This is a genomic window from Marinomonas sp. ATLA20 (assembly GCF_057180105.1).
Map to the genome: position 1 here is coordinate 1 of NZ_JBXUKU010000015.1, position 57076 is coordinate 57076.

Sequence of the window (57076 nt, forward strand, 5' to 3'; positions counted from 1 at the left end):
TAGTTGAACTTGGTCTTCGTTGCTCTGAAGCCTTGTCCGTGTCAGCGAGGGCGTATATTAAGGATCTACAGATTTTGTGCAACCCTTTTTTTAATTAATTTTGAAATTAATTAAAAAGGCATTACACCTCAACAATACGAAGTTCTTTTGGCATAGAGAAAGACACGTTCTCTTCTCTACCTTTTATCTCTTGAGGAGCACTACCGCCTTCTGTAACAAGACGATCAATTACCTCATTAACCAACACTTCAGGTGCTGAAGCACCAGCAGTCACGCCAATACTACGAATACCCTTCAACCAGTCACACTGAATCTCACTAGCATTATCGATTAAATAGGCCTTTGCCCCCATTCTCTCTGCTAGCTCACGAAGACGGTTTGAGTTAGAGCTATTCACAGAACCAACAACAAGGACCAATTCAGATTCTTGCGCTAACGTCTTCACCGCATCTTGACGATTTTGCGTGGCATAGCAAATATCATCTTTCTTAGGACCACGAATCATCGGAAAATGCTTACGAAGCGCATCGATAACAACAGAAGTATCATCCATAGACAATGTTGTTTGAGTAACAAAGGCAAGGCGCTCAGGATTCTTTACTTCCAGCCTTTCCACATCGGCAGGACTCTCTACTAAATAGATAGCACCACCCTGACGATCATCGTACTGCCCCATGGTGCCTTCCACTTCGGGATGACCATCATGACCAATTAAAATGCATTCCATGCCATCGCGAGAATAACGCAATACTTCTAAGTGCACTTTAGTCACAAGCGGACAAGTCGCATCAAAGACCTTTAAGCCTCTATTCGTTGCTTCATCACGCACCGCTTTAGAAACACCATGAGCACTAAAAATAACAATGTTGTCATCAGGCACTTGGTCCAGTTCATCAACAAAAACAGCACCGCGAGACTTTAAAGACTCAACGACAAATTTATTATGTACTACTTCATGACGAACATAGATCGGTGCTTCAAAAAGATCCAAGCAGCGATTCACTATATCTATCGCTCTATCAACCCCAGCACAAAAACCACGAGGGTTCGCTAGTTGAATAGCAAAACTCATGCTACCTCCTCTACTGCAACAATCTGAGCTCTAAATGTCAGAGAGCGTCCAGCCAAAGGGTGATTAAAGTCTACCACTACTTCTTTATCGCCAATTTCAGCAATAACGCCTGGCAATTCGTTTTTACTCATATCAGCAAAAGACACTACCATCCCCTCTTCTAGATCCATAGAAAACTGAGAACGAGGCATACGCTGGATGTTACTTTCATTGTGTGCACCAAACGCTTTTTCAGGTGACATAACAAAAGAAGCTTCTTGCCCTGCAGACATCCCCAACAAAGCCGTTTCAAAATCTGGCAATAAACTACCATCACCAAATACAAAGCTTGCTGGAGCCTGAGAAAAATTAGAATCAACAATTTGACCGTCTTCAAGTGACAACTCAAAATGTAGAGTGACTCGGCTTGTTGCCGTAATTACATTCATTCTTTTGTACCTTCCTGCTTTTTGGTCACGAAGCCTTCAAGCAACATTAAAATAACACCGATGGTAATAGCAGAATCCGCGAGATTGAATGCAGGAAAATACCAAGACTGCTGCCAATGAAACTGCAAAAAATCTACAACATGACCATAAACCAATCGGTCATAGAGGTTACCGATAGCACCACCCAACACAAAGGTCAGAGCTAATGATTCCAATCGATTTGTCTCTGATATTTTAACCAAACGCCAACTTATACCAACAACCACAGCCAATGCGATCAAAGAGAAAAACCAGCGCTGCCAGCCACCCGCTTGTGCGAGAAAGCTAAAAGCCGCACCCGTGTTATATCTCAAAGTCAGATCAAAGAATGGGAAGACAACAATCTCTTGCCCATAAAACAAGTTGGACTCAATCGCTTGCTTCGTTACCCAATCCAAAACAAAAAGAATGAGAGCCAGCGCCCACCAGCGCTGTACTCGTTGCCACACAATTAAAGCTGTCATTAGGCGTAAAGGCGCTCTTCGCCTTCCCCGTCAGGCAAGTTGGAGATACAACGATCACACAACTCAGGGTGCGATTCTCGTTTACCTACTTCTTCACGGTGATGCCAACAACGTACACATTTAGTGTACTTACTCAGTTCAACATGAACTTTCAAGCCATCAAGGTCAGTTGCAACAGCCTCATCACTCGCTTGAGACAAAGACAAAACCTTAACGTCAGAAGCAATCAAAACGAAACGAAGTTCTTCGCCTAGTCGGGTCAAGGTCGCTTGCAAGGCTTCATCACAATAAAGCGTGATATCTGCACTTAAGCTCGCTTTCATCTTACCTTCGCTACGAGCCGCTTCTAATACCTTATTCGTTGCCACTTTAGCTTCAAGAACTTGCTTCCAAAATTCACGACCCATTGGCTCATCACCAGATAGTTCTTCTAGGCCTTCGTACCATGTTTCTAAGAAAACAGACTCACCGCGCTCACCTGGCAGCGTTTGCCAGATTTCATCGGCCGTAAAACTCAATATAGGTGCAATCCAACGGGAGAAGGCTTCCATCACATGATAAAGCGCGGTTTGAGCAGAACGGCGCGCCAAGCTATCTTCTTGCGTTGTGTATTGACGATCTTTAATGACATCCAGATAGAAGCCCCCTAAATCAACAGAGCAGAAGTTTTGAATTTTCTGGTTAACAGTATGGAATTGATATTCGTTGTACGCCGCATTTAATTCTTTTTGCAACAAAGCAGCGCGATCTACAATCCAACGATCCAATGCGATCATTTCGTTCGCAGGTACCATATGTTCTGTTGGCTCAAAGCCATTTAGGTTAGCCATCATAAAGCGCGCCGTATTACGAATACGACGATAAGAGTCCGCTACGCGTTTGAGGATCTCATCAGAGACTGTCATTTCAGTGGTGTAATCCGTTGCAGCAACCCACAAACGAATGATATCGGCACCTAGCGTGTCCATCACCTTCTGAGGCGACAATACATTGCCCAGAGACTTCGACATCTTGCGACCATCACCATCAACAGTAAATCCGTGAGTCAGAACTTGCTTGTATGGCGGCACACCACGCACTGCAATGGACGTTTTCAAAGACGATTGAAACCAGCCGCGATGCTGGTCTGAACCCTCAAGATACAAATCAGCAGGGAAGCTCAACTCGTCACGCTGATCGATAACAGAATAATGAGTAACACCAGAGTCGAACCATACATCCAGCGTGTCAGTAACCTTGCTGTACTTTTCAGCATCCGCACCCAACAACTCTTCTGCTTCCATCTCAAACCAAGCGTCGATACCTTCCACTTCGATTCGTTTAGCGACTTCTTCGATCAAACGAGGCGTTTCAGGGTGAAGCTCTTGAGTCTCTTTATTGATAAACAACGCAATCGGGACACCCCAAGTACGCTGACGAGACACACACCAGTCAGGGCTGTTATTCAACATCCCTTCCATACGGTTTTGTCCCCAGCTTGGTACCCACTTCACGCCTTCAACAGCATGTTTAGCGGCATCTAGTAAACCTTCTTTGGTCATACTGATAAACCACTGAGGCGTTGCACGGAAGATCAATGGTGTTTTAGTACGCCAGCAATGTGGGTAACTATGAAAGATTTTAGACTCAAACACTAAAGCACTATTGCGATTTAACGCGTCAAGTACGGCACCATCTACTTTATAGACATGCAAACCAGCAAATTCACCAGCTGCTTCGGAGTAAACACCGTTATCTTGAACAAGATTGATTGTACCAATGCCATTTTCACGACCAACATTAAAGTCGTCTACGCCATGATCTGGTGCCGTATGTACGCAACCAGTACCCGCTTCAGTCGTTACGTGCTCACCTAAGATGACAGGAATATCACGCTCTAAGAAAGGGTGATTTAACACAGTGCTCGCTAGTTCAGCACCAACAGCACGACCAACAATGCGGAACGCTGTTACGCCATAGCGAGACATCACACCTTCAACCATGTCTTCAGCAACAATCAAGCGCTCTTTGCCCAAGCCCATATCGACTTCAACTAACGCATAGTTAAATTCAGGGTGTACAGAGACTGCTTGGCTTGCTGGAAGAGTCCAAGGCGTCGTGGTCCAGATCACAACAGACACTTTGCCTTCACCTTCAACATCAGAGAACTTAGCAAGCAAAGCCGCTTCGTCTTGTGGCGCATAACGCACATCCAAAGACAAAGACGTCTTGTCTTGATACTCCACTTCCGCCTCTGCCAAGGCAGAACCACCAACAACACTCCAGTAAACAGGCTTGAAGCCCTTTACCAAATGACCGTTTTCAGCAATTTTACCCAGAGCACGAACAATGTTCGCTTCCGTTTGGAAGTTCATAGTCAGATAAGGATTTTCCCAATCTCCCATCACACCCAAACGGATAAAGTCTTTTTTCTGTTCTTCAATTTGCGTGTAAGCGTATTCGCGACATTTCGCGCGAAACTCTTTATAAGAAACTTTCGTTCCGGCCTTACCTATAAGCTGCTCAACTTTGTGCTCGATTGGCAAGCCGTGGCAATCCCAACCTGGAATATAAGGCGCATCAAAGCCACTAACGGTTTTAGACTTAACAATAATATCTTTGAGGATTTTATTAACCGCGTGACCAATGTGAATACTGCCATTTGCGTACGGAGGGCCATCATGAAGAATAAAAGATTTACGGCCTTTGCTTACTTCACGTACTTTCTGGTATAGGTCCATATCCTGCCAACGCTTAAGCATTGCAGGTTCACGTTTTGCCAAATCTCCACGCATTGGGAAGTCAGTATCTGGCAAATTCAGTGTCGGTTTATAATCACTCATGGTTTATCGATTCATCCTCAAAGATCATCTTTTCACTGATTAGCAAAAAAGCGTAACGCTTCTTCTTTATCACATTGAATTTGTTTTTCCAGCGCATCTAAGCTGGCCATTTTTCGCTCTGCCCTAATAAAATGACAGAAAGTCACCTGCACATACTTGTCGTACAGGTCACCAGTAAAATCTAATAAATGTACTTCTAATATGGGCGTTTTACCTTGAACAGTAGGACGCACACCAATATTCGCTACACCATTGTGAGAAACACCATCAACCATAAAGGTCACAGCATACACCCCAGACAACGCAGCCTTAATTCCTTTAAGATGAACATTGGCCGTTGGAAAACCTAATTTTCGCCCCAACTGCTGCCCATGTATCACACGACCACTTAACGAGACCGTATGCCCCATGTTCATTTGGGCTGCTGAAATATCACCCCGTTCCAGCGCTTTCCTAACTAAAGTACTACTCACTCGCTCATTCAGAGCATTTAACACCGACGGTGTATTTTCGACATCGAAGCCATGCTGACTACCGAATTCTTGCAAATAATAAAAATCACCTTGTCGATCACAACCAAAGCGAAAGTCATCACCTACTACTAAATGATTTACTGACAAACCGTCTAATAAAATTTGCTGGCAAAATGCCTGCGCGTCTAGTTGCTGGAGCTTAGGGTTGAACGGCATACAAAGTACATAATCAATACCTTGCCCTTCCAACAGTCTAACCTTATCTCGCAGACGACCAATACGGCCAGGCGCAGTCTCCGGAGCAAAAAACTCTCTCGGCTGCGGCTCAAAAATCATAATAGCGGCAGGCGAGTTATATTGTTTTGCCAAGGCTTTGACGCGCGCTAGAATAGCACCGTGCCCTAAATGAACACCGTCAAAGTTCCCTACCGTCAGCACGCACTCTTTATGCTTTGATCGGATATTATGAATACCGCGAATTAACTCCATAGAACCCCGTACAAAACAATTAGACCCAGCGTCGAAAAAATATCATGGATTATATAGCAGTTAACCTGATGAAGGTAGGCCAGAACTTGAACAAGCTGTGCAAACACATAATCAAGGCAAAAATGCGTCAAACAGACCTAATGCTTAAAAATAGAAGGACGCAAACCAGCCGCCACCGCGACCAGAACGTACACCAGCACCCCACAAACAACAACAACCAAGGTACAGCCTACCCGATATAAATCCTCCATTTGCGTCCACTGCCAGCCTTGAAGAAGAAACATGTACAAACATCCACCAAGCGCCACGGTAGCACTCAACAATATACGTAACAAACGCCCCCACTGAGCTGAAAATACGTGATATTGCTTTTTATACAAGCCTCGCCATAACAAGAAGGCATTCAAGGCCGCAGAAAGACTTGTCGCCAACGCTAGCCCCACATGCCCAAGCGGCCAGACCAGTATTAAATTCAGCACCATATTCGACACCATCGCAATAATACCGATACGCACAGGCGTTTTGGTATCTTGTCTCGCGTAATACCCTGGCGCCAAGACTTTGATCAACATCATAAACACCAAGCCTAGCGAGTAAGCCTGTAAACTTTGCGCCGCCATATGAACATCATTCACCGTTAATTCACCACGATAAAAGATCGTTGCAATCAAGGGCTCGGCCAACATAAATAGAGCCAGAGAAGACGGAATCGCAATCAATAGTAAAATTCGCAGCGCCCAATCCAGCGTTTCAGAGAACTTCGAAGCTTCACCACCAGAAAAACTACGTGACAGCGAAGGCAGAATAACCGTACTAATAGCAATAGCAAAAATGCCCAGCGGCAGCTCATACAGCCGATCAGACAAATACAACCAAGTAATACTACCCGTCTGTAAAAAAGACGCCAACACAGTGTCTAGTAGCAAATTGATCTGACCGACAGACACACCAAACAAAGCCGGCCCCATTAAAAGCAGAATCCGCTTCACACCAGGATGGCGAAAGCCTAAAGTCGGCATTGGCAACAACCGCAACCTCGCCAAAAACGGAATCTGAAACATGAGCTGAATCAAGCCCGCAAAAAACACCCCCCAAGCAACCGCCGTTTCAGCCTGAGCCGCCGTGCGAGCAAAAAACAGCGTCGCAATAATGAGTGAGATATTCAGAAAAATCGGCGTAATAGCAGGAACTGCGTATTCACCATGAGCATTTAGAATTCCTCCCGCCAAAGCCGTTAAGGAAATGAACAGCAAATACGGAAAAGTAATGACCAGTAACTCTGATGCCAATGCCGCCTGACCATCATCGCCAGCAAAACCTGGCGCAAATACGTAAACAACCCAGGGAGCACACACCATAAAAATCACAGTAATACACAGCAACACCAAAGCAAGCGATCCAGATACCGCAGAAATAAGCGCTCGTACTTCATCCTTACCATCCTTCACCCGGTAATCACTCAACACTGGGACAAACGCTTGAGCAAACGCCCCCTCGGCAAATAATCGACGAAAAAAGTTAGGAATTTTAAAAGCAACGTAAAAAGCATCCGCACTGCCACTCGCCCCCAATACATAAGCTAAAGCAGCGTCTCTCACCAAACCAAGAATACGAGAAAGAAAAGTACAAATAGAAACCAAGACACCAGAACGTAACAAAGACAAAGACTTAGACTCTTTATCAAGGGCGGATTTTTTTTCAGACATAAGAAATTACGACTTAGACAATAGACAGATCCACCAAGAATAACACCAGCAACGGCTAGAGCGCAGCCAAATATATAAGCTCATTTGATTAAAATTTGTATAATAGGGTTGTGACTGCGCTAAAAACTGGTAAAATCCGCCGCGAGATTTCAAAGTTAAAACTTGACATTAATTTCATGACACAGCACAGTGCTGGGTCATAACTTATTCCAAATTAAAGGAGCCAGACCGTGGCAAATTCCGCCGGTTCAAAAAAACGCGCGCGCCAAGCAGTAAAAAGCCGCGCTCACAATGGTAGCCTTCGTTCAATGGTTCGCACGTACTTGAAAAAAGTAGATGCGGCTATCGAAGCAGGCAATCAAGCTGACGCACAAGCAGCTTACGTTCTAGCAACTTCTAAGCTAGACAAAGCCGCAGACAAAGGCCTATATCACAAAAACAAAGCAGCTCGTCATAAGAGCCGCTTGAGTGCTAAAATCAAAGCACTGGCCTAATACCTATAAAAAAACCGGCAACTGCCGGTTTTTTTATGTCTTTAATTTATGCCTTCAAAATCCCAGACCTTTCAACCTAGATAACACCATCCAAAAGCACTATTTAATTAAGCCGCATCAGCCAAATAAAACCACCAGCCAAACCACTGCAGCCAAAAGCAACGCCAACATAACGGCCGCCGAACCTAAATCTTTCGCACGACCCGATAATTCATGATGTTCACTACTAATTCGATCGACCACAGCTTCAACACTTGAGTTTAGCGTCTCTACGATCAACACCAAACCAACTGAGAAAATAAGCACCGCACGCTCAAGCCCCGTATCACCGAACCAGATAGCAAAAGGTAAAGAAATCATAAAAAGCACAGCTTCCTGACGAAATGCCGCCTCATGCTTCCATTGCGCTCGCAAACCTTGATAGGAATATTTCGAAGCACTCAACACTCGATCCAAACCCACTTTACCCGGCTTTGCCATGACAACCTCTTTTAAATAATAACCAAATCATCGCGATGAATTAATTCTGGCTCACCTTTGTAACCCAAAATATCACCAATATTAGACGAAGGCTGACCAAGCAACTTCAACGTTTCAGCCACGCTGTAGTTCACTAAGCCTCGAGCAACTAGACCGCCCTGCAAATCCACACAAATAACCATATCCCCACGCGAAAAAGTCCCTTGCGCGTCCTTCACCCCAACAGGCAAAAGACTGGTACCCGCCTTTCGCAATGCCTTTACAGCACCATCATCTAGAATCAAAGCACCGCGACTCTTCAGATGCCCAGCTAACCATTGCTTACGTGCAGCCACTCTTCCGTGCTCCGGCTGCAACCAAGTACCCAGCATTTCGCCTGAAGCAACGCGGACAATCACATTATCTTCACGACCCGAAGCAATCAAAGTATCCGCACCAGAGCGAGCCGCCAAAAGTGCCGCTCGCACTTTTGTTAGCATACCGCCACTACCAAGCACACCTGCACCACCACTCGCCATAGACTCAAGACGTGTATCCGATGCTGAAATATGCGTGATTAATGTTGCATCTTTATGATCACGTGGATTTTTATCATACAGCCCATGCTGGTCAGTAAGAATAATCAACAAATCAGCTTCAACCAGATTGGCCACCAAGGCGCCCAGCGTATCATTATCGCCAAAACGAATTTCGTCGGTTACAACTGTGTCATTTTCGTTAACTATGGGTACAACACCAAAGCCAAGCAAAGTACGCAACGAAGATCGAGCATTTAAGTAACGTCGGCGGTTAGATAAATCATCATGAGTCAGTAGAATTTGCGCAGTGCATAAGCCATGCTTTTCAAAATGAGACTCATAAACCCCCACCAACTCCATCTGCCCAACGGCTGCCGCAGCTTGCAGCTCATTCACTTGAGTGGGACGAGAAGAAAAACCAAGACGCTTCATACCAGCCGCAATAGAACCAGAAGAGACCAACACCACTTCTTTTCCTTGCGCCCTTAACTCAGCAATTTGAGCAACCCAAAGACCAATTCGGGCAACATCCAACCCCTGACCATCGTTTGTCAATAACGCACTGCCAATCTTCACAACGACACGCTGCGCCTTAGCTATTTTTTCTCGCATTTCCATGATACTACTTATTCTCACCAATCAGATTAGCTAACGTATTCCACTTCAACATCGTAGTCATCTTCATCGAAATCATCGTCATCAACCAAGAGACCAGCTTTACGACGCTTTTCACGCAATGACATAATACGATTACGACCTTCTTCATCAATCAAGGTACGCATGGCTTTTTCTTTCTCACGAGCTTCCGGACTTTCTAGCAACAGCTCACGCTTTTCATCAAGCGCCGTCATCAGGTCCAAACACAATACTTCCGTACCTTCACCTGATATTGCAGAAATGCGGTAAGCCTTACCTTCCCAGCCCAGCGCATCAATAACACTTTGGCAGCGCTCTTCCAGCTCATCTTCTGGCACCATGTCAGTCTTATTCAAAACTAACCAACGATCACGCTCTGCCAACGCAGGGCTAAACTGATGCAATTCGTTAACAGCAATAACGGCCGCCTCTGCTGGAGTAATCTCATCCCAAGGCGCCAAGTCTACGATGTGCAACAAAATACGGTTACGTACTAAGTGCTTCAAGAAACGAATACCAAGACCTGCACCTTCCGATGCCCCTTCGATAATCCCAGGAATATCGGCAACAACGAAACTCTGGTGCTTTTTCACTTTTACCACCCCAAGGTTCGGCACCAAGGTTGTAAAAGGATAATCCGCAACTTTCGGCTTAGCAGAAGAAACCGCACGAATGAACGTCGATTTACCTGCATTAGGAAGACCAAGCAAACCAACATCCGCCAAGACCTTCATCTCTAGCTTCAAGGTGCGCTCTTCACCTACCGTACCTTTAGTCGTTTGGCGCGGTGCACGGTTGGTACTGGACTTAAATCGAGTATTACCAAGGCCATGGTGACCACCTTGAGCAACTTTTAACGTTTGACCATCACGAACAAGATCGCCCAGCGTCTCACCAGTGTCATCATCAATAACCGTCGTACCAACAGGCACTTTAATTTCAAGATCAGGCCCTTTCGAGCCAGTCATGTCTCGACCTTGACCACCCTCGCCACTCTCGGCGATGTATTTCTTCGTAAAACGAAAATCGATCAGAGTGTTTAAGGCTTCATCAGCAACCAGTATGACACTACCGCCATTACCGCCGTCACCACCATCAGGACCGCCTTTCGCCACAAACTTCTCGCGCCAAAAACTCAACGCTCCATTTCCGCCTTTACCCGCTCTCACGTAGATACTGGCTTCATCAACAAATTTCACAATAACACCTCTTCGGTGGATTATCAGAATCAACAAACTCTGATTATAGAATTCTTCCAAAAAAAAAGCCCCGCGTCGCGGAGCTTTTTTTAAGTTTTTAGCAAGCGATTAAGCAGCTACGACAGAAACTGTACGACGCTTAAACTTACCTTTCACTTCAAACTTCACTTGGCCTTCGACAACAGCGAACAAAGTGTGATCTTTACCAATTTGAACACCTGCACCAGGGTGGAATTGTGTACCACGCTGACGAACAAGGATGTTACCTGGGATCACAACTTGACCACCAAAACGTTTGACACCTAATCGTTTCGACTCGGAATCGCGACCGTTACGAGTACTACCACCCGCCTTTTTATGAGCCATGACTTACTCCTTAAATTTGAATAGTTAGCGCTTAGTTAATGCCAGTTATTTTCACTTCCGTGAACCACTGACGATGACCCATACGCTTCATAGAGTGCTTACGACGACGGAATTTCAAAATTTTCACTTTGTCACCGCGACCGTGTGCAACAACTTCCGCTGTCACTTTAGCGCCTTCTACAACAGGTGCGCCAACTTTAACGTCGTCGCCATTGCATACAAGAAGAACGTCGTCGAATTGAATCGCGCCACCTTCTTCAACAGCTAATTTCTCAACCTTAAGGGTTTGGCCTTCTTCTACACGGTATTGCTTACCGCCAGTTTTGATCACTGCAAACATGTTCTTCTCCAATGAGATTTACCCGGCTACTGAAATTGAATTTGACCTACTTCTAGTGGCAATAAGTTTCTGACCGAAGCGGACAAAAATCACTAACCATATGATAGGGAGCAAAATGTGGGTAAATCGGACGCGAGATTGTACAAAATCACACCACCCAATACAAGCGAAATGCAATGTCTTTATACATTTTTCGCATTTTGGGTTGACCCTGACACAAGCCTTACCTAGCATGAGGCACACTTGCTGATCAGCTTGGGACTATTTAGCTTCGGAAATTGCATGCAACCAATACAGATACACGATGTTGTGGCCAATGAATTTGGCCAAGTGAATGACTATATTGTGTCACAACTTAGTAGTGACATCCCTCTAATCGAGCAAATCGGCTACTACATTATTAGTAATGGCGGGAAACGATTGCGACCGCTGTTGGTTTTATTGGCGGCAAGAGCCAGCGCAGAACTAGACCAAACAAAACTTGATCAAGCCATTCAAATGGCCACTATCATTGAATTCATACACACATCGACACTATTACATGACGACGTGGTTGACGAATCGGATATGCGCCGCGGCAAAAAAACAGCGAACGAAGAATGGGGAAATGCGCCAAGCGTTTTAGTGGGCGACTTTCTTTACTCTCGCGCCTTCCAAATCATGGTAGATGTTGGCAGCATGCAATGCATGAGCATTTTAGCTAAAACGACCAATATTATTGCCGAAGGTGAGGTCCAGCAACTCATTAATTGCGGCGACCCAGATACGACAGAAGAAAGTTATTTAAAAGTTATCCAATACAAAACAGCAAAATTGTTCGAAGGTGCTGCACTTTGTGGCGCAGTTATATCCGGTGCCAGCACCGAGTATCAAATCGCTTTAAGAGATTTTGGCATGTATGTCGGAACCGCTTTTCAGCTAATTGATGACGTAATGGATTACACCAGTACCGCTGAAGAGATGGGCAAAAGTGTTGGCGACGACCTTGCTGAAGGAAAACCAACCCTACCGCTCATTTTCACCATGAAACATGGCTCTTCAGAGGCAGTGGAAAGAGTAAGGCAAGCAATATTAACCGGTGGCCTTGAGCAATTAGAGACGATTATAAATGATGTGCAAGGCTGCGGAGCTATTGAATACACGCAACAAAAAGCACAAGAACAAGCTGACCTCGCAATAAAAGCCATTGCGCCCTTGCCAGAGTCTGACTATAAGGCCGCACTTATTGCGCTTGCCAATGCTTCTGTGAAGCGCCGCAACTAGCTTTCAGAAAAAAAACGCCAAACATTGGGTTCACTTTAGACTGCAGACCCTGTTTGGCGCTTTTATATTAACTTTCCACTCTTGCTCTTCTTTAATATATCCAACACTACGCGCGCAGACTCAGCCGAATGCTGCTGCATAAAGCAATGACCTCCGTCGACCTCGACCACCTGAATATTCGGGTTCAGCTTTGCCGCCAATCGATATGCCTCTTTGAAATAATCAAACGTGTCTTTACCTTGAATAATGTAAGTAGGCACAGATATGTTAGCAATCGCAGCCCAAAGTCTCTTAGGGTAACTGGAAAAGATCTCCGCCTCCATCCATGATGGGCACCCTAATTGGTAATGCCCTTTTTCATCATGTTTAATAGAAAATTCAATATAATCCTCTAGACATTCAGGTTTCCAGCCTTTGAACGTCCCCCTCTCAAAAAAATTACTTTTCACTTGGGCAAAACTTTCCCATTGGGTACGACGGCGACGAGCCTGTTTTACTAGGGGGATTTGGCTTTTTAAGCCTGCCAGCTTTACGCCACGCATCATCCAAATTAAGCGCGGCGGAAAAAGGGCAGGATCCAACAAAACCAATCGATCAAAAAGGGTTGGATCTTGCTCACTCATTAATGCGGTCATGCAACCACCAAAGCTGTGCCCAACACCAATCAACTCATTCTCAGGCAACACTTTTCGCTGCGCCCCCAACGACGCTCTAAAACGAGAAGCAGTGTCATTCCACCCGATAAAGCGCTTGCCTGCGGTCGACTCTCCATGACCGGCCGCATCTTGCAAAATCAAATTATAGCCTTCGAGCTTTTCTAAAAAATGCAAATACGTCTTTACCGCAAAGCCGTTACCATGAAGAAAATGTATCGTCGGCTGACTATTTTTCAATGGACCTAGGTAACCTTGTATATAACCGTCACCCACTTGATACTGCCAAGCCGCTAGGTTTATATTTCTTTGTGAAGACATAAAAGACTCTCAAAACAGCAAAAAAAATTACGAACCGAATACTTTAACAGAAAAATATAATGGCGCATGCTAATAAAAAACCACCTTAAAACACGCCACATCCCCTTCAGAACCCACAAAAGACCAACTACAATGTAAAAATGATCATTTTTCATGCAGCTAATTTGGTTTTTTTCCGTCCAAACATTCATATTAAGGTTTCAAACCGATATAATCAGTTGGATTTTCTACTGCAAACTGGACCACGACAATCCACCAGACTATTTTGAGTCATCGGCTGGATGTGGATATAGGACTATAATGACTACAGCTTCATCTTTTGAAAAAGACGAACTATTAAAATGCGGCCACGGTGAAATGTTTGGTGCAGGCAATGCCCAACTTCCTGTCGGCAATATGCTAATGATGGATCGCATTACTCACATCTCGACCGAAGGCGGGGAACACGGCAAAGGCGAAATTATTGCTGAGCTAGATATCAATCCTGACCTATGGTTTTTTGCGTGTCACTTCCCAGGAGATCCGGTTATGCCAGGTTGCCTTGGCTTAGACGCGATGTGGCAGCTAGTAGGATTTTTTCTAGGCTGGAAAGGAAATAAAGGGCGCGGGCGCGCACTGGGTTCTGGCGAAGTGAAATTCACTGGGCAAATCCTTCCAACAGCGAAAAAAGTTACCTTCCACATTAATCTTAAGCGTGTTATTGAGCGTAAGTTAGTGATGGGGATTGCAGACGGAAGTGTTAAAGTTGATGGTCGTGAAATTTACACAGCAAAAGACTTGCGTGTAGGCTTATTCACTTCAACTGATAACTTCTAAAGATTAAGAATGAAAGAGGCACATTTATGCGTCGTGTAGTAGTAACAGGTCTTGGCATTGTCAGCTGCCTAGGCAATGACAAAGAGAGCGTTCTAAACTCCTTACGCGAAGGCCAGTCTGGTATTCGTTTCGCTGAAGATTACAAAGAACATGGCTTTCGTAGCCACGTTTGTGGTCGTATTGATTTAGATTCAGAAAGTATTGATCGCAAAGTTCGCCGCTTCATGGGCGATGCTGCAACTTACGCTTACGTTTCTATGCAACAAGCCATTACAGATGCAGGTTTAACAGAAGACCAAGTATCCAATATTCGTACAGGCTTGGTTGCAGGATCTGGTGGCGCATCCGCTAAAAACCTTGTTGATTCCGCAGACACACTTCGAGAAAAAGGTGTGAAACGCGTTGGTCCATACCGTGTTACTCAAACTATGGGCAGTACTGTATCTGCTTGTTTGGCTACACCGTTCAAAATCAAAGGCGTTAACTACTCAATCACCTCAGCTTGCTCTACTAGTGCTCACTGTATTGGTAACGCAATGGAATTGATCCAGCTAGGCAAACAAGACATCGTTTTTGCCGGCGGCGGCGAAGAAGAAAGCTGGACTCAAACTTGTATGTTTGATGCCATGGGCGCCCTATCTTCAAAGTACAACGACACACCTGAAAAGGCATCACGCGCTTACGATGCAAACCGTGACGGTTTCGTTATTGCTGGCGGTGGCGGTATGCTAGTTATTGAAGAACTAGAACACGCTAAAGCTCGCGGTGCTAAAATCTACGCTGAATTAGTGGGTTACGGTGCAACGTCTGATGGCTATGACATGGTTGCTCCTTCTGGTGAAGGCGCAGTACGTTGTATGCAAATGGCAATGAGCACAATTGATGGCGACATTGATTACATTAACACTCATGGCACAAGTACTCCTGCTGGCGACATGAAAGAGCTACAAGCAGTCAACGAAACTTTCGGCGATAAAATCCCTCTGATTAGTTCGACTAAATCTTTGTCTGGTCACTCTCTAGGTGCAGCAGGCGTTCATGAAGCAATCTACTGCTTGCTGATGATGGAAAATAATTTCATCACCGCATCTGCAAACGTTGACGAGCTTGATGAAGCAGCAGGCAATATCCCTGTTGTCACAACTCGCAAAGATAATGCAGACTTGAACTTGATTATGTCTAACAGTTTTGGGTTTGGCGGCACTAACGCCAGCCTAGTATTCAAAAAATACTCTGCGTAAATAAAACACAAGTAACAAAAAAGCCGCATCAATGATGCGGCTTTTTTTATGGCTTTAATTTAGATTTCGACTTGGCTAATACAGGAAATCATTTCCTTTGGGAAGTTTCGCCATTTCAGCACGCATCCAAACATCCATCTCTTCATGTAATGCTGAGGTTTTCTTGCCTTCAGACTCGATAATAGGCCCAATAACAACACGGATAGCGCCAGGAAACTTACGCCAACGCTTACCAGGCCAAGTGTAACCAGCATTGTGTACCACAGGCAAAATAGGCACACCAGCAGATGTCGCTAACATGGCAGCGCCTTTGTTGAAGGCTTGCTCTGCATTAGGCGCGATTCGTGTGCCTTCAGGAAAAATTAGCACTGAACGGCCATCATCTAAACGCTCTTTACCCTGACTGATAATTTGCTTCAACGCATTGGTGCGCTGGGAACGGTCAATAGCAATAGGTTGAACCATGCGTAAGCCCCAACCAAAGAAAGGCACGGACAACAACTCTTTCTTCAATACCGTTGATACAGGTGCCATCAACACTTGAAGCACATAGGTTTCCCACTCGCTTTGGTGGTTTGCCACCAGCACAAATGGGCGATTCTTATTGATATGCTCTAAACCAATAATTTCAACTTTCACACCACAAAAAACTCGAAAGACAAACAGCAAACCTTTGTTATGCAGATTTAAAACTGGCTGACGAAAATTCTTCGGTAACAAGACAGTCGCGAAAGGCGCAAGGACACCAAATATTATGGTGGATACCATATAGTAAATGGAAAATATTGTTGAGCCGATCCAAGATCTTGCTGACGCCCATATGCTCATTGACGGCTTACTCCCTATAACTATTTATTTAGATATTTTTGTTGCTGCTTCAATGGATTTGCATACATTGCCAACACGGTTTCTTTTAAACTGTCAGGGCATCGCTCAAGATAACTTGAGAATGCACTATCCGTTGAAGGTAAACCTTGCTGTAAGGCAAGTGCTGCCTCATTGGTAGACTGAATCGCATAGTTAGAAATAATTTGTCGATCTACTTCTGCAACAAACTCTTCAGGCGTTTCAAAGCCGTCTTTTATAACATCGCCAAAAGTTACGACAACCTTACCTTTTTGACCGACAATGCCGTTTTTGATGCTGTCTATGTCTTCAAACTCAGCTTTTTCATAATTGCCTGTTGTCGATTTTTGATGCAATTCACGCGCCTTATCAAAAGCGCACGGGTCATACTCATAAGCAATTGAAACAGGAACAATTTTCAAATTTGCCATCGCATCAGAAAAAGGCACTTTTTCTTTCTTCTGGCCCATGAAAAACATTTTTATGATCGCTGGGTCTGTTTGGTCCAAGCCATCTTTGGCACGGCCTTCCTTTTGCGCAATCCAGATATTGGCCTGATCTTTCGTTAACGACTCAGTAATATAAGCAGACAATTGACCAAACGCCGCCATCATCTCTCGAATACCATTCGCAGAACGCTTCACAATAAAGCTTTTATTAAGACGCATAAGGTCGGATACAAAAGGACGGCGCAACAGGTTATCACCGATAGCGATGCGCACCGTGTTCAGTCCAGCTAAGTACAAGCCATAGTTGACAAAAGCCGGATCCATAGCGATGTCTCTGTGATTTGACAAGAATAAATAGCCCACGCCTTTCTCTAGCTTTTCAATCCCCCGATATTCGACATTCGTCGTCGTGGTTTTTATCATGCGTTCCATGTAACTCGCGACGCGCATTTGAAACTCATGAACATTCGAAATATTACCAATCTGGCGTTTTAGCGCCAACTTGACACATAATGCCAATGGCGCTTTCAAAAACTTAGGCCATTGGGCAAAGCGAAAACCAATAATTGTATTAATAAAATCTGGCATTTCGACCAGGTTATTCAACACCTCGGCGACCTCATCGTCGTTGTAAGGGCGTATATCGTGAAACTGATCCATTTAATTTTCCGTCAGTAAGACTGTTTTGTTATTTGTTTTAAATGAGACCTTTGCACGATAATGCACTCGTCATTTCGTACAAAGGTCTCAGTATTTTTATAGGGTCTGAATATCAAACCCAAGCGTTTCTAGCTCCGCGCGCTTGGACGTGGATGTAACCACAGCGACATTTTCATTTTCTTTGGTTAAATAGGTTTTCGTTACCTGCTTCAACTGCTCAAGCGTCACTGCTAATATCTTCGCTCGGAAGGCTTCTCTATAGGCTAGGCTACGACCATGTAAGTGTACATAGAAATCACTTTGCGCTTCACCTGCTGGCGAGCTTGGTTTATCCATCGAACCAATCACTCCTAAAATAGCTTCTTCAAGCGCATCTTCAGAGTGTGCTTCATTTAGCATCCATTCAATCGAAGCATCAAAGTCCGACAGGGTTTCTGTCAAACGAGGATCACGATAAGAATAGAAGCGGAATGATCCAGTACTGCCATCAAAGGTTGCGCCGCCACCGTAAGCCCCACCTTGCTCGCGAATCACGCGATGCAGGAAACCGTTACGTAAGAAACCACCTAACACGGTCAACGCTGCCACATCTGGGTGTTCGCCAAACGCCGTACGAAAGGCTTTACTGCAAAAGCTCACCTGAGTTGATGTCAACCAAGCGACATTCACTTTCGCGTCAACCGGCGCCATAGAGAATTTAGTCTGCGCGCTACCAGTCGGCAAGTCAGCAAACACAGACTGAACCTCGCTCAATAGATTTGCTTCATGCTGAGGTTCTGCGACCAGTAAAAGCTGCTTGTTCGCTTGCAATAGTTTTTCATGTAAACGTTTGAAGACTGCCAAGACATTTTCAATAGTCTTACTGTCAGCTTTCATTGCATCATCTAATGCAATCGCAGAACGAATACCTGACATACCGCTCCAGTTTTCTTGCTGCGCAGCCAAACCAGAAATTGCACTAGACGCTGCCGTCATCGCCAGAGAGTGACCCTGACCAGTAATGGACTGTTCACGACGGGCACGACGATGGGCCACTAGCTCTTTCACGCGGCTTGCTTCGTCAAAACGCACATTAAGCATAGTATCTTTCAACAATTCGCTCATGGCTTTAACATTTGGCACCAAGGCTTTCGATGACAAAATAAAGTAACCATTTAGCTCTTGGCGATCTTCAATCGTTGCACGAATAGAATTTGAAGCTCCTAATCCGCCACAAACTTGAGCTTGACGCTCCTGAACAGTAAGGTAATCCTCTGCACCAATACCAAACTCAGTCATCATTGAAGAAAATAACGGCAAATATTCTGTCTCTTCTTCATCCAACTCAGGCAAATCAATGACTAACTGCTGGTAAACCAAACCATTCGTACCTTGCGGGTAGAAAGTAATTGGTAAATCACCAGCTACCTTTTCATTGTCATATTCTGGCAAACGCGCAGGCACATCTTCTAAGCCAACTTTCGGCAAAATACTCATGTCGTCCACTTGGGATTGACGAGCTTTCAATGCCGCGCTGCGAGCTATAATTTGCTGCTTATCAGCATCAGACAACGCGGCTTTGATCTGACTTAGACGATCTTTTTCTGCCTGATTTCGACGCGTTTCAAGAGCATCATCAGGGCTTAATGTGATCGTGACTCGGTGTGCATTGCTCAACAACAAGCTTTTAATCAAGTTCGGAATATATTGTTGATCCTGAACTTTCTCGCGCATTGCATTAATAACAGGATCAAGATCAAGCTGAGCAATCACATCTCCGGCATGAACCGCTGTCGACAAACCAGCCAAAATGAGCTGTAAACCATAAGGATAACTACCGCCACCAACTTCACGCTGGCTCAATTCTAATTGATGCAACATGGCATCAACCATATCTTGAGGTACCCCTTTTTCAGCAATACTTTCCAAGGTCGACAATACCAAGGCTTCAACCTTAGGGGCATCCTCTCGTTTCACGCCTTCCAATCCGCACATAAAGCTCATTTCTTTGTTACTGTCTTCAAGACCACATAGTGGGGATGGTGCACGGCCAAGGTCGCTATTCTCTAAGACTCGCATCAAAGGTGACGCACTGTTGTCCAGCAAGACACTAGACAATAACTGCGCCTCGAACTGTTGGTTTAGATCTGTACTTTCACCCAACAACCAACCAACCACAACATGGCTGCCATCTTCCTTTACTTCATCTGCTGCGTAACCTTCTTCTACTCGCACTGGTGAGAAGTAACGCTTCGCGTTCGGCACACTCACTTGCTCTTCCAAGCGCTCAAATCGATTTAGAACCTTATCTTCAAATTCGGCTTGTAGTGTTTCTGCAGGAATATCGCCAAACGTCATGAATACCGCATTGGAAGGATGATAATGCGTGCGGTAAAACGCCAAAAGATCTTGATAAGACAAATCAGGAATATCCGCTGGCTCGCCACCGGAGTTGAAATGATAAGTATTATTCGGAAACAAATATTTAGTTAGCGTTTGCCATAATACCGACGTCGTTGAGCTCATCGCACCTTTCATTTCATTGAACACAACACCTTTGAATGTCAATTCTGACTCGGCGTTATCTGGCTCAGCGAATTCTAAGCGATGACCTTCTTGGGAGAAATCCAATTCATCTAAACGAGAAAAGAACACCGCATCCAGATACACACCCAATAGGTTATGGAAGTCTTTCTTGTTTTTACTGGCAAATGGGTAAGCCGTCCAATCAGAGGAGGTAAACGCGTTCATAAAAGTATTCAACGAACGGCGAATCATCATGAAAAAAGGATCGCGTACAGGAAAACGCTCAGAACCACACAATACGGTGTGTTCAAGAATGTGAGCGACGCCACAAGAATCCGTTGGAACGGTTTTTAAACCAACTAAGAAGACATTTTCGTCATTCTCAGACGCGATATGAAAATGTTTAGCGCCCGTGACAGTGTGCTCAAACTCTTGAACGGTAACATTCAGAGCATCGATAAATTCACTGCGAAGAAACGTAAACGCAGGATGGTGCGCGGTGCTATTTGCCATTCTCTACCTCGATAAAATTAGAATACGATAATTACAATGTTTTGGGGCAGCTTGGAGACATTCAAGACAGCATAAGTCCAAGACAGCAAAGAGGCGGGATTATAGCAAAAACATGGCTTTTACTGCACGAACTAACGTGATTCCACATGTAAGGCGACACCGCACTCTAACGCTTCTGATGTTTTTCCCAGTCATCCAAGCGTGCTTTTTCCGTCTTTTTGAACAACACATACACAGCCCCCAAACCACCATGATGTCTTTGCGCACTATGAAACGCCATAACAGCGTCCAACTCTCTCAACCATTTATTAATATGACTTTTAATCATCGCTTGGCTGTCCGGATCAGGCGTACGATCACCTTTACCATGCACAATAATAGCAACGCGAATGTCATTACGCATGCAATCATCAGCAAATTGATATACCTGCTCCCGCGCCTGAGCCACGGTATGGCGATGCAAATCTAAGCGCGCCTCTATGCCATACTTGCCCTGCCTGAGACGTTTAAATACGCCATCTTGCACACCTGAACGCTTATATTCCAACACATCATTGGGCTCGACCTTTTCCACATAGTCTTGTGACAAATGATTCCTGTCCGCCTCTTTAGCGATCAGCGCCGCCTTTTGGCGAGCGGAAAAGTCAACCTGAGGGCCTTTCTTGCCCAGATACACTTCGCTTTTTTTAAGTGGCTTAATACCCGCCACCTCTTGCGCGAACAAAGACGTTTCATCTTCGTCGTTCACAACTTTATCCTCTTTGATTAACTTAGCTTGTTTAACACACCACTATAGAACAATAAAGGCCCCTAAAAGGAGCCTTTATTACTTTAATGGTCGTAAAACATGTCAGTTTTAAAACGGAATATCATCATCAAAGTCATCAAAGTTTGGCGCTTGCTGAGGTTTTGGCTCAGGCGCTGGTGCGCGTTGAGGCGCAGGCTGTGGAGCACGTTGTTGCGGCGCGGCTTGAGCAGGAGCTTGCTGTGGAGCATTCCCCCAGCTACCAAAAGACTGTGGCGCTGCTTGTTGTGGAGCCGCCTGCTGCGGTGCAGCTTGCTGTGGCGCTTGGCCATAACCGCCACCTTGAGGCTGATTAAAACCGCCTTGAGGTGCATGCTGCTGTGGAGCCTGTTGCGCTGGTGCTTGGCCATATCCACCTTGTTGAGGAGCAGACTGTTGAGGTGCATTGCCGTAACCGCCACCACCTTGCATAGAGTCATAACCACCACTTTGCTGTCCAGAGTTATCGCCACGCCCGTCAAGCAATTGCATTTCGTTGGCTACGATTTCAGTTGTGTAGCGCTTAATGCCGTCTTTTTCCCACTCACGAGTACGCAATGAACCTTCTACGTAGACTTTAGAGCCTTTCTTAATAAAATCGCCTGCAATTTGGCCAAGACGGAAATTACCACGGTCCATGAAGGCAACACGATGCCATTCTGTACGCTCTTGCATTTGACCAGTTTGCTTATCACGCCAGCTCTCTGTTGTTGCCAAGTTAACGTTTGCCACCGCTGCACCAGATGGCATGAAACGCACTTCGGCATCGTTGCCTGCGTTTCCGATCAAAATTACTTTGTTTATTCCACGTGCCATGACGTTCTTCTCCAACTAAAAGATAGAATAGTGTTTTACTTAAAGACGCACTTGCGGTGCCAGACGCACCAGAGCCTCTTTGTCTAATATTTTTTTATCGATCTTCAGATAAGCAGTTTGCTCATCTTTAAAAATTTGCATACCTTCCACTCCTTGGATTTGCTCAAGTTGATCCGCCAACTTGGTTACTTCTTCATTAGTCATATTGGGTAGGCTAAACGCCAGGCTACTTAACGAACGAGGCGCTGGCTGGATAGCACAAACAAGTGACCACGCCAAAAACACCACGCCGACAACCCAAAAGACACCGCTGTTTGCGTGATGTTGCAGCAACCAACCGCCGCCAACACCACCCAAAAAAGATCCCATAAATTGATGGGTAGAGAACACACCCATTGCTGTACCACGATAACCCACAGGCGCCAACTTACTTATAAGAGACGGCAGTACAGCTTCTAGTGAGTTGAAGCCAACAAAATAGACCCACAACAATACCCCAAATACCCAAAGGTACGGAGCCCATTGCAGCAATATTGAGCTTAAACCTAACAAAACCATCACGGCGATTAACACGCCTTTTGTCTTGCCTTTTGACTCAGCAATAATCACTAATGGTAGCATACCTGCGAAAGCAAAACCCATGATCGCTAAGTAAAGCCAGCTATGCTCTGACAAGGGTAAATCAAATTGCTGAATCAACAAATTTGGCACAGTGACAAACAACGCCGTTAGGCTTGCATGCAACAATAAAACACTGACATTAAGGAACCGCAGTTTCGAGTCTTTCAGCACCAAACCAAGAGCCTTAAGGCTCGGGGTCGTATCACGTTTAAAGGTGTGCTGGACAATATTCGGCACAGCAAAAATGATCAAGAGTATGCCCAGTAAAGATAATGCAAAAGACAAATAAAACAGTCCCGAAAGACCAATTAAAGCAAAAATCCAAGGCCCTAGTACCAAAGACAACATAAACGAGGCGCCAATACTAATACCAACAATCGCCATGGCTTTAGTGCGGTTTTGCTCTCTTGTGACGTCACTCAATAACGCCATCAAGGTACTGGCAATAGCACCAGCACCCTGAATTGCTCGACCGACAATCAAGGTATTGATATCAGTGGCATTAGCACAGATCAAACTCCCTACAGCAAACAGCAACAGTCCGATCACAATGACACGTTTACGGCCAATTTTATCCGACCACATGCCCATCGGAATCTGCAAGCTCGCTTGAGTCAGGCCATAGATACCGATCGCTGTACCAATTAACGCGGCATCAGCCCCAGTCAGCCCATCAGCTGCCACACTAATGACGGGCATAATAAGAAACAAGCCCAACATTCTGAATAAATAGATCAGTGCTAAAGCAAGAACTGAACGACGTTCAAGTAGATCCATAAGGAGGTTTCAACCGTTTAACTAGGTGGTTAAGAAAAAAGATTGTCAATTTTACAAAAAATACCGTTGAAGCTCCATTTCAACTACTGTAAAAATAGACAGTTATTTAATTTACTGACAGATTTCTATCTGTTGATCGACTTCACATTGGAGACTCATGGATACCATTACCATACGCGGGGCCCGCACACACAATTTAAAAAATGTGGACCTAGACATCCCAAGAGACAAACTTGTGGTGATTACTGGCCTATCCGGCTCAGGTAAATCCTCTCTCGCCTTTGACACTTTATACGCCGAAGGACAACGTCGCTATGTAGAATCCCTTTCGACATACGCTAGACAGTTTTTGTCCATGATGGAAAAACCAGACATAGACCACATTGAAGGCCTTTCTCCTGCTATTTCAATCGAGCAAAAATCAACTTCTCATAACCCACGATCAACAGTCGGTACAATAACAGAAATATACGATTATCTACGATTGTTATTTGCCCGCGCAGGACAACCACGCTGCCCAGATCATGGTGAGCCATTAGAGGCGCAAACCATATCACAAATGGTCGATAAAGTTATATCGCTCCCAGAAGAAACTAAGATGATGCTGCTAGCCCCTATCGTCAAAGATCGAAAAGGTGAGCACTTACATACCATTAGTGATCTGCTTTCTAAGGGGTTTATTCGCGCTAGAATTGATGGCATTGTCGTTGATCTAGACGATGCGCCAATATTAGAAAAAAATAAGAAACATACTATTGAAGTGGTCATTGACCGCTTTAAGGTACGTTCTGACCTCCAACTGCGCTTGGCAGAGTCTTTCGAAACTTGCCTTGGTCTCTCTGATGGTATCGCCAAAGTCATCAATATGGATGACGAAAAAGAAGAATATATTTTCTCTAGTAAATTTGCCTGTCCAGTTTGTGGCTACAGCTTAACCGAACTAGAGCCTCGACTTTTTTCGTTCAACAACCCAAATGGCGCTTGTCAGACTTGTGACGGTTTAGGCACTCATCAGATGTTCGATCCAGATCGGATCATTCAAGACGAGACACTCACACTTGCTGAAGGTGCCATCCGAGGCTGGGGCCGACGTAGCATCTTTTATTATCAACAACTGAGTGCGCTAGCGAAACATTACGGATTCGACATTGAGTCAAAATATAAAGACATTCCTAGTGACTTTAAAAAGCGAATTCTGCATGGCTCAGGAAAAGACAAGATAGATTTCATTTACATCAATGAACGTGGCGATAAAATGACGCGCTCACACTCATTTGAAGGCGTTATTCCAAACCTACAGCGCCGCTACCATGAAACAGAATCGGACAGCGTACGTGACGACCTCTCACAATACATCAGCATTCAGCCTTGTCCAGATTGTCATGGCTCTCGATTGAATCGATCCGCTCGTAACGTCTTCATTGCTGAGCAAACGCTTCCAGAAGTGGTGACTTATCCAATCGCAGAATGCTTGAAGTATTTCGAAACACTAGAGCTTCCAGGGTCACGCGGTGAAATCGCCTCTAAAATCCTTAAAGAGATTCGTGACCGCTTAACCTTCTTGGTAAACGTAGGCTTGGACTATCTAACTTTAGACCGTAAAGCAGACTCATTATCAGGCGGTGAAGCACAGCGAATCAGACTTGCTAGCCAAATAGGTGCCGGCCTAGTAGGCGTAATGTACATCCTAGATGAGCCTTCCATTGGTCTGCATCAACGCGATAATGAACGACTCATCGCCACACTAACCAGACTCCGAGATTTGGGAAATACCGTTATTGTGGTAGAGCATGATGAAGACGCGATTCGTATTGCAGACTTTGTTGTCGATATTGGCCCAGGCGCTGGTGTTCACGGTGGTCAAATCATTGCAAGTGGCACACCTCAGGATATTATGGATTGTCCTGAATCCGTTACTGGGCAATTCCTAACGGGCAAACGTAAAATTGAAATACCTCCAATTCGCCATCAAGCAAAAGACAAACAATTCCTCAAGCTGATAGGCGCAACAGGCAATAACTTAAATACTGTTGATCTCAACATCCCTGTTGGAGTAATGACCTGTATAACCGGCGTTTCAGGTTCTGGTAAGTCGACTCTAGTAAATGGCACTCTATATCCTCTTGCTGCAACGGCACTCAATGGCGCAACCACATTAAAAGCGGCACCACACGAGCGTATAGAGGGACTAGATTTATTCGACAAGTGTGTAGACATTGACCAAAGCCCTATTGGTCGGACGCCAAGATCCAACCCTGCTACCTACACGGGTATTTTTACTCCAATGAGAGAGCTCTTCTCGGCAACACAAGAGTCTCGTTCACGTGGTTATAAACCGGGCAGATTCAGTTTTAACGTCAAAGGCGGCCGCTGTGAGGCCTGCCAAGGTGATGGTGTCATTAAAGTAGAAATGCACTTTCTTCCTGACGTCTATGTGCCATGTGATACCTGCAAAGGCAAACGCTACAATCGTGAAACATTAGAGATCCATTACAAAGGCAAGAACATTCACGAGTGCTTAGATATGACGATTGAAGATGCTCGAGAGTTTTTTGATCCAGTCCCTTCTATTGCAAGAAAACTACAAACACTGATGGATGTAGGTTTGGGCTATATACGCCTTGGACAAGCAGCCACAACGCTGTCTGGTGGCGAAGCACAGCGGGTTAAACTCGCAAAAGAACTATCTAAACGCGACACTGGCACAACGCTCTACATTTTAGATGAGCCGACAACAGGACTACACTTTGCGGATATAGAACAGCTGCTCAAAGTGCTTCATCGCCTAAGAGATCACGGCAATACAGTCGTTGTCATTGAACACAACCTTGATGTAATAAAAACAGCTGATTGGATTGTTGACTTAGGCCCAGAAGGGGGCAGCGGTGGCGGCTACATTGTCGCTGAAGGAACGCCGGAAGAAATTGCTCAAGCTGAAAAATCTCATACTGGTCGTTTCTTAAAACAAATGCTTAATTAACCCTTAGTCAAAAATAAAATACCCGAGAAAAGCTTAACTTTTTCGGGTATTTTTTTTGTGTCTGACTATCATATCAGGTAATTTTTTTGCAAAAAAAAGCCGAGCTAATAGCTCGGCTTTTTATTACAAACTGATATTACTCAGCGGCTTCAGTAACTGGACGATCGACCAATTCAACATAAGCCATAGGTGCGTTGTCACCTGTGCGGAAGCCACATTTTAGAATGCGAACATAACCACCAGGGCGAGCTTGATAACGAGGACCAAGTTCTGAGAACAATTTACCTACTGCATCTTTGCTACGAGTACGAGCAAAGGCAAGGCGACGATTCGCAACAGAATCAACTTTCGCCAATGTGATCAAGGGCTCAGCAACACGACGCAATTCTTTAGCTTTCGGCAACGTAGTTTTAATAACTTCGTGTTCGAACAAAGAAGCAGCCATGTTTTTAAACATCGCTTTACGATGTGAGCTAGTACGGTTTAAGTGACGTCCACTCTTACGATGACGCATTTTACATTCCTTACCAAACTACGGTGGTCAGGGAACAATGACCTAGCGAGCTAGAACTTTGCTATCGTCTTTCAAACTAGCCGGTGGCCAATTCTCTAAACGCATTCCCAAAGACAAACCACGCTGTGCTAAAACATCTTTGATTTCAGTTAACGACTTCTTACCTAGGTTAGGCGTCTTAAGAAGCTCAACCTCAGTACGTTGAATCAAATCACCGATGTAATAAATGTTCTCTGCTTTTAAACAGTTAGCACTGCGAACGGTCAATTCAAGATCATCAACCGGGCGTAGCAAAATTGGATCAATCTCATCCTCTTCTTCTACAACAGGTGCTTCGCTTTCGCTTTCAAGGGCGACAAAAACCGCGATTTGCTGTTGTAAAATAGTCGCTGCACGACGAATTGCTTCTTCAGGGTCGATAGTACCATTAGATTCGATGTCTAAGACTAGCTTATCTAAATCTGTACGCTGCTCTACACGAGCATTATCGACACTGTACGCAACACGGCGAACAGGGCTGAATGAGGCATCCAGTTGCAAGCGACCGATTGGACGAGTCTCATCGTCGCCAGCAACACGAGCATCAGCAGGCTCATAACCACGGCCACGAGCGACTTTGATCTGCATAGTTAACTCTGCAGTGTCATCCAAGTGCGCAATAACATGATCCGGGTTAGCGATCTCTGCATCAGCAACCAACTGGATATCTCCAGCTGTTACGATACCAGGACCTTTTTTACTTAGAGTAAGAGTTGCTTCATCTTGCCCGTGTAGAGCGATCGCAACTCCTTTCAGGTTAAGAAGAATTTCAATTACATCTTCTTTAACCCCTTCGATTGCGCTGTATTCGTGTAATACACCGTCGATTTCGACTTCAACAATCGCACAACCTGGCATTGAAGAAAGCAGGATACGGCGCAGTGCGTTACCTAAAGTATGACCAAAACCACGTTCTAGTGGTTGCAGTGTAACTTTAGCGCGACAGTTGCCTAATTCCTGAACTTCAATGTTGCGTGGGGTTAACAATTCGCTCACTGAACGCTGCATAGATCCACCTATTTCTTAATCCTAATCACCGACTTACTTAGAGTAAAGTTCGACAATTAGGTTCTCATTAATTTCAGCTGATAAATCGGCACGTTCTGGAACAGCTTTGTAAGTTGCTTCCAGTTTAGTTGAATCAACTTCGATCCAATGGATCGGTGCACGACCTTTAGATAGCTCTAGTGCGCTTTGTACACGCAATTGCTTCTTAGCTTTTTCACGGATAGACACAACGTCACCAGCTTTAACTTGGTAAGACGGAATGTTAACCGTAGCGCCATTAACTAGAATGCCTTTATGGCCAACTAGCTGACGAGCTTCTGCACGTGTAGAACCAAAACCTGCGCGGTATACAACGTTATCTAAACGTGATTCCAAAAGTTGCAGAAGGTTTTCACCAGTTGCACCTTTAAGACGAGCAGCAGATTTGTAGTAATTACGAAATTGCTTTTCAAGAACGCCGTACATACGACGTACTTTTTGTTTCTCACGTAATTGTAAGCCGTAATCAGAAAGACGACCGCGACGTGCACCGTGCACACCAGGAACCGTTTCTACTTTACATTTCGACTCAAGAGCGCGTGAACCGCTCTTCAATTGCAAGTCGGTACCTTCACGACGAGACAACTTACAAGTTGGACCTATATAACGAGCCATGTATCTGTCTCCTCAATTAAACGCGACGTTTCTTAGGTGGACGACAACCGTTGTGCGGAATTGGCGTCACATCTGTGATGTTATTGATACGCAAGCCCAATGCATTTAATGCACGAACTGCGGACTCACGACCAGGACCAGGGCCCTTAATCATTACGTCAACGTTTTTAAGGCCGAACTCTTGTGCGACAGTACCGGCACGTTCCGCTGCTACTTGAGCTGCGAAAGGAGTACTTTTACGAGATCCGCGAAAACCAGAACCACCGGCAGTAGCCCAAGACAAAGCATTGCCTTGGCGGTCAGTGATAGTCACGATCGTGTTATTAAATGACGCGTGTACATGAGCAACACCGTCGACGACCGTCTTTTTGACTTTTTTCTTGGTGTTGCGCGTAGCTGGCTTAGCCATATTGCACTTTCCTATTTAATGCTCAGCTCTAGCAAACTTGTGGCTAGAGCGAAACGCGTTTAAATTACTTACGAATAGGCTTACGAGGGCCTTTTCGTGTACGAGCGTTCGTTTTGGTACGTTGACCACGAACTGGTAGGCTGCGGCGATGACGAATCCCGCGATTACAACCTAGGTCCATCAAACGTTTGATAGACATACTGACTTCACGACGTAAGTCACCCTCTACAGTATACTTAGCAACTTCGCCACGAAGTTCATCAAGGATATCATCACTTAATGAACCGATTTTCGCAGTTTCAGCAACACCTGTAGCAGCGCAGATAGCGCGTGAACGAGTGCGACCAATTCCGAAGATGTAAGTCAGAGAAATGACCGCATGTTTATTGTCAGGAATATTGACACCGGCTATACGAGCCATTCACTTTACTCCGTTGTTATTGATGATTATATGTTAATTCATCACTTTACTATCATGAGGGCGGCTGATTATGCCTATCTTTAGGACATAAATCAACCACCCTTTCCCATCATCGAGCGAACTCGCTATTAACCTTGACGCTGTTTGTGACGAGGCTCAATGCAAATCACTCGAACTGAACCGTTACGACGAACGATTTTGCAGTTACGACAGATTTTCTTTACAGATGCACGTACTTTCATGTTCAACTCCAACCTACGCTTAACGCATTAGGCCATTTGGACCATAACCAGTCAGATTAGATTTCTTCATTAATGATTCGTATTGCTGACTCATCAAATGACTTTGAACTTGCGACATAAAGTCCATGACAACTACCACTACGATTAACATAGAAGTACCGCCAAAGTAGAATGGAACATTCCACGCAACAACAAAGAACTGAGGCATCAGAGACACTAGAGTGATGTATAAAGCACCAAACAGTGTCAAACGAGTCATTACACCATCAATATATCGAGCTGTATGATCGCCTGGACGAATACCCGGCAAGAACGCACCGGATTTTTTCAAGTTATCTGCCACATCTTTAGGGTTGAACACTAGCGCCGTATAGAAGAAGCAAAAGAAAACAATTGCTATCGCAAACAACAGCACATAAAGCGGTTGCCCAGGAGCTAGAGCCAAAGAGATATTTTGCAACCATTCCATTCCTTCACCTTGACCAAACCATTGTCCGATCGAAGCTGGGAACAAAAGGATACTTGAAGCAAATATAGGTGGGATTACACCAGCCATATTTACTTTAAGAGGCAAATGACTCTTTTGTGCAGCAAATACTTTTTTGCCTTGTTGGCGTTTTGCATAATTAACCGTAATGCGACGTTGACCACGTTCGATGAAAACAACGAATGCGATAGTCGCAATGGCAAGTATACCAATCAACAACAAAGCTAAAATATTGATATCGCCTTGACGAGCCGACTCAAATGAACGGCCTAAAGCAGAAGGCAAGCCAGCAACGATACCGGCAAAGATAAGAATGGATATACCATTACCAATACCTTTTTCAGTAACCTGCTCACCTAACCACATCAAGAAAACAGTACCAGCAACAAGTGTCACAACAGCAACAGCATAGAATTCCATGCCACTACTAAATGAGATCCCTTGACTTGCCAAGCCAACCGCCATACTGGCAGACTGAACAAGGGCAAGAAGTACAGTACCGTAACGGGTGTACTGAGTAATCTTGCGACGACCCGCTTCACCCTCTTTCTTCAACTGCTCTAGCTGCGGACTCACAACCGTCAATAACTGCATAATAATAGAGGCAGAAATATAGGGCAAAATCCCAAGCGCAAAAATACTCATGCGCTCAAGCGCGCCCCCTGAGAATACGTTAAATAAACTCAGAATAGTGCCTTCATTTTGATCAAACAACGCAGATAACCTGTCAGGATTAATACCTGGAACAGGAATGTGCGCACCGATTCGGTATACAATAATTGCTAGAAACACAAAACGAATACGAGACCAAAGCTCGCCTAAACCGTTTTGCATGCCAGCTGGTAGTGAGCCACGCTTTGCCATTTATTCCTCGACTTTTCCGCCAGCTGCTTCAATAGCGGCACGAGCACCTTTAGTCACTTTAAGACCACGAACTGTGACAGCTTTGTCGATAGAACCAGACAAAATCACACGAGCAGTCTTAATTTGATGACCTAGAATGTCGGCGCTTTTAAGAGCAGCCAAATCTACAACTTCAGCATTTACAGCAGCAAGCTCGTTTAAACGAACCTCAGCAACATACTTTGCCTGACGTGAAGTGAAACCGAATTTTGGCAGACGACGCTGCAAAGGCATTTGACCACCTTCAAAACCAGGTTTTACTGAGCCACCAGAACGAGATTTAAGACCTTTATGGCCTCGTCCGCCGGTTTTGCCCAAGCCGCTACCAATGCCGCGACCAACACGTTTAGGAGCATGCTTGCTACCTTCGCCAGGACGAAGTGTATTTAAGAACATGTTATTCCCCTACCACTTTAACCATGTAATAAACTTTATTAACCATGCCACGTACAGAAGGAGTATCTTCCAACTCACGTGTTTGGCCAACTTTACGCAAACCCAAGCCTTTAACAGTTTCACGGTGCTTTGGAAGACGACCGATCGGGCTGCGGGTTAGTTGAACTGTGATGGTATTATTCGCCATGACACATTACCCCAAAATTTGATCGACTGACTTACCGCGTTTAGCCGCGATTTGTTCAGGTGCTTTCATATCCTGCAAACCTTTGATCGTAGCGCGAACTACGTTTACTGGGTTTGTAGAACCGTAACATTTCGCCAAAACGTTGTGAACGCCAGCGATTTCTAGAACCGCACGCATTGCACCACCGGCGATGATACCGGTACCTTGAGACGCAGGCTGCATGTAAACTTTAGATGCTCCGTGATTCGCTTTAACAGGATACTGAAGAGTATCGCCATCTAGCTTAACAGAAACCATGTTACGACGAGCTTGTTCCATTGCTTTTTGAATAGCTTGAGGAACTTCACGCGCTTTACCACGACCAAAGCCAACTTTACCTTTACCATCACCAACGACTGTCAAAGCTGTGAAAGAGAAGATACGACCACCCTTTACAACTTTAGCAACGCGGTTTACTTGTACTAGCTTCTCTTGGAGGTCGCTAGTTTGTTGATCATTAACTGCCATTTGCTACCCCTTAGAACTCTAGACCGGCTTCACGTGCAGCGTCAGCAAGAACTTGGACGCGGCCATGGTATTTGAAGCCAGAACGGTCGAAAGCGACCGAAGTGACACCTGCTTCTTTAGCGCGTGTAGCAATCAAAGTACCGACTTCTTTAGCCGCTGTTTTGTTGCCTGTCGCTGAGCCACGAAGAGCTTCTTCAAGAGTAGAAGCACTAGCTAGTACTTTACTACCACAAGGAGAAATCACTTGAGCATACATATGGCGTGGTGTGCGATGTACAGTAAGACGATTCGCACCTAAGTCACGAATATGCAAACGAGCACGGCGTGCACGACGAATCCGAGATTGTTTTTTAGTGTTCATGAATGCCTACCTACTTCTTCTTAGCTTCTTTACGACGAATTACTTCGTCAGAATAGCGAACACCTTTGCCTTTATATGGCTCTGGTGGACGGAAACCGCGAACTTCTGCAGCAACTTGACCAACGGCTTGTTTATCAATGCCACGGATCACAACTTCTGTTTGAGAAGCACATTCAGCTGTTACGCCTTCAGGAAGTTCGTAATCTACTGGGTGAGAGAAACCCAGAGATAGGTTAAGTACATTGCCTTTAAGCGCAGCACGGTAACCAACACCTTGAAGAAACAATCTTTTCTCGAAACCCTGACTAACACCAACAACCATGTTGTTAATCAAAGCACGAGTTGTACCAGCTAAGGCACGGCTTTGTTTTGCACCATCGCGCGCAGCGAAGGTGATAACATTTTCTTCTTTAGACACTTGTACGCTTGTGTGAACATTAAACTCTAAAGAACCTTTGCCGCCTTTAACAACAACATTTTGTCCATTTAGGGTTAAATCTACACCACTAGGAAGCGTCACGGGACTATTAGCAACTCGAGACATACTAACTCCTAGAATACTGTGCAGATTACTTCGCCACCGATACCAGCAGCACGAGCTGCACGGTCTGTCATCACACCTTTAGAGGTAGAGATGATTGCAACACCAAGGCCAGCTTCTACTTTCGGTAGAGCACTAGTGCCTTTGTATTGACGCAAACTTGGGCGAGATGCGCGTTTGATTTGTTCGATAACTGGCTTACCTTCGTAGTATTTCAACTCGATAGTAAGCGTCGGTTTTACTGCTTCGTCTACAGAAAAGTCACCTACGTAACCTTCTTCGCGTAGAACAGCAGCAATCGATGTCTTCATTTTTGATGAAGGCATGCTCACAGAGGTCTTTGCAGCCATCTGTGCATTACGAATACGTGTAAACATATCCGCAAGGGTATCTTGCATACTCATTTAAGAGCTCCTAATTTAAAAACCATTGTGCAGCAAATAGAGCTCGCGCATAGTACACAGCAGCGAGCAGAATGTCCAGTATTTAGACACTCCACTCACTGCCATGTATTATGATCGCGCTCTACTTGCTTACCAACTAGCTTTCTTCAAGCCTGGTACGTCGCCACGCATCGCTGCTTCACGCAGTTTGATACGAGACAGACCGAAGCGACGGTATACACCGTGCGGACGACCTGTAATTTGGCAACGGTTACGTTGGCGTGAAGAAGATGAATCGCGTGGAAGCGCTTGCAATTTAAGCGTCGCTTCCCACTTTTCATCGTCCGATGCATTAACGTCACTAATGATCGCCTTTAGAGCCGCACGCTTTTCAGCGAATTTAGCTACTAATTTGGTACGTTTTGCTTCGCGCTGAATCATTGATATTTTAGCCATGATTCCTACCTCTTATTTCTTGAAAGGGAAACTAAAGGCTGCTAGCAAAGCACGACCTTCTTCATCGGTACGAGCAGTCGTTGTAATGGTAATATCCATACCACGTACACGATCTACTTTATCGTAATCGATCTCAGGGAAGATGATTTGCTCTTTAACACCCATACTGTAGTTACCACGACCGTCGAAAGACTTAGGATTAAGTCCACGGAAGTCACGGATACGTGGAATAGCAACATCAACCAAACGGTCGAAGAAATCCCACATACGCTCGCCACGTAGAGTCACTTTACAACCGATCGGGTAACCGTCACGGATTTTAAAGCCTGCTACTGATTTACGAGCCTTAGTCACTACAACTTTTTGGCCGCTAAGTGCTTCAAGATCATTTACCGCATGCTCAAGAAGTTTCTTGTCTGCGATAGCTTCACCAACACCCATATTTAAAGTGATTTTAGTGATTTTAGGCACTTCCATCACATTCTTGTAGCTAAAATCTTCTGTAAGTTTTGCTACAACTTGATCTTTATAAACTTGCTTAAGTCTCGCCATGGCTATAATTCTCGCTCTTAGGCGTCGATCGCTTCACTATTTGATTTAAAAACACGCACTTTCGTACCGTCTTCGTTCAATTTAAAGCCGACGCGATCCGCTTTACCAGTAGCATCGTTATAGATTGCTACATTGGAAACCTGGATAGGTGCTTCTTGTTCAACGATACCACCAGTTGAACCCTTCATAGGGTTTGGTTTCTCGTGCTTCTTAACAGTGTTAATGCCAGAAACTAGAACTCGATTTTCGTCTACTACCTTAACAACTTTACCGCGCTTGCCTTTGTCTTTACCAGCAATTACGATAACTTCGTCGTTACGTTTGATCTTACGCATAATGTCCCCTCTCCCTCTTACAGCACTTCTGGTGCAAGAGAAACAATTTTCATGAACTGCTCTGTACGCAATTCACGTGTTACAGGGCCAAAGATACGAGTACCAATAGGCTGTCCTGAAGCATTCAATAGAACCGCTGAGTTTACATCAAAACGGATTACTGAACCATCAGAACGACGAACACCTTTCTTAGTTCTAACGACAACTGCGTTAAGAACCTGCCCTTTTTTAACACGACCACGTGGGATCGCTTCTTTCACTGTGACCTTAATGATGTCACCGATAGCAGCATAACGACGATGTGAGCCACCCAGTACTTTAATACACTGAACACGCTTTGCGCCGCTGTTATCTGCTACATCAAGCATCGATTCTGTTTGAATCATTACTGCTCTCCAATCAAATTAGATAACAAGTCTCACGAAGGAAGGAGCAGCTTATACAGCTGCTGCTTTCTCTACAACTTGAACCAGATTCCAAGTCTTAGACTTAGAGTAAGGACGTGTTTCAACGACCTTAACTGTATCACCGATCTGGCACTCATTGTTTTCATCATGAGCGTGTAGTTTAGATGAACGACGTACAAACTTACCGTATAAAGGGTGTTTTTCTGTACGTTCAACTAGTACCGTGATGGTTTTATCCATCTTGTCGCTTACTACTTTACCAGTAGCTGTACGCGCTTTTGTTTCTGCCATCTTAGTTACCTGCCTTATCGTTTAGCACGGTTTTAACACGTGCGATATTGCGGCGAACTTGCGAGAGCAAATGAGTTTGCGCTAACTGACCAGTGGCTTTCTGCATGCGCAGAGTAAATTGCTCACGTAGCAGTTCAATCAAGGTCGCTTGTAGCTCAGCTACAGACTTTTCTTGCAGTTCTTTTGCTTTCATCTACATCACCGTACGCGTTACGAAAGTTGTGGACAGAGGAAGCTTAGCAGCAGCCAACGCGAATGCTTCGCGAGCTAACTGTTCTGAAACGCCCTCAACTTCATAAAGCATTTTTCCAGGTTGAATCTGTGCAACCCAGTATTCTACGCTACCCTTACCTTTACCCTGACGAACCTCAAGAGGTTTCTGAGTAATCGGCTTATCAGGGAACACACGAATCCAGATTTTACCGCCACGTTTGATATGACGAGTCATTGCACGACGCGCCGCTTCAATTTGACGAGCAGTAAGACGACCACGTTCAGTGGACTTCAATCCGAATTCACCAAAGCTAACTTGGTTTCCGCGAAGAGCAAGACCGCGGTTACGGCCTTTCTGCATTTTGCGGAACTTAGTACGTTTCGGTTGTAACATGACTTACCCCCTACTTAGACTTCTTCTTTTGTGCGCCTTTGTCAGCTCGCACTTGTTCAATACCGCCCAAGATTTCGCCTTTGAAGATCCACACTTTTACGCCAATGATGCCGTAAGTTGTAGCAGCTTCATAAGTAGCGTAGTCAATGTCAGCGCGTAGAGTGTGTAGAGGCACACGGCCTTCACGGTACCACTCAGCACGTGCAATTTCTGCACCGCCTAAACGACCACTTACCTGAACCTTGATACCTTTCGCGCCTGCACGCATAGCATTTTGTACTGCGCGCTTCATAGCACGACGGAACATTACGCGACGCTCAAGTTGGCTAGCAATATTTTGCGCAACCAATTTAGCATCCATTTCAGGCTTGCGAATTTCTTCGATGTTAATGTGGACAGGTACGCCCATCATTTCAGAAACTGCATTACGTAGTTTCTCAACATCTTCGCCTTTCTTACCAATCACAATACCCGGACGGGCAGTGTGAATTGTAATACGAGCTGTCTGAGCAGGGCGCTGAATCTCAATACGAGAAACAGAAGCCTGGACCAATTTTTTCTCCAGGAACGCACGAACCTGAAGATCGTTTAATAACAGCTTAGAGTAGTTTTGATTATTAGCATACCAAGTAGAAGTATGATCTTTAACTATCCCTAGGCGTATACCAGTTGGATGAACCTTCTGACCCATTGGGTTTCTCCTAATTAGTCAGCGACTTTAACTGTAATATGGCAACCGCGTTTTAGAATACGGTCAGCACGGCCTTTGGCACGTGGCATAATACGTTTCAGAGTCATTGCCTCATCAACGTAAGCCGTAGACACACGCAAGTCATCTACATCAGCACCTTCGTTATGCTCAGCGTTAGCTATAGCAGACTCTAGTACTTTCTTGACAATTACTGCCGCCTTTTTAGGACTGAACGTTAAAATGTTCAGTGCTTCGCTAACAGATTTGCCGCGGATTTGATCTACAACCAAACGGGCCTTCTGCGCTGAGAGGCGAGCACCCTTCAATGAAGCTTTTACTTCACTCATGTTAATACCCCTTATTACCGTTTGGCTTTCTTGTCCGCAGCATGACCACGATATGTACGGGTCGGAGCGAACTCACCCAATTTATGACCGACCATATCTTCAGTTACTAGAACTGGAACATGCTGGCGACCATTATGGACAGCGATAGTCAACCCTACAAAATCAGGGAAGATAGTAGAACGGCGTGACCAAGTTTTAATTGGACGACGATCATTTTTCTCTACCGCAGCCTCTACCTTTTTCAACAAATGAAGGTCGATAAAAGGACCTTTTTTTAGTGAACGTGGCACAGTCGTTTCCTCTTATTACTTAGTACGGCGACGTACAATAAGTTTATCAGTACGCTTGTTGCTGCGCGTTTTGTAACCTTTAGTAGGCACACCCCATGGTGTAACTGGGTGACGACCACCTTTGCTACGACCTTCACCACCACCATGTGGGTGATCAACTGGGTTCATCGCCGAACCGCGAACGGTAGGACGAACACCACGCCAACGCGTAGCACCAGCTTTACCAAGAACTCGTAAGCTATGCTCAGAGTTTGATACTTCACCTAAAGTAGCGCGACATTCTGTCAATACTTTACGCATCTCACCTGAACGTAGGCGAAGAGTAACGTAACGACCTTCACGAGCAACTAGCTGAGCAGAAGCACCAGCGGAACGGGCAACTTGTGCACCTTTACCTGGCTTAAGCTCGATACAGTGTACAGTACTACCAACTGGGATATTTTGCAGAGGCAAAGTATTACCCGCTTTGATAGGTGCATCTGCACCACTAAAAACGATATTGCCAGCGACCATACCTTTGGAAGCGATAATGTAACGACGCTCACCATCAGCATATCTAATCAATGCAATATTTGCAGAACGGTTTGGATCATATTCCAAACGCTCAACTACCGCAGAAATTCCATCTTTATTACGACGAAAATCAACCATACGGTAATGCTGCTTATGACCACCACCTACGTGACGCGTAGTGATGCGTCCGTTATTGTTACGTCCACCAGATTTGCTTTTTGTGTCTAGCAAAGGTGCATATGGTGCGCCTTTGTGCAAATCGTTGTTGGTAACTTTAACAACGTGACGACGGCCTGCAGACGTTGGCTTACTTTTAACAACAGCCATTGACCTATCTCCCCTTATTCAGCGACCATGAAATCAATGTCTTGGCCTTCAGCCAAACGTACATACGCTTTTTTCACGTCTTTACGTTTACCTAAACCACGAACTGTGCGTTTCGTTTTACCTTTATGGTTCAACGTGCGAACAGACTCAACTTTGACTTCAAAAAGCGCTTCGATAGCTTGTTTGATTTCAGGTTTCGTTGCATCACCAGTTACACGAAAAACATACTGACCATTGCCTTCGGCTACGATCGTTGCTTTTTCGGAAATATGTGGACCCAACAGAACTTTATAAATACGTTCGCCGATCATGCTAGTGCCTCCTCAACTTGTTTCAGAGCACCAACTGTCACCAACACTTTGTCGTAAGCAATCAAGCTAACAGGGTCGATAGACGCTGCATCACGTACATCTACGTTAGGAATGTTGCGAGCCGCTAAGAATAAATTGTCATCCAATTGATCGGAAACAATCAAAGCGTTCTCAATATTCAATTCTGCCATTTTTGCTATGAAGAGCTTAGTTTTTGGAGCTTCCAATTTAAGATCTTCTACAACAACAAGACGGTCTTGACGTACAAGCTCAGACCAGATGGTGCGCATTGCTGCACGGTACATCTTCTTGTTCACTTTCTGAGAGTGATCTTGTGGCTTAGCAGCGAAAGTAACACCACCAGAGCGCCATAGAGGGCTACGGATAGTACCTGCGCGTGCACGACCAGAACCTTTTTGTTTCCAAGGTTTGCGTCCACCACCTGCTACTTCAGAGCGTGTTTTCTGTGCACGTGAGCCTTGACGAGCGCCAGCCAAGTAAGATGTAACTACTTGGTGAACCAACGCTTCGTTGTATTCACGAGCAAAGGCTACATCAGAAACTTCTACAGTTCCTTCCGCGCCTGTTAGATTCAAGTTCATTGTCTACCCCTCTTAGCGAGCTTTAACAGCTGATTGAAGAATAACATCACCATTTACTGCACCAGGCACGGCACCTTTCACAAGGATAAGGTTACGTTCTGTGTCTACACGAACCACTTCTAGTGATTGAGTAGTTACTTGTGCAGCACCCATATGGCCAGCCATCTTCTTGCCTTTCCAAACACGACCAGGTGTTTGACATTGGCCGATAGAACCAGGTGCACGGTGAGACAACGAGTTACCATGAGTAGCGTCTTGCATACTAAAATTATGACGCTTGATGGCACCTTGAAACCCTTTACCCTTTGATTGACCAGTTACATCAACCATTTGGATAGATTCGAAATCAGCAACAGTTAGCTCATCACCAACATTGATTTCTTTTTCGTCACCTGCCAGGCGGAACTCCCACAAACCACGACCTGCTTCAACATTCGCTTTTGCATAATGACCCGCAGCAGCTTTGTTAACGCGGCTCGAACGGCGAGAACCTACAGTTACCTGAACAGCTTGGTAGCCGTCAGTTTCTGCTGTTTTCACCTGAGTAACGCGGTTCGGTTCAACCTCGATGACGGTTACTGGCACGGATACACCGTCTTCAGTGAAGATACGTGTCATTCCGGCTTTGCGTCCGACTAATTGAATAGTCATTTTTTACCTCATTTGCCAGTTGTGTATGGGGCTATCACCCGCTACGGCTGATCATTCCAGATCATTCCACTATTGTGCATATAGCCGACTGATAACCAGTCGGTTGTCGCACCCCAAACTTTGAGCTATTAACCCAAAGAGATTTGTACTTCCACGCCTGCCGCAAGATCTAGCTTCATTAGCGCATCAACTGTTTTTTCAGTTGGCTCAACGATGTCTAGAACACGTTTGTGTGTACGGATTTCATACTGATCACGCGCATCTTTATTTACGTGTGGTGAAATCAATACTGTATAACGCTCTTTGCGAGTAGGAAGTGGAATCGGTCCACGCACTTGCGCACCTGTACGTTTCGCTGTGTCCACAATTTCTTGTGTTGAAGCATCGATCAGACGATGATCAAACGCTTTCAGACGAATACGGATTTTTTGGCTTTGCATTTCCAACTCCAAATACAATGTTTTAATGACTTAACTGTACATTTATTAAGCCACAATCCTTTTTTAAGGACGGCGAATATTAGCCATTCAAAAACTGGTTGTCAAGTAACCAATTTCTGAACAAACAAAATAAACCATAAAATAAAAAGGCCACCCGATATGCGAGTGGCCTTTTCTAAATCAAAGTAAGCAGATATTACTATCTAATTACTTAAGGATTTTAGCTACAACACCAGCACCAACTGTACGACCACCTTCACGGATCGCGAAACGTAGACCTTCGTCCATCGCGATTGCATGAATTAGCTCAACAGTCATTTGAATGTTATCGCCAGGCATAACCATTTCTACGCCTTCAGGAAGAGAACAAGCACCAGTTACGTCAGTTGTACGGAAGTAGAACTGAGGACGGTAGCCTTTGAAGAATGGAGTGTGACGACCACCTTCATCTTTACCCAACACGTATACTTCTGCTTCAAACTCAGTGTGAGGAGTGATTGAACCAGGCTTAGCCAATACTTGACCACGCTGAACGTCTTCACGCTTAGTACCACGAAGAAGGATACCACAGTTCTCACCAGCACGACCTTCGTCTAGAAGCTTACGGAACATCTCTACACCAGTACAAGTTGTCTTAGTAGTATCAACGATACCAACAATTTCAACTTCTTCTTGGATGCGGATAATACCACGCTCAACACGACCAGTAACAACTGTACCACGACCTTGAATAGAGAATACGTCCTCGATAGGCATCAAGAATGCACCATCGATAGCACGCTCTGGCTCAGGGATGTACGCGTCAAGAGTTTCAACAAGTTTCTTAACAGCAGTTGTACCCATTTCGTTGTCGTCTTCGCCTTTCAACGCCATTAGCGCAGAACCTGGGATGATTGGAGTATCATCACCTGGGAAGTCGTATTCAGAAAGAAGGTCACGCAATTCCATCTCAACCAATTCTAGCATTTCAGCGTATTCTTCAGAATCCGCACCACCACAATCTTCAGCCAACAAGTCAGACTTGTTCAAGAAAACAACGATGTAAGGAACACCTACTTGGCGAGAAAGAAGGATGTGCTCACGAGTCTGAGGCATAGGGCCGTCAGTCGCACCACAAACTAGGATCGCGCCGTCCATTTGAGCAGCACCAGTGATCATGTTTTTAACATAATCGGCGTGTCCAGGACAATCTACGTGCGCGTAGTGACGAGTTGGAGAATCATACTCTACGTGAGAAGTAGAGATAGTGATACCACGCTCACGCTCTTCTGGAGCATTATCGATACCATCAAAAGCAACAGCTGTTCCGCCGAATACTTCTGCACATACGCGAGTCAATGCTGCAGTTAAAGTTGTTTTACCATGGTCAACGTGACCGATTGTGCCAACGTTAACGTGCGGTTTACTACGTTCAAATTTACTCTTTGCCATGATACATACACCTTAAGAATTAGTAAGTATGATGATTAATCTTCATTTTTGATGATCGCGTCTGCCACACTAGCCGGTGCTTCAGCGTATTTCTCAAACTCCATCGCATAACTTGCACGCCCTTGCGACAAGCTACGCACGTCAGTTGCATACCCGAACATCTCCCCGAGAGGAACTTCAGCACGAATAATTTTACCTGACGGGGAATCGTCCATCCCCTGAACAACACCACGACGACGATTCAGGTCACCCATCACATCACCCATGTATTCTTCAGGAGTTACAACTTCCACTTTCATTACAGGTTCAAGAACGCAAGGATCAGCATCAGCTGCTCCTTTTCTTAGCCCCTGAGAAGCTGCAATTTTAAAGGCCATTTCATTAGAGTCAACATCATGGAATGAACCATCGAACAATACAACCTTGATACCCAGTAATGGATAACCAGCGATCACACCATTCTTCATTTGCTCTGAAACACCCTTTTCTACTGCAGGGATGTATTCTTTAGGAATAGCACCACCAACAATCTCGTTAACAAACTCAAGCCCATCTTTATCAGTTGGGATTAACTTCATTACGACGTGACCGTATTGACCACGACCACCGGATTGACGCACAAATTTGTGATTAACCACCACTTCTTTGCGAATTTTCTCCCGATAGGAAACCTGAGGCTTACCAATGTTTGCCTCCACCTTAAACTCACGACGCATACGGTCGACAAGAATATCAAGGTGCAGTTCACCCATACCGGAAATAATTGTTTGACCCGTTTCTTCGTGTGTCTCCACTCGAAAAGAAGGATCTTCTTGCGCTAATTTACCTAGCGCAACAGCCATCTTATCTTGGTCAGCTTGAGACTTTGGCTCAACAGCGACGGATATAACAGGCTCAGGAAACTCCATACGCTCAAGTACAACAACATCCTTCATATCGCAAAGCGTATCACCCGTAGTTACGTATTTCATACCTACGACAGCAGCAATATCACCCGCCAATACTTCTTTAATCTCTTCTCGATTATTCGCATGCATTTGCACCATTCGACCAATACGTTCACGCTTCTGCTTAACAGAATTATAAACCGCATCACCAGAGCGCAACACACCAGAATAAACGCGAATAAATGTTAATGTACCTACAAATGGGTCTGTTGCAATCTTAAATGCCAATGACGAAAATGGATCTTCATCATTAGCAACACGAGTAACAACCGTTTCACCATCCTCAAGCGTACCCTCAATCGCTTTTACTTCAAGCGGTGAAGGCAAATATTCAACAACAGCATCCAAAACAGCCTGAACGCCTTTATTTTTAAAGGCAGAACCACATGTCACCAAGACAATCTCATTGGATAATGTACGAGCTCGCAGGCCGCTCTTTATTTCCTCAATGGTTAGCTCACCTTCTTCAAGGTACTTTTCCATCAATACATCATTCGCTTCAGCAGCCGCCTCAACCATGTGCTCACGCCACTTTTGCGCTTCATCAAGCAAATCACCAGGAATCTCTTCTAAAGAGAAACTCATCCCATGATCTTCTTCACTCCACACAATTGTTTTCATCAAAACCAAGTCGATGACACCTCTGAAATCTTCTTCAGCGCCAACATTGATTTGAATAGGAACCGCATTTGCTCCAAGACGATTTTCTAACTGTCGAACAACCGAAAAGAAATCTGCACCTGTACGATCCATCTTATTGACGAACACCATACGAGGAACTTCATACTTATTCGCTTGACGCCAAACCGTCTCGGTTTGAGGCTGCACACCTGAAGAACCACAAAGCACAACAACAGCACCATCTAACACACGCAAAGAACGCTCTACTTCGATAGTAAAATCTACGTGTCCAGGTGTGTCTATAATATTGACACGGTGCTCTTCAAACTGCTTATTCATTCCACTCCAGAAGCATGTTGTAGCCGCTGAAGTTATCGTGATACCACGCTCTTGCTCTTGCTCCATCCAATCCATTGTTGCTGCACCATCGTGCACTTCACCAATTTTATGGGACAGACCAGTATAAAAAAGAACGCGTTCAGTTGTCGTCGTTTTACCTGCATCAACATGCGCACAAATACCGATATTACGGTAGCGGTTGATAGGTGTTTTACGTGCCACTGTGTATCCTTCTCCGGATGATTAGAAACGGTAGTGAGAGAATGCTTTGTTAGCTTCTGCCATGCGATGAACGTCTTCACGTTTCTTAACAGCAGAACCTTTGTTTTCAGCAGCATCTAAAATTTCGCCAGCTAGACGCAAAGCCATGGATTTTTCACCACGCTTACGAGAAGCATCAACCAACCAACGCATAGATAAAGCTGCGCGGCGAGCTGGACGAACTTCTACAGGAACTTGGTAAGTCGCACCACCAACACGGCGAGATTTAACCTCAACCATTGGCTGGATAGATTCCAATGCTTTTTCGAAGATAGCCATTGGCTCTTCAGTTTTAGCGCGAGCTGCTACAGTATTTAGCGCATTGTAAACGATGCTTTCTGCAACAGACTTTTTACCGCTAACCATTACATGGTTGATAAATTTAGCGAGAATCTGGCTTCCGTGTTTAGGATCCGGAAGGATTTCACGCTTAGCGACGACGCGTCTTCTAGGCATATCTATATCCTCTTCAGGTTCGCCCGAGACAATTCAATTATTGCTCGGCCTTACTGTATTAAAAAATTATGTCTAAACGATGAATTAAGCTTATTTAGCTTATTTCTTAGGACGTTTAGTACCGTATTTAGAACGGCCTTGCTTACGATTTTGTACGCCTGAAGTATCCAAGCTACCACGTACTGTGTGGTAACGAACACCTGGAAGATCTTTTACACGACCGCCACGAATCAGCACTACGCTGTGTTCTTGCAGGTTGTGACCTTCACCGCCGATGTAGGAAGTAACTTCGAAGCCGTTAGTCAAGCGAACACGACATACTTTACGCAAAGCCGAGTTAGGCTTTTTAGGTGTAGTAGTATATACGCGAGTGCAGACACCGCGGCGTTGCGGACAAGCTTGTAACGCAGGAACGTCACTCTTTGCCACTTTACGTTTACGTGGTTTACGAACCAACTGGTTAACGGTTGCCATTAGACAAGCTCCACAAATCCAATTCTTATGACGGAAATCGCCAAAATTAAGGAGGCGCAAGTTTAATTTGCGCCTATAAAACAGTCAATAGGGAGGCGACTAAAAAATCACCTCCCTTACGATTTAACAGCAAATAACTAGTCTTTCAGTGCTGCACTCAATGCTTCTTCCACATCTGATGCACTTACTGTCGAACTTCCTTCCTTCGCTGCTAGCGCAAGCTCTTTCTTTCTCTTGCGCTCATTGTGGTAAGCCAAACCTGTACCAGCTGGTATCAAGCGACCTACTACAACGTTTTCTTTCAAGCCACGTAAGTGATCTTTCTTACCAGTTACCGCACCTTCCGTAAGAACTCGAGTTGTTTCTTGGAAAGATGCTGCTGATATAAAGGACTCAGTAGCCAAAGAAGCTTTCGTGATACCTAGAAGCACACGCTCAAACTTGGCTGGGAACTTATTCTCAGCTTCTGCTTTTTCGTTTGCATCTAACAGATGAGTAAACTCAACCTGATCACCTTGGATAAGATCCGTATCTCCAGACTCACCAACCTCTACTTTACGCAACATTTGGTTAACGATAACTTCAATATGCTTATCGTTAATTACTACGCCTTGTAAACGGTAAACTTCTTGCACTTCATTCGTGATGTAATCGGCCAAAGCCTCTACACCTTGAAGACGCAAAATATCATGAGGGCTCAAAGGACCGTCGGCAATAATCTCACCTTTAGCCACTTCCTCACCATCAAAGATGTTGATTTGACGCCATTTAGGAATCAAAGTCTCGACTGGGTCATCACCATTTTGAGGTGTGATAACCAAACGAATTTTACCTTTTGTTTCTTTACCGAAGCTAACCACACCGCTCGTTTCCGCCATAACAGCTGGATCTTTCGGACGACGCGCTTCGAATAGATCTGCCACTCGTGGCAAACCACCGGTAATATCTTTGTTACCGATAGATTCTTGAGGAATACGTGCAAGAACCTCACCTGATTTCACTGTTGCGCCATGATCTAAGCTCAACAATGCTTTTTCAGGAAGCATGTACTGTACTGGTGATTCAGTACCAGGAATCAATACAGGATTACCCTCTGCATCAACAACGGCAATCATCGGACGTATGTCTTTACCAGCCGCAGGACGGTCACGCATTTCCATCACTTCAATCGTAGTCAAGCCCGTCATTTCGTCAGATTGACGACGAATAGTAACGTTCTCTTCCATACCGCTGAATTCAAGACGACCTTCCATCTCAGATACGATTGGGTGTGTATGTGGATCCCAGTTAGCAACGATTTGACCCGCAGTAACTTGATCACCTTCACGAACACTCAATACCGCACCGTAAGGAAGCTTATAACGCTCTTTCTCACGACCAGCTTCATCAGCAATTGCCAATTCAGAAGAACGAGATGCAACGACTAGATGACCTGTGTGGCGCTCGATACTCTTCATTTTATTGAAACGTACCGTACCCGCACTCTTCACCTGAACACTATCAATCGCAGACGCTCGAGATGCCGCACCACCGATGTGGAACGTACGCATCGTCAACTGTGTACCTGGCTCACCGATAGACTGTGCTGCAACAACACCAATCGCTTCACCGATGTTAACCTGATGACCACGAGCAAGATCACGACCGTAACACTTAGCACATACACCATGACGCGTATTACATGTGATAACGGAACGAATGATCATTTCATCCACACCAGCCGCTTCAATAGTACGAACATCATGCTCGTCAATCAAAGTACCAGCTGCAAGAACGAAATCGCCTTTGCCGTCAATAACGTCTTGAGCTACTACACGACCCAATACGCGATGACCTAACGGCACGACCACATCACCACCTTCAATCATGGCTGCAACGGAAATACCGTTTGTAGAACCACAATCTACTTCAGTGATAACCAAATCCTGCGCTACATCTACTAGACGACGAGTCAAGTAACCAGAGTTGGCTGTTTTCAATGCTGTATCAGCTAGACCCTTACGAGCACCGTGTGTAGAGGTAAAGTACTGAAGTACTGATAAACCTTCACGGAAGTTCGCAGTGATTGGTGTTTCGATGATGGATCCATCTGGCTTCGCCATCAGACCACGCATACCACCTAGCTGACGCATCTGCGCAACACTACCACGGGCGCCAGAGTCGGCCATCATATATACAGAGTTGAAAGATTGTTGTTCAACCGTTTCACCTGCTTTGTTGACAGTCATCTCTTTTGCCAAGTTTTTCATCATGGCTTCAGTTACAGTTTCGTTAGTACGAGACCATAAATCGATTACTTTATTATACTTCTCGCCTTGCGTTACAAGACCATCTGCATATTGGTATTCGATTTCTTTAACTTCCGCCTCTGCTTTAGCAATGATCTCTGCCTTCTCTGGCGGGATAACAAAGTCATCAACACCAACAGAAGAGCCAGACGCTGTTGCGTAAGCAAAACCTGTGTACATCAATTGGTCTGCAAAGATACAGCTCTCTTTCAAGCCCACTTTACGGTAACACTCGTTGATCAAGTTAGAGATCGCCTTTTTCTTCATGGTTTGGTTAACCACGGAGAACGGTAGGCCATCAGGAACGATATCAAACAACAAAGCACGACCAACCGTTGTATCTGCAATGAAAGTAGACGGCACTTTGTCGCCTTCAAGCGTCGTATCAACTTGGCTGATACGTACTTTTACTTTGGCATGCAATTCAACTTGTTTCGCACCATATGCACGGTGTACTTCTTTGATGTCAGAAAACGCCATGCCTTCACCCTTGGCATTGATTTTCTCACGAGTCATATAGTACAGACCCAATACAACGTCCTGGGAAGGAACGATGATCGGCTCGCCGTTTGCTGGTGATAGGATGTTGTTCGTAGACATCATCAAAGCACGAGCTTCTAGCTGCGCTTCGATAGTCAACGGAACGTGAACCGCCATTTGGTCACCATCGAAATCGGCGTTATATGCCGCACACACTAATGGATGCAACTGAATCGCTTTACCTTCGATCAACATTGGTTCAAACGCTTGGATACCCAAACGGTGAAGTGTTGGCGCACGGTTCAACATCACTGGATGTTCACGGATAACCTCATCAAGGATATCCCACACTTCAGGCGTTTCACGCTCAACCATTTTCTTCGCTGCTTTGATCGTCGTCGCCATGCCACGAAGTTCAAGCTTAGAGAAAATGAATGGCTTGAATAACTCAAGTGCCATTTTCTTAGGTAGACCACACTGATGTAGACGCAGTGATGGACCTACTGTGATTACAGAACGACCAGAATAGTCAACACGCTTACCTAGCAAGTTCTGACGGAAACGACCTTGCTTACCTTTGATCATGTCAGCCAAAGATTTCAATGGACGCTTGTTAGAACCAGTAATAGCGCGACCACGACGACCGTTATCAAGCAAAGCATCAACAGATTCTTGCAACATACGCTTTTCGTTACGTACGATAATATCTGGTGCTGAAAGCTCTAACAGGCGCTTTAGACGGTTGTTACGGTTAATCACACGACGATAAAGGTCGTTCAAATCAGACGTCGCAAAACGGCCACCCTCAAGTGGTACCAATGGACGAAGATCTGGCGGAAGAACAGGCAATACATCTAGCACCATCCACTCTGGGTTGTTACCAGAATGATAGAATGCTTCAACTAGCTTAAGACGCTTAGAAAGCTTCTTAATGCGAGTTTCAGAATTTGTGCTGTTTAGCTCTTCACGCATGCTGTTAATTTCTACAGGCATATCCAAATCGCGAAGCAACATTTGAACCGCTTCCGCACCCATACGGGCATCAAATTCGTCACCGAATTCTTCTAGCGCTTCAAAATACTGTTCGTCATTTAGCAACTGGCCTTTTTCAAGCGTCGTCATACCTGGATCAATCACGATGAAAGATTCAAAATACAAAACACGCTCAATATCACGCAACGTCATATCCATGATAAGACCGATACGTGACGGTAGAGATTTCAAGAACCAAATATGAGCAACAGGCGATGCAAGCTCAATGTGACCCATGCGTTCACGACGCACTTTAGACAGAGCCACTTCAACGCCACACTTCTCACAGATAACACCGCGGTGTTTCAAACGCTTATATTTACCACACAAGCATTCGTAGTCCTTAATAGGACCAAAGATTTTTGCACAGAACAAACCGTCACGTTCTGGTTTGAACGTACGGTAGTTGATGGTCTCTGGCTTCTTAACTTCACCGTAAGACCATGAACGAATCATATCTGGTGACGCCAAGCCAATGCGGATCGCATCAAACTCGTCAGATTGTCCCTGTGATTTTAGAAGACCTAATAAGTCTTTCATGGATATTCGCCCCACTCGTAAGGCCGGGGAGTCTTGCTCCCCAGCAGGTCAAATGTGATTCGTGCTTATTCGTTTTCTAGCTCGATATCGATACCAAGAGAACGAATCTCTTTCACCAACACGTTGAAGGACTCAGGCATGCCAGGTTCCATACGGTGGTCACCGTCTACGATGTTTTTATACATCTTAGTACGGCCATTTACGTCATCGGACTTAACAGTCAACATCTCTTGAAGCGTGTAAGCAGCACCATATGCTTCTAGTGCCCATACTTCCATCTCCCCGAAACGCTGACCACCGAACTGAGCTTTACCACCCAGCGGCTGCTGAGTAACCAAGCTGTAAGAACCGGTAGAACGTGCGTGCATTTTGTCGTCAACCAAGTGATTCAACTTAAGCATATACATGTAACCAACCGTTACAGGACGTTCAAAAGCATCACCAGTACGGCCGTTAAATAATTTAACCTGACCACTTTCGTTGATTCCAGCTAAGCGCAACATACGCTTGATCTCAGCTTCTTTTGCACCATCAAAGGCGCCAGACGCCATTGGAACACCGCCCGTTAGGTTGGAGGCCAAGGTTAAAATTTCTTCGTCTGTAAAGCTGTCTAGATCTTCCGTACGAGCACAACGCAAGTCGCCTTCGTAGCCATTGTAGATTTCATCGAGGAAGCTACGCAGTTCTGCAACCGCCTCTGCTTTCTCACGCTCCACAACAAGCATTTCGTTGATCTTACGACCCAAGCCTTTAGATGCCGCACCTAAGTGAGTCTCCAAAACCTGACCAACGTTCATACGCGAAGGAACACCTAGCGGGTTCAATACGATATCAACTGGATCACCGTTTTCATCATACGGCATGTCTTCAACTGGCATAATTTTCGAAATTACACCCTTGTTACCATGACGACCGGCCATTTTATCACCTGGCTGGATACGACGTTTGATGGCAACATAAACTTTAACGATCTTAAGAACGCCAGGCGCTAGATCATCACCTGTTTGTAATTTGCGTTTCTTATCTTCAAATTTCGCATCAAGCTCTTTACGGCGCTCAATCAAAGCGGCTTGTGCTTTTTCAAGCTGCTCACTCGCTTCTTCATTAGCAACACGAATTTTAAACCACTCAGGGTGATCAAGATTCGCCAAGTACTCTTCCGTAATAATCGCATTGCGAGCCAAGCTAGGACCGCCTTCCGCTTGCTGGCCGATTAGGGCTTCAGCTAGACGCTCAAACGTTGCTTTCTCGACAATACGGAACTCTTCGTTCAAGTCTTTACGAACTTGATCAAGCTGCGATTTTTCAATGAACTTAGCACGGTCATCTTTTTCAATGCCATCACGAGTGAAAACTTGCACGTCGATAACTGTACCGCGCGTACCCGTCTTAACACGTTGCGACGTATCTTTTACGTCAGACGCTTTTTCACCGAAGATAGCTCGCAAAAGTTTCTCTTCAGGCGTTAGCTGTGTTTCACCCTTAGGCGTCACTTTACCAACTAGAATATCGCCTGGCTCAACTTCTGCACCGATGTATACGATACCGGATTGATCCAACTTAGAAAGCGCACCTTCACCCACGTTAGGGATATCGGCAGTGATTTCTTCAGGCCCAAGCTTAGTATCACGTGCAACACACGTTAACTCTTGAATGTGGATAGAAGTGAATCGATCTTCTTCTACAACACGCTCAGATACTAGGATCGAGTCTTCGAAGTTGAAACCATTCCAAGGCATGAAAGCAATACGCATGTTTTGACCAAGCGCCAAATCACCCATATCAACAGAAGGACCATCGGCCATAATGTCGCCAGAAGCAACCTTCTCACCCTTCATTACCAAAGTACGCTGATTAATACATGTGTTCTGGTTAGAACGTACGTATTTAGTCAGGTTGTAGATATCTACACCCGCTTCACCAGCAATTGTTTCTTCTGAGTTCACACGTACAACGATACGGCTCGCATCAACAGACTCAATCACACCACCGCGATTCGCGACGATACAAACACCAGAGTCTTTTGCTACATTTTTTTCCATACCAGTACCAACTACAGGCTTATCGGCCTTAAGTGTCGGTACGGCTTGACGCTGCATGTTCGATCCCATCAATGCACGGTTAGCATCATCGTGCTCTAGGAACGGGATCAAAGATGCCGCAACAGAAACAACCTGACGAGGTGACACGTCCATTAGGTTTACTTTTTCTTTTGGAATCAAAGTAGTTTCGTGCATATGACGCACCTGAACCAACTCATCAACCAAACGGCCTTCCGCATCAACATTCGCAGACGCTTGGGCAATTACGTATTTCGCTTCATCGATCGCAGAGATATACACTGTTTCATCAGTCATCTTGCCATCAATAATCTTACGGTATGGCGTTTCTAAGAAGCCGTAGCTGTTAGTACGCGCATAAGTAGATAGCGAGTTGATCAAACCAATGTTTGGACCTTCTGGTGTTTCGATAGGACAAACACGGCCATAGTGAGTAGCGTGTACGTCACGTACTTCAAAGCCTGCGCGTTCACGTGTAAGACCACCAGGCCCTAACGCTGAAACACGACGCTTATGCGTTACTTCAGATAGCGGGTTGTTTTGGTCCATAAACTGAGACAACTGGCTTGAACCGAAGAACTCTTTAATAGCGGCAGCAACTGGCTTCGCATTCAAAAGATCTTGAGGCATAAGGCCATCAGCTTCCGCCATTGACAAACGCTCTTTCACTGCACGCTCAACACGAACAAGGCCAACACGGAATTGGTTCTCGGCCATTTCGCCAACAGAACGAACTCGACGGTTACCCAAGTGATCGATATCATCAACCATGCCGTTACCGTTACGGATATCAAGCAAGGTTTTAAGAACAGCAACAATATCGTCGTTATCAAGAACGCCAGCACCCGTATCTTCTTCACGACCCAAGCGGCGGTTGAACTTCATTCGACCAACGCCAGACAAGTCATAACGATCTTCAGAGAAGAACAAGCCTTGGAATAAGCCTTCAGCAGATTCTTTGGTTGGCGGCTCGCCAGGACGCATCATGCGATAGATTTCAACTAGAGCTTCTAACTGATTACTAGTTGGGTCAATACGAAGCGTGTCAGAAATAAATGGACCATTGTCCAAATCGTTCGTATAAAGCGTTTCAACTTCAGTAATACCAGAAGAAACTAAGGCTTCCAGCAAATCAACAGACAACTCAGTGTTTGCTTCCGCAATCAACTCACCCGTTGAAGGATGAACTAAGTTTTTCGCTGTTACCTTGCCAAGCATGTACTCAAGCGGCACAGATAGGCGCTCAAGACCTGATTTTTCCATCACGCGGATGTGCTTAGCAGTAATACGACGACCTTCTTCTACGATCAGTTCGCCGTTAGCATCAGCAATATTAAACAGTGCAGTCTCGCCACGTAAGCGATTTGCAATTAGATCCATTTCAAAACCATCACGCTTCAAATAGAAACGCGTAGATTCAAAGAAAGTATCTAGGATTTGCTCTGTTCCGTAACCCAAGGCGCGCAACAAAATCGTTGCCGGCAACTTACGACGACGGTCAATACGAACAAATACGCAATCTTTTGGATCAAACTCGAAGTCCAACCATGAACCGCGGTAAGGAATAATACGAGCAGAATGTAGTAACTTGCCTGAAGAGTGTGTCTTACCACGATCGTGGTCGAAGAACACACCAGGAGAACGATGCAATTGAGATACAATAACACGCTCAGTCCCGTTAATTACAAAGGTACCATTGTCTGTCATAAGCGGAATTTCGCCCATGTAGACTTCTTGCTCGCGAATGTCTTTGATTGCCTTGTTGGACGACTCTTTATCATAAATAATTAGTCGTACACGAACACGTAAAGGTGCCGCGTAAGTAACACCACGCAACTGACACTCTTTAACATCAAAAACTGGCTTGCCTAAACGGTAATCGACGTATTCTAGCGCCGCATTGCCGGAAAAGCTGACCATTGGAAAGACAGATTTAAAGGCCCCATGCAGACCTAATTCCCCACGCTCTGCAAGGCTTTTACCTTCTTGCAGAAAATTACGGTAGGATTCAAGCTGAATTGCCAGCAAGTATGGCACATCCAAAACGGGCGGCAGTTTACCGAAATCCTTACGGATACGTTTTTTCTCAGTGTATGAGTAAGCCATCAGCATTCCCCAGCTTGTGCACATTGACGCAAAAGGCCCAAATCAGGCCTTACCATTTATGGGAGCATTATCTCCCACGTGAAAATTCTTCTAAGTTTTATTTGAGTTTTAGAAACCCAAAAAGGCCGGCGACAATAATGTCACCAGCCATTTCGACTATTGGTCGAAATCTGGAAATGCAAGTATCATTACTTGATTTCGACAGATGCACCAGCTTCTTCAAGCTCTTTCTTAAGTGCGTCAGCGTCTTCTTTAGAAGCGCCTTCTTTAACAGTCATTGGAGCGCCGTCAACGATAGCTTTAGCTTCTTTCAAGCCTAGACCAGTTGCTGCACGAACTGCTTTAATTACGTTAACTTTCTTATCGCCTGCAGCAGTAAGAACAACGTCAAATTCAGTTTGAGCTTCAGCAGCAGGACCAGCTTCAGCAGCAGGACCAGCAGCAGCTACAGCTGCAGTTACACCGAATTTTTCTTCCATTGCAGAAATTAGTTCAACAACGTCCATCACAGACATTTCTGCTACTGCATTGATGATATCTTCTTTAGTTAGAGCCATGACTCAGATTCCTAGCATTCTTTATAATCACCCAAGGGTGATAAAACAAAATATTTATCAAGAAACGATACGATAATTCGTATTACGCCGCTTCTTGCTCTTTTTGATCGCGAATCGCTGCAAGAGTACGTGCAAGCTTGCTTGTTGCGCCCTGCATAACACTCATCAGTTTCGCAATAGCTTCGTCGTATGTAGGCAATGTTGCCAAACGATCAATGTCGCCAGCTGGGATCAACTCACCGTTGAACGCCAACGCCTTAACTTCAAGCTTATCATTCGCTTTCGCAAAAGCTTTCAACAAACGAGCAGCCGCACCTGGGTGTTCGTTTGAAAAAGCAATTAACGTAGGACCAACAAAGCTCTCAGCTAGACATTCGAAGTCAGTACCTTCAACTGCACGGCGAGCCAAAGTGTTACGTACTACACGTACATAAACACCTGCTTCGCGCGCTTCTTTACGTAGTGCAGTCATGCTGCTCACGGTAACACCGCGAGAATCAGCAACAACCGCAGACAACGCAGTTTTGGCAACTTCGCTAACTTCGGCGACAATGGCTTTTTTGTCTTCTAGACCTAATGCCACTGGTTTTCTCCTGGATTAGCAGAGGTAAATTACCTCTTATTTTTACCAACTCTTCGATTTCTCGAAGTACTTGCTGGTGAGTTAGATCCAAGTATATCTGAATCGGGCCACACCATCTGCGCAGGACAAACATTTTTCAACGTTGTTATTAAACCGTTAGGTTCCTGCGGTCTTTGACGGCCTGCTCAACAAATTAATGAAGGCAGACCCCAAAGCTCATGATCTAAACATGCTTACTTAGTAGAGTTAAGCGCACTTAGATCAATTTGTAGACCAGGTCCCATTGTAGAGGACAAAGTCACTTTCTTCAGGTAAACACCTTTAGAAGACGCTGGTTTAGCACGACGCAAGTCGGCCAAAAGCGCTTCCAAGTTACCTCTGATAGCATCAGCAGCAAACTCAATAGAGCCAACAGCAGCATGGATGATACCATTTTTATCTGTACGGTAACGAGCTTGACCTGCTTTTGCATTTCGTACTGCAGTAGCAACATCAGGCGTTACTGTGCCAACTTTAGGGTTAGGCATTAGACCACGCGGACCTAGAACCTGACCTAGTTGACCAACGATACGCATTGCATCTGGAGATGCAATAACTACGTCAAAGTCAAGGTTGCCAGCTTTAACTTGCTCAGCCAAATCTTCGAAACCAACAACATCTGCACCAGCTTCTTTCGCAGCTTCTGCATTTGCACCTTGTGCAAATACAGCAACACGAACATCTTTACCAGCACCATGAGGCAATACTGTAGAACCACGAACAACCTGATCAGATTTACGTGGGTCAACGCCCAAGTTTACAGATACGTCGATAGATTCTTTAAACTTAACAGTAGAAAGCTCAGACAATAGAGAAACAGCTTCTTCTACAGAGTAAAACTTAGTTGCTTCTACTTTTTCAGCGATCAAGCGAGCGCGTTTAGTTAATTTAGCCATTAGTTAACACCTTCAACTTCTAGACCCATAGCGCGTGCGCTACCAGCAATAGTACGAACTGCTGCATCCATGTTAGAAGCAGTCAAATCAGCCTGCTTAGCAACAACAATCTCTTCTAGTTGAGCACGAGTAACCGTACCAACTTTCTGAGTGTTTGGACGTGGAGAACCACTCTTCAAGCCAGCTGCTTTTTTAAGCAAAACTGCCGCAGGAGTAGACTTAGTTTCAAATGTAAAGCTACGATCACTGTATACAGTGATAATAACAGGCGTAGGAAGACCCGGCTCAACGCCTTGAGTTTTCGCATTAAACGCTTTACAGAACTCCATGATATTCACACCGTGCTGACCAAGTGCTGGACCAACTGGTGGACTTGGGTTCGCTTGACCCGCTTTAACTTGTAGCTTGATATAAGCTTGGACTTTCTTAGCCATTTTTCAACTCCAATTGGGTCACTGCCCGAAGGCTACCCGTTCAACAAAATCAGGCTTTTTCAACCTGACTAAATTCCAAATCAACTGGCGTAGAGCGCCCAAAAATAAGCACTGCCACTTTGATTCGACTTTTATCGTAATCCACTTCTTCTACAACACCATTGAAATCAGCAAATGGGCCTTCGTTAACACGAACAACCTCACCCACTTCAAACAAGGTCTTAGGACGAGGTTTATCAACCCCATCACTAACACGCTGCAAAATAGCGTCTGCTTCACGACTCGTGATCGGAGAAGGCTTGTCAGCCGTACCACCAATAAAACCAAGCACACGAGACGTGCCTTTAACCAAATGCCAAGAGGCGTCATTCATATCCATTTGAACCAATACATAACCTGGATAGAATTTTCTTTCACTCTTGCGCTTTTTGCCATCTCGGATTTCGACCACTTCTTCAGTCGGCACCAAAATGTCACCAAAATTTTCTTCCTGCCCCATAACCTGCACTCGCTCCATTAGCGAACGCATTACGTGCTTTTCGTACCCTGAGTACGCTTGTACTACATACCATCGTTTGGTCACGAGCAACTCCTAACTAATTACCGAGGAAACGATCCAACCAAGGAACGAATCCACCCCCCATAGCACGAGAGACATAAAAACAACAACCGCTAACACTATTAAGGTTGTTTGCATGGTTTCTTGCCTAGTTGGCCATACAACCCTGCGAATTTCAGTTTTAGCTTCTTTTGCCAAAGTAAAAAAAGCCTTACCTTTCACAGTCTGCAACGCAACAAAACCGGCAACACCAGCCAACACCAAGATAGCGATTAAGCGATACAATAGTGACTCAGCAGAATAATAGTTATTACCAATCACGCCTACCGC

63 protein-coding genes (1 of these 63 cut by a window edge) are annotated in these 57076 nt (G+C 45.0%); 5 read left to right on the forward strand and 58 right to left on the reverse strand.

Annotation, left to right across the window (positions count from 1 at the left end):
* Positions 1-121: 121 nt before the first annotated feature.
* The 6 genes from ispH to murJ form a co-directional block, all read right to left on the reverse strand.
* Positions 122-1072 (reverse strand): 4-hydroxy-3-methylbut-2-enyl diphosphate reductase, encoded by a 951-nt coding sequence (gene ispH, locus AC2A4J_RS18195; protein WP_484177021.1) that lies wholly within the window; start codon positions 1070-1072, stop codon positions 122-124.
* Entirely contained in the window at positions 1069-1500 is a 432-nt protein-coding gene (locus tag AC2A4J_RS18200) for an FKBP-type peptidyl-prolyl cis-trans isomerase (protein WP_255827106.1), read from the reverse strand. The genes ispH and AC2A4J_RS18200 overlap by 4 nt, the downstream gene beginning before the upstream one ends.
* On the reverse strand, positions 1497-2003 hold the full coding sequence (gene lspA, locus AC2A4J_RS18205; RefSeq protein WP_255827107.1) for a signal peptidase II: 507 nt from the start codon (positions 2001-2003) through the stop codon (positions 1497-1499). The genes AC2A4J_RS18200 and lspA overlap by 4 nt, the downstream gene beginning before the upstream one ends.
* Positions 2003-4825 carry an isoleucine--tRNA ligase gene (ileS, locus tag AC2A4J_RS18210; RefSeq protein ID WP_484177022.1) on the reverse strand — a complete coding sequence of 941 codons (2823 nt, stop codon included), beginning with the start codon at positions 4823-4825 and terminating at the stop codon, positions 2003-2005. The genes lspA and ileS overlap by 1 nt, the downstream gene beginning before the upstream one ends.
* A gap of 32 nt (positions 4826-4857) precedes the next feature.
* A complete protein-coding gene (ribF, locus tag AC2A4J_RS18215; RefSeq protein ID WP_255827109.1) occupies positions 4858-5787 on the reverse strand; it encodes a bifunctional riboflavin kinase/FAD synthetase in 930 nt (309 codons plus the stop codon).
* Positions 5788-5924: 137 nt separating this feature from the next.
* Positions 5925-7493 carry a murein biosynthesis integral membrane protein MurJ gene (gene murJ, locus AC2A4J_RS18220; protein WP_484177023.1) on the reverse strand — a complete coding sequence of 523 codons (1569 nt, stop codon included), beginning with the start codon at positions 7491-7493 and terminating at the stop codon, positions 5925-5927.
* A gap of 230 nt (positions 7494-7723) precedes the next feature.
* Here murJ and rpsT point away from each other — a divergent pair, with 230 nt between their 5' ends.
* Positions 7724-7987 (forward strand): 30S ribosomal protein S20, encoded by a 264-nt coding sequence (gene rpsT / locus AC2A4J_RS18225; protein WP_012071893.1) that lies wholly within the window; start codon positions 7724-7726, stop codon positions 7985-7987.
* A 117-nt stretch (positions 7988-8104) separates the two neighbouring features.
* On the opposite strand, the gene AC2A4J_RS18230 is transcribed toward rpsT, so the two are convergent.
* The 5 genes from AC2A4J_RS18230 to rplU all read right to left on the reverse strand — a co-directional run bounded on the left by AC2A4J_RS18230 (position 8105) and on the right by rplU (position 11526).
* The gene (locus AC2A4J_RS18230) at positions 8105-8467 is read right to left on the reverse strand and encodes a diacylglycerol kinase (protein WP_484177024.1); all 363 of its coding nucleotides are present in this window, start codon (positions 8465-8467) and stop codon (positions 8105-8107) included.
* A gap of 11 nt (positions 8468-8478) precedes the next feature.
* Positions 8479-9603, reverse strand: a complete 1125-nt coding sequence (proB, locus tag AC2A4J_RS18235; RefSeq protein ID WP_255827112.1) for a glutamate 5-kinase — start codon at positions 9601-9603, stop codon at positions 8479-8481.
* A 26-nt stretch (positions 9604-9629) separates the two neighbouring features.
* Positions 9630-10820, reverse strand: coding sequence for an Obg family GTPase CgtA (cgtA, locus tag AC2A4J_RS18240; RefSeq protein WP_255827113.1), 1191 nt, complete (start codon positions 10818-10820; stop codon positions 9630-9632).
* Positions 10821-10928: 108 nt separating this feature from the next.
* Positions 10929-11186, reverse strand: a complete 258-nt coding sequence (gene rpmA / locus AC2A4J_RS18245) for a 50S ribosomal protein L27 (protein ID WP_110577397.1) — start codon at positions 11184-11186, stop codon at positions 10929-10931.
* Between the two features lie 31 nt (positions 11187-11217).
* The gene (gene rplU, locus AC2A4J_RS18250; RefSeq protein WP_012071898.1) at positions 11218-11526 is read right to left on the reverse strand and encodes a 50S ribosomal protein L21; all 309 of its coding nucleotides are present in this window, start codon (positions 11524-11526) and stop codon (positions 11218-11220) included.
* A 282-nt stretch (positions 11527-11808) separates the two neighbouring features.
* On the opposite strand from rplU, the gene ispB reads away from it, so the two are divergent.
* Positions 11809-12789, forward strand: a complete 981-nt coding sequence (gene ispB / locus AC2A4J_RS18255; RefSeq protein ID WP_484177025.1) for an octaprenyl diphosphate synthase — start codon at positions 11809-11811, stop codon at positions 12787-12789.
* A 62-nt stretch (positions 12790-12851) separates the two neighbouring features.
* Here the strand turns inward: ispB and AC2A4J_RS18260 are convergent, their stop codons facing one another.
* A complete protein-coding gene (locus tag AC2A4J_RS18260; protein ID WP_484177026.1) occupies positions 12852-13763 on the reverse strand; it encodes an alpha/beta fold hydrolase in 912 nt (303 codons plus the stop codon).
* Between the two features lie 300 nt (positions 13764-14063).
* On the opposite strand from AC2A4J_RS18260, the gene fabA reads away from it, so the two are divergent.
* Both fabA and fabB read left to right on the forward strand, forming a co-directional pair.
* On the forward strand, positions 14064-14579 hold the full coding sequence (gene fabA, locus AC2A4J_RS18265; RefSeq protein WP_113918305.1) for a 3-hydroxyacyl-[acyl-carrier-protein] dehydratase FabA: 516 nt from the start codon (positions 14064-14066) through the stop codon (positions 14577-14579).
* A 26-nt stretch (positions 14580-14605) separates the two neighbouring features.
* On the forward strand, positions 14606-15820 hold the full coding sequence (gene fabB, locus AC2A4J_RS18270; protein WP_484177027.1) for a beta-ketoacyl-ACP synthase I: 1215 nt from the start codon (positions 14606-14608) through the stop codon (positions 15818-15820).
* A gap of 75 nt (positions 15821-15895) precedes the next feature.
* Here fabB and AC2A4J_RS18275 read toward each other — a convergent pair whose 3' ends face one another.
* The 6 genes from AC2A4J_RS18275 to AC2A4J_RS18300 all read right to left on the reverse strand — a co-directional run bounded on the left by AC2A4J_RS18275 (position 15896) and on the right by AC2A4J_RS18300 (position 23791).
* Positions 15896-16648, reverse strand: coding sequence for a lysophospholipid acyltransferase family protein (locus AC2A4J_RS18275; RefSeq protein ID WP_255827117.1), 753 nt, complete (start codon positions 16646-16648; stop codon positions 15896-15898).
* A 20-nt stretch (positions 16649-16668) separates the two neighbouring features.
* A complete protein-coding gene (locus tag AC2A4J_RS18280; protein WP_255827118.1) occupies positions 16669-17775 on the reverse strand; it encodes a 1-acyl-sn-glycerol-3-phosphate acyltransferase in 1107 nt (368 codons plus the stop codon).
* A 96-nt stretch (positions 17776-17871) separates the two neighbouring features.
* A complete protein-coding gene (locus AC2A4J_RS18285; protein ID WP_484177028.1) occupies positions 17872-20793 on the reverse strand; it encodes an insulinase family protein in 2922 nt (973 codons plus the stop codon).
* A 166-nt stretch (positions 20794-20959) separates the two neighbouring features.
* Complete coding sequence (gene smrA, locus AC2A4J_RS18290) at positions 20960-21541, reverse strand: DNA endonuclease SmrA (RefSeq protein WP_255827120.1); 582 nt, start codon at positions 21539-21541, stop codon at positions 20960-20962.
* 108 nt (positions 21542-21649) lie between these two features.
* Positions 21650-22393 carry a single-stranded DNA-binding protein gene (ssb, locus tag AC2A4J_RS18295; RefSeq protein ID WP_255827121.1) on the reverse strand — a complete coding sequence of 248 codons (744 nt, stop codon included), beginning with the start codon at positions 22391-22393 and terminating at the stop codon, positions 21650-21652.
* Between the two features lie 39 nt (positions 22394-22432).
* Entirely contained in the window at positions 22433-23791 is a 1359-nt protein-coding gene (locus AC2A4J_RS18300; RefSeq protein ID WP_484177029.1) for an MFS transporter, read from the reverse strand.
* Positions 23792-23948: 157 nt separating this feature from the next.
* On the opposite strand from AC2A4J_RS18300, the gene uvrA reads away from it, so the two are divergent.
* A complete protein-coding gene (gene uvrA, locus AC2A4J_RS18305; protein WP_484177030.1) occupies positions 23949-26771 on the forward strand; it encodes an excinuclease ABC subunit UvrA in 2823 nt (940 codons plus the stop codon).
* 136 nt (positions 26772-26907) lie between these two features.
* On the opposite strand, the gene rplQ is transcribed toward uvrA, so the two are convergent.
* From rplQ to secE, 40 genes are all read right to left on the reverse strand, one after another.
* Positions 26908-27285, reverse strand: coding sequence for a 50S ribosomal protein L17 (gene rplQ, locus AC2A4J_RS18310; RefSeq protein ID WP_113918294.1), 378 nt, complete (start codon positions 27283-27285; stop codon positions 26908-26910).
* Positions 27286-27327: 42 nt separating this feature from the next.
* Positions 27328-28332: a DNA-directed RNA polymerase subunit alpha gene (locus AC2A4J_RS18315; RefSeq protein ID WP_111608644.1), complete on the reverse strand. Its 1005-nt coding sequence runs from the start codon at positions 28330-28332 to the stop codon at positions 27328-27330.
* A gap of 33 nt (positions 28333-28365) precedes the next feature.
* Entirely contained in the window at positions 28366-28986 is a 621-nt protein-coding gene (gene rpsD, locus AC2A4J_RS18320) for a 30S ribosomal protein S4 (protein WP_114412695.1), read from the reverse strand.
* Positions 28987-29002: 16 nt separating this feature from the next.
* Entirely contained in the window at positions 29003-29395 is a 393-nt protein-coding gene (rpsK, locus tag AC2A4J_RS18325) for a 30S ribosomal protein S11 (RefSeq protein WP_012071913.1), read from the reverse strand.
* Positions 29396-29459: 64 nt separating this feature from the next.
* Positions 29460-29816, reverse strand: a complete 357-nt coding sequence (gene rpsM, locus AC2A4J_RS18330; protein ID WP_013797821.1) for a 30S ribosomal protein S13 — start codon at positions 29814-29816, stop codon at positions 29460-29462.
* 128 nt (positions 29817-29944) lie between these two features.
* Complete coding sequence (gene rpmJ, locus AC2A4J_RS18335) at positions 29945-30058, reverse strand: 50S ribosomal protein L36 (RefSeq protein ID WP_110577380.1); 114 nt, start codon at positions 30056-30058, stop codon at positions 29945-29947.
* Between the two features lie 19 nt (positions 30059-30077).
* On the reverse strand, positions 30078-31409 hold the full coding sequence (gene secY, locus AC2A4J_RS18340) for a preprotein translocase subunit SecY (protein ID WP_255827124.1): 1332 nt from the start codon (positions 31407-31409) through the stop codon (positions 30078-30080).
* On the reverse strand, positions 31410-31844 hold the full coding sequence (gene rplO, locus AC2A4J_RS18345; RefSeq protein ID WP_133004491.1) for a 50S ribosomal protein L15: 435 nt from the start codon (positions 31842-31844) through the stop codon (positions 31410-31412). It lies immediately after the preceding gene.
* Position 31845: 1 nt separating this feature from the next.
* A complete protein-coding gene (gene rpmD / locus AC2A4J_RS18350) occupies positions 31846-32031 on the reverse strand; it encodes a 50S ribosomal protein L30 (protein ID WP_012071918.1) in 186 nt (61 codons plus the stop codon).
* Between the two features lie 6 nt (positions 32032-32037).
* Positions 32038-32538 (reverse strand): 30S ribosomal protein S5, encoded by a 501-nt coding sequence (gene rpsE / locus AC2A4J_RS18355; protein WP_113918292.1) that lies wholly within the window; start codon positions 32536-32538, stop codon positions 32038-32040.
* 10 nt (positions 32539-32548) lie between these two features.
* Entirely contained in the window at positions 32549-32899 is a 351-nt protein-coding gene (gene rplR, locus AC2A4J_RS18360; RefSeq protein WP_255827125.1) for a 50S ribosomal protein L18, read from the reverse strand.
* Positions 32900-32909: 10 nt separating this feature from the next.
* Positions 32910-33443, reverse strand: coding sequence for a 50S ribosomal protein L6 (rplF, locus tag AC2A4J_RS18365; protein ID WP_113918290.1), 534 nt, complete (start codon positions 33441-33443; stop codon positions 32910-32912).
* Positions 33444-33451: 8 nt separating this feature from the next.
* A complete protein-coding gene (gene rpsH, locus AC2A4J_RS18370; protein ID WP_255827126.1) occupies positions 33452-33844 on the reverse strand; it encodes a 30S ribosomal protein S8 in 393 nt (130 codons plus the stop codon).
* A 129-nt stretch (positions 33845-33973) separates the two neighbouring features.
* A complete protein-coding gene (gene rpsN, locus AC2A4J_RS18375) occupies positions 33974-34279 on the reverse strand; it encodes a 30S ribosomal protein S14 (protein WP_110577373.1) in 306 nt (101 codons plus the stop codon).
* Between the two features lie 12 nt (positions 34280-34291).
* Positions 34292-34831 (reverse strand): 50S ribosomal protein L5, encoded by a 540-nt coding sequence (gene rplE, locus AC2A4J_RS18380; RefSeq protein ID WP_255827127.1) that lies wholly within the window; start codon positions 34829-34831, stop codon positions 34292-34294.
* Positions 34832-34848: 17 nt separating this feature from the next.
* Positions 34849-35166, reverse strand: coding sequence for a 50S ribosomal protein L24 (gene rplX / locus AC2A4J_RS18385; RefSeq protein ID WP_255827128.1), 318 nt, complete (start codon positions 35164-35166; stop codon positions 34849-34851).
* A gap of 17 nt (positions 35167-35183) precedes the next feature.
* Entirely contained in the window at positions 35184-35552 is a 369-nt protein-coding gene (gene rplN, locus AC2A4J_RS18390; protein WP_067020125.1) for a 50S ribosomal protein L14, read from the reverse strand.
* A 51-nt stretch (positions 35553-35603) separates the two neighbouring features.
* Positions 35604-35864 carry a 30S ribosomal protein S17 gene (gene rpsQ / locus AC2A4J_RS18395; RefSeq protein WP_067020128.1) on the reverse strand — a complete coding sequence of 87 codons (261 nt, stop codon included), beginning with the start codon at positions 35862-35864 and terminating at the stop codon, positions 35604-35606.
* Position 35865: 1 nt separating this feature from the next.
* Positions 35866-36057: a 50S ribosomal protein L29 gene (rpmC, locus tag AC2A4J_RS18400; RefSeq protein WP_110577370.1), complete on the reverse strand. Its 192-nt coding sequence runs from the start codon at positions 36055-36057 to the stop codon at positions 35866-35868.
* Positions 36058-36471, reverse strand: coding sequence for a 50S ribosomal protein L16 (gene rplP / locus AC2A4J_RS18405; RefSeq protein WP_110577369.1), 414 nt, complete (start codon positions 36469-36471; stop codon positions 36058-36060).
* 10 nt (positions 36472-36481) lie between these two features.
* Entirely contained in the window at positions 36482-37162 is a 681-nt protein-coding gene (rpsC, locus tag AC2A4J_RS18410) for a 30S ribosomal protein S3 (RefSeq protein WP_012071930.1), read from the reverse strand.
* Positions 37163-37176: 14 nt separating this feature from the next.
* Positions 37177-37509: a 50S ribosomal protein L22 gene (gene rplV / locus AC2A4J_RS18415; protein ID WP_012071931.1), complete on the reverse strand. Its 333-nt coding sequence runs from the start codon at positions 37507-37509 to the stop codon at positions 37177-37179.
* A 14-nt stretch (positions 37510-37523) separates the two neighbouring features.
* Complete coding sequence (gene rpsS / locus AC2A4J_RS18420; RefSeq protein ID WP_012071932.1) at positions 37524-37799, reverse strand: 30S ribosomal protein S19; 276 nt, start codon at positions 37797-37799, stop codon at positions 37524-37526.
* A gap of 15 nt (positions 37800-37814) precedes the next feature.
* Positions 37815-38639 carry a 50S ribosomal protein L2 gene (gene rplB / locus AC2A4J_RS18425; protein ID WP_255827129.1) on the reverse strand — a complete coding sequence of 275 codons (825 nt, stop codon included), beginning with the start codon at positions 38637-38639 and terminating at the stop codon, positions 37815-37817.
* Positions 38640-38653: 14 nt separating this feature from the next.
* Positions 38654-38950, reverse strand: coding sequence for a 50S ribosomal protein L23 (gene rplW, locus AC2A4J_RS18430; RefSeq protein WP_012071934.1), 297 nt, complete (start codon positions 38948-38950; stop codon positions 38654-38656).
* Entirely contained in the window at positions 38947-39552 is a 606-nt protein-coding gene (rplD, locus tag AC2A4J_RS18435; RefSeq protein ID WP_113918284.1) for a 50S ribosomal protein L4, read from the reverse strand. The genes rplW and rplD overlap by 4 nt, the downstream gene beginning before the upstream one ends.
* Before the next feature lie 12 nt (positions 39553-39564).
* Positions 39565-40203: a 50S ribosomal protein L3 gene (gene rplC / locus AC2A4J_RS18440; protein WP_114412703.1), complete on the reverse strand. Its 639-nt coding sequence runs from the start codon at positions 40201-40203 to the stop codon at positions 39565-39567.
* Between the two features lie 128 nt (positions 40204-40331).
* Positions 40332-40643, reverse strand: a complete 312-nt coding sequence (gene rpsJ / locus AC2A4J_RS18445; RefSeq protein ID WP_012071937.1) for a 30S ribosomal protein S10 — start codon at positions 40641-40643, stop codon at positions 40332-40334.
* Between the two features lie 207 nt (positions 40644-40850).
* Entirely contained in the window at positions 40851-42074 is a 1224-nt protein-coding gene (gene tuf, locus AC2A4J_RS18450; protein WP_255827130.1) for an elongation factor Tu, read from the reverse strand.
* 35 nt (positions 42075-42109) lie between these two features.
* Complete coding sequence (gene fusA, locus AC2A4J_RS18455) at positions 42110-44203, reverse strand: elongation factor G (protein ID WP_484177031.1); 2094 nt, start codon at positions 44201-44203, stop codon at positions 42110-42112.
* 21 nt (positions 44204-44224) lie between these two features.
* Positions 44225-44698 carry a 30S ribosomal protein S7 gene (gene rpsG / locus AC2A4J_RS18460; protein ID WP_012071940.1) on the reverse strand — a complete coding sequence of 158 codons (474 nt, stop codon included), beginning with the start codon at positions 44696-44698 and terminating at the stop codon, positions 44225-44227.
* A 99-nt stretch (positions 44699-44797) separates the two neighbouring features.
* Positions 44798-45172, reverse strand: a complete 375-nt coding sequence (rpsL, locus tag AC2A4J_RS18465; RefSeq protein WP_012071941.1) for a 30S ribosomal protein S12 — start codon at positions 45170-45172, stop codon at positions 44798-44800.
* Between the two features lie 137 nt (positions 45173-45309).
* On the reverse strand, positions 45310-49512 hold the full coding sequence (rpoC, locus tag AC2A4J_RS18470; RefSeq protein ID WP_255827132.1) for a DNA-directed RNA polymerase subunit beta': 4203 nt from the start codon (positions 49510-49512) through the stop codon (positions 45310-45312).
* A gap of 65 nt (positions 49513-49577) precedes the next feature.
* Entirely contained in the window at positions 49578-53678 is a 4101-nt protein-coding gene (rpoB, locus tag AC2A4J_RS18475; protein ID WP_255827133.1) for a DNA-directed RNA polymerase subunit beta, read from the reverse strand.
* A 188-nt stretch (positions 53679-53866) separates the two neighbouring features.
* Positions 53867-54235, reverse strand: a complete 369-nt coding sequence (gene rplL / locus AC2A4J_RS18480) for a 50S ribosomal protein L7/L12 (RefSeq protein WP_255827134.1) — start codon at positions 54233-54235, stop codon at positions 53867-53869.
* Positions 54236-54317: 82 nt separating this feature from the next.
* The gene (gene rplJ / locus AC2A4J_RS18485) at positions 54318-54818 is read right to left on the reverse strand and encodes a 50S ribosomal protein L10 (protein WP_255827135.1); all 501 of its coding nucleotides are present in this window, start codon (positions 54816-54818) and stop codon (positions 54318-54320) included.
* A 233-nt stretch (positions 54819-55051) separates the two neighbouring features.
* Positions 55052-55753 (reverse strand): 50S ribosomal protein L1, encoded by a 702-nt coding sequence (gene rplA, locus AC2A4J_RS18490; protein WP_255827136.1) that lies wholly within the window; start codon positions 55751-55753, stop codon positions 55052-55054.
* Positions 55753-56187 (reverse strand): 50S ribosomal protein L11, encoded by a 435-nt coding sequence (rplK, locus tag AC2A4J_RS18495; protein WP_211536701.1) that lies wholly within the window; start codon positions 56185-56187, stop codon positions 55753-55755. Before rplK ends, rplA begins: the two co-directional genes overlap by 1 nt.
* A 49-nt stretch (positions 56188-56236) precedes the next feature.
* On the reverse strand, positions 56237-56770 hold the full coding sequence (gene nusG / locus AC2A4J_RS18500) for a transcription termination/antitermination protein NusG (protein WP_255827137.1): 534 nt from the start codon (positions 56768-56770) through the stop codon (positions 56237-56239).
* Positions 56771-56779: 9 nt separating this feature from the next.
* Positions 56780-57076: the 3' portion of a preprotein translocase subunit SecE gene (gene secE / locus AC2A4J_RS18505; RefSeq protein ID WP_072841851.1), read on the reverse strand. The gene runs 72 nt beyond the window's last position; only the last 297 of its 369 coding nucleotides appear in the window; its start codon lies off the right edge, out of view; it ends in the stop codon at positions 56780-56782.

Excerpts from the sequence above, each read along its gene's own strand:
- ribF (WP_255827109.1), bottom strand. The coding sequence starts at position 5,787 with ATGGAGTTAATTCGCGGTATTCATAATATCCGATCAAAGCATAAAGAG.
- ileS (WP_484177022.1), bottom strand. The coding sequence starts at position 4,825 with ATGAGTGATTATAAACCGACACTGAATTTGCCAGATACTGACTTCCCA.
- rplU (WP_012071898.1), bottom strand. The coding sequence starts at position 11,526 with ATGTTTGCAGTGATCAAAACTGGCGGTAAGCAATACCGTGTAGAAGAA.
- lspA (WP_255827107.1), bottom strand. The coding sequence starts at position 2,003 with ATGACAGCTTTAATTGTGTGGCAACGAGTACAGCGCTGGTGGGCGCTG.
- rplN (WP_067020125.1), bottom strand. The coding sequence starts at position 35,552 with ATGATTCAAACAGAATCGATGCTTGATGTAGCAGATAACAGCGGCGCA.
- rpoB (WP_255827133.1), bottom strand. The coding sequence starts at position 53,678 with ATGGCTTACTCATACACTGAGAAAAAACGTATCCGTAAGGATTTCGGT.
- fabA (WP_113918305.1), top strand. The coding sequence starts at position 14,064 with ATGACTACAGCTTCATCTTTTGAAAAAGACGAACTATTAAAATGCGGC.
- rplE (WP_255827127.1), bottom strand. The coding sequence starts at position 34,831 with ATGGCGAGACTTAAGCAAGTTTATAAAGATCAAGTTGTAGCAAAACTT.
- rpmA (WP_110577397.1), bottom strand. The coding sequence starts at position 11,186 with ATGGCTCATAAAAAGGCGGGTGGTAGTACTCGTAACGGTCGCGATTCC.
- murJ (WP_484177023.1), bottom strand. The coding sequence starts at position 7,493 with ATGTCTGAAAAAAAATCCGCCCTTGATAAAGAGTCTAAGTCTTTGTCT.
- rplL (WP_255827134.1), bottom strand. The coding sequence starts at position 54,235 with ATGGCTCTAACTAAAGAAGATATCATCAATGCAGTAGCAGAAATGTCT.
- rplB (WP_255827129.1), bottom strand. The coding sequence starts at position 38,639 with ATGGCTGTTGTTAAAAGTAAGCCAACGTCTGCAGGCCGTCGTCACGTT.
- AC2A4J_RS18280 (WP_255827118.1), bottom strand. The coding sequence starts at position 17,775 with ATGGATCAGTTTCACGATATACGCCCTTACAACGACGATGAGGTCGCC.
- secY (WP_255827124.1), bottom strand. The coding sequence starts at position 31,409 with ATGGCAAAGCGTGGCTCACTACCAGCTGGCATGCAAAACGGTTTAGGC.
- rplD (WP_113918284.1), bottom strand. The coding sequence starts at position 39,552 with ATGAACTTGAATCTAACAGGCGCGGAAGGAACTGTAGAAGTTTCTGAT.
- rplW (WP_012071934.1), bottom strand. The coding sequence starts at position 38,950 with ATGATCGGCGAACGTATTTATAAAGTTCTGTTGGGTCCACATATTTCC.
- rplX (WP_255827128.1), bottom strand. The coding sequence starts at position 35,166 with ATGCGTAAGATCAAACGTAACGACGAAGTTATCGTAATTGCTGGTAAA.
- AC2A4J_RS18260 (WP_484177026.1), bottom strand. The coding sequence starts at position 13,763 with ATGTCTTCACAAAGAAATATAAACCTAGCGGCTTGGCAGTATCAAGTG.
- proB (WP_255827112.1), bottom strand. The coding sequence starts at position 9,603 with ATGGAAATGCGAGAAAAAATAGCTAAGGCGCAGCGTGTCGTTGTGAAG.
- rpmD (WP_012071918.1), bottom strand. The coding sequence starts at position 32,031 with ATGGCGAATAATACCATCACAGTTCAACTAACCCGCAGCCCGATCGGT.
- uvrA (WP_484177030.1), top strand. The coding sequence starts at position 23,949 with ATGGATACCATTACCATACGCGGGGCCCGCACACACAATTTAAAAAAT.
- rplA (WP_255827136.1), bottom strand. The coding sequence starts at position 55,753 with ATGGCTAAATTAACTAAACGCGCTCGCTTGATCGCTGAAAAAGTAGAA.
- rplO (WP_133004491.1), bottom strand. The coding sequence starts at position 31,844 with ATGTTCTTAAATACACTTCGTCCTGGCGAAGGTAGCAAGCATGCTCCT.
- rpsK (WP_012071913.1), bottom strand. The coding sequence starts at position 29,395 with ATGGCTAAGCCAGCTACGCGCAACACCAAGAAAAAAGTCAAAAAGACG.
- rplQ (WP_113918294.1), bottom strand. The coding sequence starts at position 27,285 with ATGCGTCATCGTAAGAGTGGACGTCACTTAAACCGTACTAGCTCACAT.
- rpmJ (WP_110577380.1), bottom strand. The coding sequence starts at position 30,058 with ATGAAAGTACGTGCATCTGTAAAGAAAATCTGTCGTAACTGCAAAATC.
- rpsN (WP_110577373.1), bottom strand. The coding sequence starts at position 34,279 with ATGGCTAAAATATCAATGATTCAGCGCGAAGCAAAACGTACCAAATTA.
- rpsE (WP_113918292.1), bottom strand. The coding sequence starts at position 32,538 with ATGGCAGTTAATGATCAACAAACTAGCGACCTCCAAGAGAAGCTAGTA.
- ssb (WP_255827121.1), bottom strand. The coding sequence starts at position 22,393 with ATGGCACGTGGAATAAACAAAGTAATTTTGATCGGAAACGCAGGCAAC.
- rpmC (WP_110577370.1), bottom strand. The coding sequence starts at position 36,057 with ATGAAAGCAAAAGAACTGCAAGAAAAGTCTGTAGCTGAGCTACAAGCG.
- AC2A4J_RS18200 (WP_255827106.1), bottom strand. The coding sequence starts at position 1,500 with ATGAATGTAATTACGGCAACAAGCCGAGTCACTCTACATTTTGAGTTG.
- rplK (WP_211536701.1), bottom strand. The coding sequence starts at position 56,187 with ATGGCTAAGAAAGTCCAAGCTTATATCAAGCTACAAGTTAAAGCGGGT.
- rpsJ (WP_012071937.1), bottom strand. The coding sequence starts at position 40,643 with ATGCAAAGCCAAAAAATCCGTATTCGTCTGAAAGCGTTTGATCATCGT.
- tuf (WP_255827130.1), bottom strand. The coding sequence starts at position 42,074 with ATGGCAAAGAGTAAATTTGAACGTAGTAAACCGCACGTTAACGTTGGC.
- rpsD (WP_114412695.1), bottom strand. The coding sequence starts at position 28,986 with ATGGCTCGTTATATAGGTCCAACTTGTAAGTTGTCTCGTCGTGAAGGT.
- ispH (WP_484177021.1), bottom strand. The coding sequence starts at position 1,072 with ATGAGTTTTGCTATTCAACTAGCGAACCCTCGTGGTTTTTGTGCTGGG.
- rpoC (WP_255827132.1), bottom strand. The coding sequence starts at position 49,512 with ATGAAAGACTTATTAGGTCTTCTAAAATCACAGGGACAATCTGACGAG.
- rplF (WP_113918290.1), bottom strand. The coding sequence starts at position 33,443 with ATGTCTCGAGTTGCTAATAGTCCCGTGACGCTTCCTAGTGGTGTAGAT.
- rpsH (WP_255827126.1), bottom strand. The coding sequence starts at position 33,844 with ATGAGTATGCAAGATACCCTTGCGGATATGTTTACACGTATTCGTAAT.
- rplR (WP_255827125.1), bottom strand. The coding sequence starts at position 32,899 with ATGAACACTAAAAAACAATCTCGGATTCGTCGTGCACGCCGTGCTCGT.
- rpsC (WP_012071930.1), bottom strand. The coding sequence starts at position 37,162 with ATGGGTCAGAAGGTTCATCCAACTGGTATACGCCTAGGGATAGTTAAA.
- fabB (WP_484177027.1), top strand. The coding sequence starts at position 14,606 with ATGCGTCGTGTAGTAGTAACAGGTCTTGGCATTGTCAGCTGCCTAGGC.
- AC2A4J_RS18300 (WP_484177029.1), bottom strand. The coding sequence starts at position 23,791 with ATGGATCTACTTGAACGTCGTTCAGTTCTTGCTTTAGCACTGATCTAT.
- AC2A4J_RS18275 (WP_255827117.1), bottom strand. The coding sequence starts at position 16,648 with ATGAGCATATGGGCGTCAGCAAGATCTTGGATCGGCTCAACAATATTT.
- rplV (WP_012071931.1), bottom strand. The coding sequence starts at position 37,509 with ATGAGTGAAGTAAAAGCTTCATTGAAGGGTGCTCGCCTCTCAGCGCAG.
- rpsG (WP_012071940.1), bottom strand. The coding sequence starts at position 44,698 with ATGCCTAGAAGACGCGTCGTCGCTAAGCGTGAAATCCTTCCGGATCCT.
- rpsQ (WP_067020128.1), bottom strand. The coding sequence starts at position 35,864 with ATGGCAGAAACAAAAGCGCGTACAGCTACTGGTAAAGTAGTAAGCGAC.
- rpsM (WP_013797821.1), bottom strand. The coding sequence starts at position 29,816 with ATGGCTCGTATAGCCGGTGTCAATATTCCTGACAATAAACATGCGGTC.
- rplP (WP_110577369.1), bottom strand. The coding sequence starts at position 36,471 with ATGTTACAACCGAAACGTACTAAGTTCCGCAAAATGCAGAAAGGCCGT.
- AC2A4J_RS18315 (WP_111608644.1), bottom strand. The coding sequence starts at position 28,332 with ATGCAGCGTTCAGTGAGCGAATTGTTAACCCCACGCAACATTGAAGTT.
- AC2A4J_RS18285 (WP_484177028.1), bottom strand. The coding sequence starts at position 20,793 with ATGGCAAATAGCACCGCGCACCATCCTGCGTTTACGTTTCTTCGCAGT.
- ispB (WP_484177025.1), top strand. The coding sequence starts at position 11,809 with ATGCAACCAATACAGATACACGATGTTGTGGCCAATGAATTTGGCCAA.
- AC2A4J_RS18230 (WP_484177024.1), bottom strand. The coding sequence starts at position 8,467 with ATGGCAAAGCCGGGTAAAGTGGGTTTGGATCGAGTGTTGAGTGCTTCG.
- rpsL (WP_012071941.1), bottom strand. The coding sequence starts at position 45,172 with ATGGCAACCGTTAACCAGTTGGTTCGTAAACCACGTAAACGTAAAGTG.
- rplC (WP_114412703.1), bottom strand. The coding sequence starts at position 40,203 with ATGACTATTCAATTAGTCGGACGCAAAGCCGGAATGACACGTATCTTC.